This window comes from Paenibacillus sp. Root444D2, assembly GCF_001426375.1.
Taxonomy (GTDB): Bacteria; Bacillota; Bacilli; order Paenibacillales; family NBRC-103111; genus Paenibacillus_E.
On sequence record NZ_LMEO01000002.1, the window covers coordinates 115344 to 173014 of the forward strand.

General features: G+C 43.9%; 66 protein-coding genes and 1 tRNA gene (1 of these 67 only partly in view). 3 read left to right on the plus strand and 64 right to left on the minus strand.

Annotated elements, in window-relative coordinates:
* Positions 1-255: 255 nt before the first annotated feature.
* The 4 genes from ASD40_RS02510 to ASD40_RS02525 form a co-directional block, all read right to left on the minus strand.
* A complete protein-coding gene (locus ASD40_RS02510; RefSeq protein WP_057301766.1) occupies positions 256-1761 on the minus strand; it encodes an AAA family ATPase in 1506 nt (501 codons plus the stop codon).
* Positions 1754-2284 carry a hypothetical protein gene (locus ASD40_RS02515; protein ID WP_057301767.1) on the minus strand — a complete coding sequence of 177 codons (531 nt, stop codon included), beginning with the start codon at positions 2282-2284 and terminating at the stop codon, positions 1754-1756. Before ASD40_RS02515 ends, ASD40_RS02510 begins: the two co-directional genes overlap by 8 nt.
* 115 nt (positions 2285-2399) lie before the next feature.
* Positions 2400-2894: a cell wall elongation regulator TseB-like domain-containing protein gene (locus ASD40_RS02520; protein WP_057301768.1), complete on the minus strand. Its 495-nt coding sequence runs from the start codon at positions 2892-2894 to the stop codon at positions 2400-2402.
* A 43-nt stretch (positions 2895-2937) separates the two neighbouring features.
* Positions 2938-4233, minus strand: coding sequence for an amidohydrolase (locus ASD40_RS02525; protein WP_057301769.1), 1296 nt, complete (start codon positions 4231-4233; stop codon positions 2938-2940).
* Positions 4234-4478: 245 nt separating this feature from the next.
* Between ASD40_RS02525 and ASD40_RS02530 the strand changes: the two genes are divergently transcribed.
* Both ASD40_RS02530 and ASD40_RS02535 read left to right on the plus strand, forming a co-directional pair.
* Complete coding sequence (locus tag ASD40_RS02530; RefSeq protein ID WP_057301770.1) at positions 4479-5105, plus strand: DUF47 domain-containing protein; 627 nt, start codon at positions 4479-4481, stop codon at positions 5103-5105.
* A gap of 64 nt (positions 5106-5169) precedes the next feature.
* Positions 5170-6171 carry an inorganic phosphate transporter gene (locus tag ASD40_RS02535; RefSeq protein ID WP_057301771.1) on the plus strand — a complete coding sequence of 334 codons (1002 nt, stop codon included), beginning with the start codon at positions 5170-5172 and terminating at the stop codon, positions 6169-6171.
* A 216-nt stretch (positions 6172-6387) separates the two neighbouring features.
* Here the strand turns inward: ASD40_RS02535 and ASD40_RS02540 are convergent, their stop codons facing one another.
* The 14 genes from ASD40_RS02540 to ASD40_RS02605 all read right to left on the minus strand — a co-directional run bounded on the left by ASD40_RS02540 (position 6388) and on the right by ASD40_RS02605 (position 19904).
* Positions 6388-7008, minus strand: coding sequence for a redox-sensing transcriptional repressor Rex (locus ASD40_RS02540; RefSeq protein ID WP_057301772.1), 621 nt, complete (start codon positions 7006-7008; stop codon positions 6388-6390).
* A gap of 2 nt (positions 7009-7010) precedes the next feature.
* Positions 7011-9866 (minus strand): ATP-dependent DNA helicase DinG, encoded by a 2856-nt coding sequence (gene dinG / locus ASD40_RS02545; protein ID WP_057301773.1) that lies wholly within the window; start codon positions 9864-9866, stop codon positions 7011-7013.
* A gap of 90 nt (positions 9867-9956) precedes the next feature.
* Complete coding sequence (locus tag ASD40_RS02550) at positions 9957-10550, minus strand: tetratricopeptide repeat protein (RefSeq protein ID WP_057301774.1); 594 nt, start codon at positions 10548-10550, stop codon at positions 9957-9959.
* 80 nt (positions 10551-10630) lie between these two features.
* Positions 10631-11014, minus strand: coding sequence for an aspartate 1-decarboxylase (gene panD, locus ASD40_RS02555; RefSeq protein WP_057301775.1), 384 nt, complete (start codon positions 11012-11014; stop codon positions 10631-10633).
* A 5-nt stretch (positions 11015-11019) separates the two neighbouring features.
* Entirely contained in the window at positions 11020-11883 is an 864-nt protein-coding gene (panC, locus tag ASD40_RS02560) for a pantoate--beta-alanine ligase (protein WP_057301858.1), read from the minus strand.
* Between the two features lie 23 nt (positions 11884-11906).
* A complete protein-coding gene (panB, locus tag ASD40_RS02565; RefSeq protein ID WP_057301776.1) occupies positions 11907-12764 on the minus strand; it encodes a 3-methyl-2-oxobutanoate hydroxymethyltransferase in 858 nt (285 codons plus the stop codon).
* A 244-nt stretch (positions 12765-13008) separates the two neighbouring features.
* Positions 13009-13977 (minus strand): biotin--[acetyl-CoA-carboxylase] ligase, encoded by a 969-nt coding sequence (locus ASD40_RS02570; protein ID WP_057301777.1) that lies wholly within the window; start codon positions 13975-13977, stop codon positions 13009-13011.
* A gap of 506 nt (positions 13978-14483) precedes the next feature.
* Positions 14484-15803 (minus strand): CCA tRNA nucleotidyltransferase, encoded by a 1320-nt coding sequence (locus tag ASD40_RS02575; protein ID WP_057301778.1) that lies wholly within the window; start codon positions 15801-15803, stop codon positions 14484-14486.
* Positions 15804-15829: 26 nt separating this feature from the next.
* Positions 15830-17002: an N-acetyl-alpha-D-glucosaminyl L-malate synthase BshA gene (gene bshA, locus ASD40_RS02580; protein ID WP_057301779.1), complete on the minus strand. Its 1173-nt coding sequence runs from the start codon at positions 17000-17002 to the stop codon at positions 15830-15832.
* Positions 17003-17020: 18 nt separating this feature from the next.
* The gene (gene bshB1 / locus ASD40_RS02585) at positions 17021-17713 is read right to left on the minus strand and encodes a bacillithiol biosynthesis deacetylase BshB1 (protein WP_057301780.1); all 693 of its coding nucleotides are present in this window, start codon (positions 17711-17713) and stop codon (positions 17021-17023) included.
* Between the two features lies 1 nt (position 17714).
* Positions 17715-18134, minus strand: a complete 420-nt coding sequence (locus ASD40_RS02590) for a methylglyoxal synthase (RefSeq protein ID WP_057301781.1) — start codon at positions 18132-18134, stop codon at positions 17715-17717.
* A gap of 26 nt (positions 18135-18160) precedes the next feature.
* Entirely contained in the window at positions 18161-18964 is an 804-nt protein-coding gene (gene dapB, locus ASD40_RS02595; protein ID WP_057301782.1) for a 4-hydroxy-tetrahydrodipicolinate reductase, read from the minus strand.
* Between the two features lie 33 nt (positions 18965-18997).
* A complete protein-coding gene (locus tag ASD40_RS02600; protein WP_057301783.1) occupies positions 18998-19501 on the minus strand; it encodes a tetratricopeptide repeat protein in 504 nt (167 codons plus the stop codon).
* A 64-nt stretch (positions 19502-19565) separates the two neighbouring features.
* A complete protein-coding gene (locus ASD40_RS02605; protein WP_057301784.1) occupies positions 19566-19904 on the minus strand; it encodes a nucleotide pyrophosphohydrolase in 339 nt (112 codons plus the stop codon).
* A 111-nt stretch (positions 19905-20015) separates the two neighbouring features.
* Here ASD40_RS02605 and ASD40_RS02610 point away from each other — a divergent pair, with 111 nt between their 5' ends.
* A complete protein-coding gene (locus ASD40_RS02610) occupies positions 20016-20888 on the plus strand; it encodes a YitT family protein (protein WP_057301785.1) in 873 nt (290 codons plus the stop codon).
* Between the two features lie 53 nt (positions 20889-20941).
* Here ASD40_RS02610 and ASD40_RS02615 read toward each other — a convergent pair whose 3' ends face one another.
* From ASD40_RS02615 to ASD40_RS02840, 46 genes are all read right to left on the minus strand, one after another.
* A complete protein-coding gene (locus ASD40_RS02615; protein ID WP_057301786.1) occupies positions 20942-21820 on the minus strand; it encodes a sporulation protein YpjB in 879 nt (292 codons plus the stop codon).
* 66 nt (positions 21821-21886) lie between these two features.
* Positions 21887-22546, minus strand: coding sequence for a DUF1405 domain-containing protein (locus ASD40_RS02620; protein ID WP_235549142.1), 660 nt, complete (start codon positions 22544-22546; stop codon positions 21887-21889).
* A gap of 68 nt (positions 22547-22614) precedes the next feature.
* Positions 22615-23505 (minus strand): menaquinol-cytochrome c reductase cytochrome b/c subunit, encoded by an 891-nt coding sequence (locus tag ASD40_RS02625; RefSeq protein ID WP_057301787.1) that lies wholly within the window; start codon positions 23503-23505, stop codon positions 22615-22617.
* Positions 23506-23524: 19 nt separating this feature from the next.
* Positions 23525-24196 (minus strand): menaquinol-cytochrome c reductase cytochrome b subunit, encoded by a 672-nt coding sequence (qcrB, locus tag ASD40_RS02630; protein WP_028554311.1) that lies wholly within the window; start codon positions 24194-24196, stop codon positions 23525-23527.
* 17 nt (positions 24197-24213) lie between these two features.
* Entirely contained in the window at positions 24214-24759 is a 546-nt protein-coding gene (locus tag ASD40_RS02635) for a QcrA and Rieske domain-containing protein (RefSeq protein ID WP_057301788.1), read from the minus strand.
* Between the two features lie 282 nt (positions 24760-25041).
* A complete protein-coding gene (locus tag ASD40_RS02640; RefSeq protein ID WP_057301789.1) occupies positions 25042-25473 on the minus strand; it encodes a DUF2487 family protein in 432 nt (143 codons plus the stop codon).
* A gap of 70 nt (positions 25474-25543) precedes the next feature.
* Positions 25544-26575, minus strand: coding sequence for an LCP family protein (locus ASD40_RS02645; protein ID WP_057301790.1), 1032 nt, complete (start codon positions 26573-26575; stop codon positions 25544-25546).
* A 157-nt stretch (positions 26576-26732) separates the two neighbouring features.
* Positions 26733-26921, minus strand: a complete 189-nt coding sequence (locus ASD40_RS02650; RefSeq protein ID WP_047674234.1) for an IDEAL domain-containing protein — start codon at positions 26919-26921, stop codon at positions 26733-26735.
* A 178-nt stretch (positions 26922-27099) separates the two neighbouring features.
* On the minus strand, positions 27100-28254 hold the full coding sequence (locus ASD40_RS02655; protein ID WP_057301860.1) for a hypothetical protein: 1155 nt from the start codon (positions 28252-28254) through the stop codon (positions 27100-27102).
* Positions 28255-28394: 140 nt separating this feature from the next.
* Positions 28395-28976: a histidine phosphatase family protein gene (locus ASD40_RS02660; protein ID WP_057301791.1), complete on the minus strand. Its 582-nt coding sequence runs from the start codon at positions 28974-28976 to the stop codon at positions 28395-28397.
* 51 nt (positions 28977-29027) lie between these two features.
* A complete protein-coding gene (locus ASD40_RS02665; protein WP_057301792.1) occupies positions 29028-29657 on the minus strand; it encodes an anti-sigma factor family protein in 630 nt (209 codons plus the stop codon).
* 6 nt (positions 29658-29663) lie between these two features.
* Entirely contained in the window at positions 29664-30245 is a 582-nt protein-coding gene (locus tag ASD40_RS02670) for an RNA polymerase sigma factor (RefSeq protein WP_047674226.1), read from the minus strand.
* 418 nt (positions 30246-30663) lie between these two features.
* The gene (locus tag ASD40_RS02680; protein WP_057301794.1) at positions 30664-31533 is read right to left on the minus strand and encodes a polysaccharide deacetylase family protein; all 870 of its coding nucleotides are present in this window, start codon (positions 31531-31533) and stop codon (positions 30664-30666) included.
* A 171-nt stretch (positions 31534-31704) separates the two neighbouring features.
* Positions 31705-32793 carry a prephenate dehydrogenase gene (locus tag ASD40_RS02685; protein ID WP_057301795.1) on the minus strand — a complete coding sequence of 363 codons (1089 nt, stop codon included), beginning with the start codon at positions 32791-32793 and terminating at the stop codon, positions 31705-31707.
* Between the two features lie 23 nt (positions 32794-32816).
* Positions 32817-33917: a histidinol-phosphate transaminase gene (gene hisC / locus ASD40_RS02690; protein ID WP_057301796.1), complete on the minus strand. Its 1101-nt coding sequence runs from the start codon at positions 33915-33917 to the stop codon at positions 32817-32819.
* A 17-nt stretch (positions 33918-33934) separates the two neighbouring features.
* Entirely contained in the window at positions 33935-34750 is an 816-nt protein-coding gene (gene trpA / locus ASD40_RS02695) for a tryptophan synthase subunit alpha (RefSeq protein WP_057301797.1), read from the minus strand.
* 3 nt (positions 34751-34753) lie between these two features.
* Positions 34754-35950 (minus strand): tryptophan synthase subunit beta, encoded by a 1197-nt coding sequence (gene trpB / locus ASD40_RS02700; RefSeq protein ID WP_057301798.1) that lies wholly within the window; start codon positions 35948-35950, stop codon positions 34754-34756.
* A complete protein-coding gene (locus ASD40_RS02705; RefSeq protein WP_057301799.1) occupies positions 35947-36645 on the minus strand; it encodes a phosphoribosylanthranilate isomerase in 699 nt (232 codons plus the stop codon). Before ASD40_RS02705 ends, trpB begins: the two co-directional genes overlap by 4 nt.
* A 24-nt stretch (positions 36646-36669) precedes the next feature.
* Positions 36670-37467: an indole-3-glycerol phosphate synthase TrpC gene (gene trpC, locus ASD40_RS02710; RefSeq protein ID WP_057301800.1), complete on the minus strand. Its 798-nt coding sequence runs from the start codon at positions 37465-37467 to the stop codon at positions 36670-36672.
* Complete coding sequence (trpD, locus tag ASD40_RS02715) at positions 37457-38497, minus strand: anthranilate phosphoribosyltransferase (RefSeq protein ID WP_057301801.1); 1041 nt, start codon at positions 38495-38497, stop codon at positions 37457-37459. Before trpD ends, trpC begins: the two co-directional genes overlap by 11 nt.
* A 27-nt stretch (positions 38498-38524) precedes the next feature.
* On the minus strand, positions 38525-40072 hold the full coding sequence (gene trpE / locus ASD40_RS02720; RefSeq protein ID WP_057301802.1) for an anthranilate synthase component I: 1548 nt from the start codon (positions 40070-40072) through the stop codon (positions 38525-38527).
* Between the two features lie 288 nt (positions 40073-40360).
* Positions 40361-40747 carry a chorismate mutase gene (gene aroH, locus ASD40_RS02725; RefSeq protein WP_057301803.1) on the minus strand — a complete coding sequence of 129 codons (387 nt, stop codon included), beginning with the start codon at positions 40745-40747 and terminating at the stop codon, positions 40361-40363.
* A gap of 3 nt (positions 40748-40750) precedes the next feature.
* Positions 40751-41845: a 3-dehydroquinate synthase gene (aroB, locus tag ASD40_RS02730; protein WP_057301804.1), complete on the minus strand. Its 1095-nt coding sequence runs from the start codon at positions 41843-41845 to the stop codon at positions 40751-40753.
* A 1-nt stretch (position 41846) separates the two neighbouring features.
* Positions 41847-43010, minus strand: a complete 1164-nt coding sequence (gene aroC / locus ASD40_RS02735; protein WP_057301805.1) for a chorismate synthase — start codon at positions 43008-43010, stop codon at positions 41847-41849.
* A gap of 226 nt (positions 43011-43236) precedes the next feature.
* Positions 43237-43401 (minus strand): hypothetical protein, encoded by a 165-nt coding sequence (locus tag ASD40_RS38130; RefSeq protein ID WP_164484213.1) that lies wholly within the window; start codon positions 43399-43401, stop codon positions 43237-43239.
* Between the two features lie 130 nt (positions 43402-43531).
* On the minus strand, positions 43532-44314 hold the full coding sequence (locus ASD40_RS02740) for a CheR family methyltransferase (protein ID WP_057301806.1): 783 nt from the start codon (positions 44312-44314) through the stop codon (positions 43532-43534).
* A gap of 220 nt (positions 44315-44534) precedes the next feature.
* The gene (ndk, locus tag ASD40_RS02745) at positions 44535-44978 is read right to left on the minus strand and encodes a nucleoside-diphosphate kinase (protein ID WP_047674192.1); all 444 of its coding nucleotides are present in this window, start codon (positions 44976-44978) and stop codon (positions 44535-44537) included.
* A gap of 125 nt (positions 44979-45103) precedes the next feature.
* A complete protein-coding gene (locus ASD40_RS02750) occupies positions 45104-46081 on the minus strand; it encodes a polyprenyl synthetase family protein (protein ID WP_057301807.1) in 978 nt (325 codons plus the stop codon).
* Positions 46078-46941, minus strand: coding sequence for a menaquinone biosynthetic enzyme MqnA/MqnD family protein (locus tag ASD40_RS02755; RefSeq protein ID WP_057301808.1), 864 nt, complete (start codon positions 46939-46941; stop codon positions 46078-46080). The genes ASD40_RS02750 and ASD40_RS02755 overlap by 4 nt, the downstream gene beginning before the upstream one ends.
* Positions 46922-47533: a UbiX family flavin prenyltransferase gene (locus tag ASD40_RS02760; protein WP_057301809.1), complete on the minus strand. Its 612-nt coding sequence runs from the start codon at positions 47531-47533 to the stop codon at positions 46922-46924. Before ASD40_RS02760 ends, ASD40_RS02755 begins: the two co-directional genes overlap by 20 nt.
* Positions 47530-48405: a UbiA-like polyprenyltransferase gene (locus ASD40_RS02765; RefSeq protein ID WP_029193013.1), complete on the minus strand. Its 876-nt coding sequence runs from the start codon at positions 48403-48405 to the stop codon at positions 47530-47532. The genes ASD40_RS02760 and ASD40_RS02765 overlap by 4 nt, the downstream gene beginning before the upstream one ends.
* 7 nt (positions 48406-48412) lie before the next feature.
* Entirely contained in the window at positions 48413-49162 is a 750-nt protein-coding gene (locus ASD40_RS02770) for a demethylmenaquinone methyltransferase (RefSeq protein ID WP_057301861.1), read from the minus strand.
* 19 nt (positions 49163-49181) lie between these two features.
* Positions 49182-50048, minus strand: a complete 867-nt coding sequence (locus ASD40_RS02775; RefSeq protein ID WP_057301810.1) for a heptaprenyl diphosphate synthase component 1 — start codon at positions 50046-50048, stop codon at positions 49182-49184.
* 96 nt (positions 50049-50144) lie between these two features.
* Positions 50145-50678: a hypothetical protein gene (locus ASD40_RS02780; RefSeq protein WP_057301811.1), complete on the minus strand. Its 534-nt coding sequence runs from the start codon at positions 50676-50678 to the stop codon at positions 50145-50147.
* A gap of 123 nt (positions 50679-50801) precedes the next feature.
* On the minus strand, positions 50802-51050 hold the full coding sequence (gene mtrB / locus ASD40_RS02785) for a trp RNA-binding attenuation protein MtrB (RefSeq protein WP_057301812.1): 249 nt from the start codon (positions 51048-51050) through the stop codon (positions 50802-50804).
* 78 nt (positions 51051-51128) lie between these two features.
* Positions 51129-52055 carry a phosphatase PAP2 family protein gene (locus ASD40_RS02790; protein WP_057301813.1) on the minus strand — a complete coding sequence of 309 codons (927 nt, stop codon included), beginning with the start codon at positions 52053-52055 and terminating at the stop codon, positions 51129-51131.
* A gap of 96 nt (positions 52056-52151) precedes the next feature.
* Positions 52152-52225, minus strand: a tRNA-Pro gene (locus tag ASD40_RS02795).
* 155 nt (positions 52226-52380) lie between these two features.
* Positions 52381-52653: an HU family DNA-binding protein gene (locus ASD40_RS02800; RefSeq protein WP_029193008.1), complete on the minus strand. Its 273-nt coding sequence runs from the start codon at positions 52651-52653 to the stop codon at positions 52381-52383.
* Between the two features lie 247 nt (positions 52654-52900).
* The gene (gene spoIVA, locus ASD40_RS02805) at positions 52901-54379 is read right to left on the minus strand and encodes a stage IV sporulation protein A (protein ID WP_056614411.1); all 1479 of its coding nucleotides are present in this window, start codon (positions 54377-54379) and stop codon (positions 52901-52903) included.
* Between the two features lie 305 nt (positions 54380-54684).
* Complete coding sequence (locus tag ASD40_RS02810; RefSeq protein ID WP_057301814.1) at positions 54685-55434, minus strand: hypothetical protein; 750 nt, start codon at positions 55432-55434, stop codon at positions 54685-54687.
* A 24-nt stretch (positions 55435-55458) separates the two neighbouring features.
* Entirely contained in the window at positions 55459-55806 is a 348-nt protein-coding gene (locus tag ASD40_RS02815; RefSeq protein ID WP_057301815.1) for a 2Fe-2S iron-sulfur cluster-binding protein, read from the minus strand.
* A gap of 31 nt (positions 55807-55837) precedes the next feature.
* A complete protein-coding gene (locus ASD40_RS02820) occupies positions 55838-56425 on the minus strand; it encodes a hypothetical protein (RefSeq protein ID WP_057301816.1) in 588 nt (195 codons plus the stop codon).
* Positions 56426-56452: 27 nt separating this feature from the next.
* Positions 56453-56746 (minus strand): 2Fe-2S iron-sulfur cluster-binding protein, encoded by a 294-nt coding sequence (locus tag ASD40_RS02825; RefSeq protein ID WP_057301817.1) that lies wholly within the window; start codon positions 56744-56746, stop codon positions 56453-56455.
* Positions 56747-56767: 21 nt separating this feature from the next.
* Complete coding sequence (locus ASD40_RS02830; RefSeq protein ID WP_056838054.1) at positions 56768-56947, minus strand: DUF2768 family protein; 180 nt, start codon at positions 56945-56947, stop codon at positions 56768-56770.
* A gap of 103 nt (positions 56948-57050) precedes the next feature.
* Positions 57051-57332 carry a stage VI sporulation protein F gene (locus ASD40_RS02835; RefSeq protein ID WP_057301818.1) on the minus strand — a complete coding sequence of 94 codons (282 nt, stop codon included), beginning with the start codon at positions 57330-57332 and terminating at the stop codon, positions 57051-57053.
* Between the two features lie 77 nt (positions 57333-57409).
* Positions 57410-57671: the 3' end of an NAD(P)H-dependent glycerol-3-phosphate dehydrogenase gene (locus ASD40_RS02840; protein ID WP_057301819.1), read on the minus strand. The gene runs 782 nt beyond the window's last position; the window shows 262 of its 1044 coding nt (coding positions 783-1044); its start codon lies off the right edge, out of view — the gene reads right to left on this strand; the stop codon is at positions 57410-57412.

Here is a 57671-nt window from a genome sequence, read left to right on the forward strand (position 1 = left end):
TCAATCATATCATACAATTTTTGTTCTCCAATTTCATTAGTATACACAAAACATTCGCGAGATTATCTCAGCTTTGACACAATTCAGGCATGTAGGGTTGGGATGTGATCAAATTATGTATAGAACCCTGATGATCGTAAGTATTCTACCTTCTTTAACTTCCTTTGAGCAGCTTCTATTATAGCCGACCTCAACTTATCCACAACTAGTTTGTGGGCATAAGAAAAACCGCTGGCCACAAGGCCAACGGTCAACTTATGCACTCTTCGAAACAGAAGCATCGAACAGATTGCGGAACGTGTCACCTGAAAGAACTTCTTCTTTCATCAAAATCGCAAAGGAATGTTCGAATACACTACGCTGCTGCTCTAAAAGCTCCTTTGTGCGAATCATCAGCGCATCAAGGATGATCGTATTCTCTTTCATGAGCTGATCCTTCGTCACCATATCACGGTCAATGATACCGAGGGAAGTAAGTCCGGAATCCATCATATTACGAACCATGGAAAGTGACTGCTCGAAATCGTTACGCGAACCTGTACTGCGTCCACCATAGAAGATTTCTTCAGCCGCGGCGCCGCCGAGAGCAATCATGATTTGCTGTTCAATATAATCCTTGGTGTACAAATAATGATCTTTCGGCGGATTATGACGCACATATCCCAACGCTTTCCCCCGAGGACTAACGGTAACCTGAGAAACAGAGCCAGGGCGAACAATTTCAGCAATTATCGCGTGACCTAATTCGTGATACGCAACCCGTTCTTTTTCCTCTTGCGCCGTTTCTTTATCCGTTCTTTCCCCCATCATTACTTTATCAATCGCAGAAGCAAGATGGTGCTGTTCGATAGCCAATTTATCTTCACGCATCGCATAAATGGCTGCCTCATTCAGAACGCCTTCTAGCTGTGCCCCAGAGAAACCAAAGGTTTGATCAGCGATCATATCCAATGAAACGCCTTGAGCTAGCGGTTTGTTTTTCACATGAATATCAAGAATGGATAGACGGCCTTTTTTATCCGGTAAGTCCACTTCAATATGTCGGTCAAAACGTCCAGGACGCAATAAAGCACTGTCGAGAATTTCTTTGCGGTTTGTTGCTGCAATGATCAAAATACGGGGAGCATCATTCGTATGAATACCATCCATTTCAGTTAATAGCTGGTTCAGCGTCTGATCGTACTCTCGATGTTGACCTCCATCACGTTTACCACCGATAACATCAATCTCATCAATAAAAATAATCGCATTGTCTTTGCCTTCTTTAACAGCACGTGTTCGAGCTTCTTTAAAAAGGTCACGCACACGGCTTGCACCGACACCGACGTACATTTCAACAAATTCACTTCCTGAAGCAGCCATATAAACAGAATTCGTATAATGCGCGGCCGCTTTTGCCATTAACGTTTTCCCTGTTCCTGGAGGACCAGTAAGCAGAATCCCTTTGAGTGGACGAATCCCTAATTTCTTAATTTCTTCATGCTTGATCAGAAAATCAAGAGCTTCCATCAATTCTTTCTTAGCACGATCTTGTCCACCGATCTCATCGAACGTCAAATACGAGGGCGTGCGATTTTTACTTTTACGATCACCGCCGCCAGCAGATATCCCGGCACCGCCGCGGCCTTTAATCATATAAAACAAGGAAACACCCAATACACTAACAAACAAGATAGGTATTACATTCACACCTAGAAAAACTAAAAAAATCAAGAGAACCGGTATAAATCCAATCCCAATTTCTTTATATATTTTACTCATTCGGCCACACTCCTATCTGGGAAGTTCTAGGTAGCATGATGAATTTGGTGGCATCACCATCTGTCAAACGAATATATACATAATTTTGATCCATTTCGCTGTCTACTTTCATAGTTGGAACTCCCTCAGCATATTTCTGCAGGGTTGTTGGAATATCTGCATAATGCTTCGTCTCCATCGCTTGTGCTACATCAAATAATGCTTTAGACCACCACTGATCCAGTTTCTCGGAAGGGGTGCTCTTCACATCTATATTTACAGTACGTTTACCGATAATGGATGCACCGTCTGTATGAATACGTTCGACAACATTTCTTAAATTGGCGTCTGGGTTTAGACTTACTTGTATGTCAACTTGGTTGTTATCTAATTTCATCGTTGAGCTTGTCACACCGGGAACTTTGCTAATGATATCAGATAATGGATTCTCCATAGCTAAACTTGTGTAAGCGAACCAACCACCGAATAACACTCCAGCAGAGATAATAACACTCATGACGACAGGTAAGAGACGTAGCTTCATCAGTCAACGTCCCCCTTTCTATTTCGTATTTTGTTGCCTCGATTGCTATACGATGAGTATATCACGCTATATATACAATAGCCTTATGAAATGAGTGGAAACAACAAAACTCAGCCTAATGCAGGCTGAGCCGATACGTGTCCATATAGAGTCCATCTTTGAATTTGTAATAATCATAGAAATAACGTGTAGCGCTGTTTTCTTTCTTTTTATAAAAGACTTCCCAGACATAATCGTTACCAAGCTTACCTGGCAGAACACGTTCTATTTCAATCTCTGGAGCTTTTTTAAACATAGTTTCTCGAACTTGCGTCTCGGTGAACGCTTCAGCTGTCATCTCAGCATGTATACCTTTGTCAGAAACCCAAACAATGACGCCTTGACCCAACTTATCTTCACCATAAACGATTTGAAGTGGCTCATCTCCATAGAAGAAATCCACCTTGGTAGCTTTCGTCATAATACTTTTCTCATATGCTATTTCTACCGCTTTGCGCTTATTGTCCCAGTGCTCATTTTGAACATTTAAATAAAAGCGGCTAAGCACTACACCTAGTGTCAAAATAATAAATACACCGAACGTTATGATCCTTGTTCGCTTTGCATTCATGAACGCAAGCTCACCTCCCCAGACGAACTTACAAGGAAATCACTTAGCCAATGAGCTTATCAAAGCATTGTTCAAACTCACGCTTAATTTTTTCTTCATCAAGTGTTAAACATTCACCCTTGCGAACAATCCAATTTCCGTCTACACACACATCAACTACATCTTTTGCACATGCGGAGTAAATAATATGGGACACGAAGTCCGTTTTCGGAAGGAAATGAGGTTGGTCAATATCCAGTGCGATAAAGTCTGCCTTCATGCCCGCTTGAAGGAGGCCTACATTGTCTAACCATACTGATTCTGCACCCATTTTTGTTCCCATTAGAAGCGCTTCTGCAGCAGGCACAGCTAGAGGATCGCCAGAAACACCTTTGTGAATCAGCGCGGCAAGTCTCATTTCTTCGAACATATCCAAGTTATTATTGGAGGCCGCTCCGTCCGTTCCAAGCGAAACCTTCACACCTGCACGAAGAAGTTCAGGAACTCGGGCAACACCGCTCGCAAGCTTCAGATTGCTTCCTGGGTTATGGGAAATACGAACATCATATTGCTTAATGATACTGATTTCTTCATCAGTAAGGTGAACACCATGCGCGATGAGCGTCGGTCTGCTGAATACGCCATGCTTTTCTAAATGTGCAACGGGTCTCAAACCGTATTGATCAACATTTCCTTGGACTTCACGGCTTGTCTCCGACATATGGGTATGAATGGGCAGGTTTAAATCATGAGCCACTTGAACAATCCGCTCTATAAAGTCAGGTGGACATGTATAGGGTGCATGTGGAGACATCATGGTTGTGATTCTTCCATTCGCACCGCCATGCCAGTTTTTTGCGAACTCGGTGGCTTCTTTCAATTTAGCATCTTGTACTTCCGGTGGACAAAGACCAATAATTCCTCGGGTCAGAACACCGCGCATACCTGACTCTTCAACGGACTTAGCAACTTCGTTCATATGGTCATACATATCTACAAAAGTCGTCGTACCGCCTTTAATCATTTCTAGAATAGATAACTGCGTCCCCCATTTCACATCTTGGGCGCTGAATTTGGCTTCCATCGGCCACATTTTCTCTTCTAACCAAATTTGGAGAGCAAGATCGTCTCCGTATCCGCGTAAAAGCGACATCGCTGCGTGACCATGCGTATTCACAAGACCAGGCATATAAAGCTTGTTCGTGCCGTCAATCACTTCGTCATAATTTTCCCGAGGTTCAGGTATTTCCTCACCGATGTATGTAATTTGGCTGCCCTGTATAACCATACAGCCTTTGATGGACGATTTCGCTTCATTATTTGAGATAAAAATACCGTTCATAATTAATGTTTTTTTCATACTAAAAAACCCTCTCTATGCTCATTCTATTAATGACATTGCTTTTTAAACTTTACATCTTCGGGCTTGTAAAATCAAGGAAGCTAAGAGATGTTAAGAAATTGTTAAATGTCACGGAATTTTCGTTGCTTTCGAAGCAATTGTTATGATACTTTTAACTTTGTGAGTTTTTTCAACCATTTGGTCTGTTTATCTTATATATTCGATCAAAACTTAGTACATATAGTAAAATATAGGAGGATTATATGACAACGTTATTCACGAAAAAGAATGAAGTTGATTTCTTACAACTTCTCATCCGTGCTGCAGAGAACGCATTGCAAACTGCTCAACTATTTCGCACAGCTATGATGGGTGATAAACCGCCGATTGAGTATGTAAAAGCCATCAACGATTTAGAGCATGCAGGCGATTCCATTACTCACGAAATTTTCAAAGGTTTAAACAAAGTATTTATTACTCCGATTGATCGTGAAGATATTATGGTTCTAGCCTCCAAAGTGGATGACGTAACAGATGGTATTGAAGCTACAATTGCTCGTTTCGACTATCTTTCTGTATCCCATACAGATTCTTATATGAAAGAGTTTTCGGCTGTCATTGTAGACTCTTGCCAGCATATGCTAGATGCGTTCAAGCTTCTAGCGAAGAAAAAATATATGCAAATTCCTGAGCATACGGTTGCTATTAATTCCCTCGAGAATGACGGAGACCGTTTGATGCGCGAAGGAATTCGCCAAATTTTCATCACACGTAAAGACCTCTACGAAGATTTTAAGTTAAAAGAAATTTATGAGCGTTTGGAAGAAACAACAGATGCTTGTGAAGATGTAGCCAATATCCTTGATAGCGTTGTACTTCGCTATTCATAAGGCACAATCGTGTCTTATGTGTACGAAGATAGTTTTCCAAATGGAAAACTCTTAGGAGGAAATCATGTTAACTTATTTAATCGTCATCGTTGTGCTTGCCTTACTTTTTGATTTCATTAATGGATTTCACGATACGGCTAATGCTATTGCAACTTCCATTTCCACGCGTGCCTTGAGCCCGCGTGTTGCCATCATTATGGCTGCCACACTCAACTTTGTCGGAGCCATGGTTTCCTCTAAGGTTGCCAAAACCGTTGGAGGAAGCATAGCCAATCCTGCCAAAATTGAAAACGGGGTTGAAATCGTCATAGCTGCCTTACTTGCAGCTATTATCTGGAACTTGTTGACATGGTATCTGTCCATTCCCTCATCTTCTTCTCATACACTCCTTGGTTCTCTAGCTGGAGCTGTCATTGCTGGCGCTGGGGTTCATGCGGTGAATTGGGGTGGTTTTACTCAAATTATTATCATTTTGCTTTTATCGCCTATTATCGCTTTCGCCCTTGGTTACCTAATTATGATCTTAATCAAGTACATTGTAATATGGTCGGGGAATACATCAAGATCAAAGCTAAATCGCGTGTTCCGTACCTTGCAAATTTTATCTGCGGGATTACTCTCATACTCCCACGGTGGAAACGACGCACAAAAAGCAATGGGCATTATCGTGTTTGGTTTAGTCGCAGCTGGTGTTCAAACAGATTTGGAAGTGCCGCTGTGGGTGAAAATTGCTGCCGCTTTAGCAATGGGACTTGGAACATCCATCGGTGGATGGCGAATTATTAAAACCGTTTCTGGTAAGATTGTTAAAATCGAGCCGATTAATGGCTTTGCATCGGACTTAACGTCATCACTCGTTATTCAATTCTCTACACACTTGGGTAAACCATTATCAACGACGCATGTTATTTCCTCCGCGATTATCGGGACAGGCAGTGTCATGCGCTTCCATGAAGTTCAATGGGGCACGGTTGGCCGCATGTTAATCACTTGGATTATTACGATTCCAATCAGCATCGCGCTCGCATTCTCGATTTACTTCGTGCTGTTCAGACTCATATTCTAAAAATAAATAGGCTGTCTCAAGAGTAACATTATAGATGTGTGGGACAGATCCAATTGTTTAAAAATTCGAATGAAAAAGGAGCTAAGCGGCTTGTATGTGCTTAGCTCCTTTTTTTATATGAATCCACAATTGTTCTTTAATCCCTATTCGCAATTGAACATCTTAAACCTATAGCCCATCTACTGTCACGAAAGCTTGAAAGCTGGATGTGGCTTTCTAATCCAAATAATAAGCTAAACTTTGCAATTCTGTTGTAAAATCCGCATGATGTACACGCACCTCAGGAGGAACTTTAATAATGACCGGAGCAAAATTCAATATCGCTTCGATCCCGCAGTCTACGAATTGATTGGCTACATTTTGAGCTTCGTTCGCAGGAACGGTAATGATGCCGATACGAACGCCTAATTCAGATAGAACCTTCTTCATCTCATGCATCGGTTGAACAACTAAATTGTTAATCGACTCCCCTGCCTTGCTTGGCATTGCATCAAAAACGGCGACAATTTTCATATCATTCCGTAAGTAAGTATTATAATTGCATAAAGCGCGGCCTAGGTTACCCGCTCCAACAAGAGCAACTTGAATATGTCGATCCAGCTTCAGGATCTGTCTAATCTTCTCAATCAAGTAAGCAATGTCGTAGCCGATTCCCTTTTTGCCAAATTCCCCGAAATAAGCCAAATCCTTGCGAATCTGTGCCGGATTCAGATCGAGCTTTTGACCCAAATCCTGCGAAGATACCGTCGAGACATTTTTCATTGCAAGTTCATTCAGAAAGCGTAAATAAATGGGCAGCCTCCGAACGACGGCTTCCGATATTTTTTGTGTTTTCAACGCTATGCCTCCCCCATCCACTCTTCAATCCTAGGTAACATTTGCTCGGTCGTCATATGCTCAATCTTCGGACCAGGCAATGAATAAAGGAAGTGCTTGCCATAATACGTATCAATGACACGAGTATCATAGATGATAACGATGCCTTTATCGGATGCACGTCTAACAAGTCGGCCAAAGCCCTGCTTAAATCGAATGACAGCCTGCGGCACAGAAAATTTCATAAATGGATTCTCGTTGCGCTTCTTAATATTTTCACACTTAGCCTCAACAAGAGGGTGATTTGGCGGTTGAAACGGCAATCTTATAATAGCAAGACAACTTAACGCATCTCCTGGAATATCGACACCCTCCCAGAACGAGCTGGTGCCCAGAAGGACACACATTTTGTTATCTTGGAACATCCGGGTCAGTTTACTCCGATTACCGCTGTCGACCCCCTGCCCGAGCACGGTAATTCCATGTGGCTTCAAGAGATCCTTCATGCCGGCATAAATTTGCTTAAGCATACGATTCGAAGTGCACAAAATCAACATTCGTCCTTTGGTAATTCGCGCAACATCACTGAGCGACTCAATAAGTGCGTTGATAAAAATAGGATCACCGGCACCTTTGATTGTTGGGAAGTTCCGCGGAATGACGACGAGAGCTTGTTCTCTATAATTAAAAGGAGATGGCAATTGAACAGTTTTCAGCTTGCCCGATTCTTCATCCTCAGGGATAACTAACCCTAATTGATCCGCTGAATATTGAAAAGATTTATTAACAGACAACGTCGCGGAGGTCAGGATAATACTGTCTTTGGTCTCAAAGAAATGCTGCTGCAGCAAACCACTTACATCCGTAGGCACCGATACGAGCTGCAGTGACTTCGATTTGGCATAGGTGCCCGCTTCCATCCAATACACATAACCCTCATCAGCCATTTTCATAAAAAAGTGCAGGGCATCTCGATGGTTGTATAGCTCCTTTACCGTGCCATTCAAATCAGTGACTAAACCTTGGACTCCAAAAACTTCCTGCATGTCCTTCACTTCATTTAACAATTTATCAAGCGTGCGCAGTAAATCATTCGCATTCAAATAAATATTGTCTTCCATGATCAAAAGCTCTCGCCATTCGGGTGGAAGCGTTTCGGGCTTCATCCGCAGTACGTATTGTGAGTTTTCCGATTGCGAAGGATCGCTCCTAGAAGATAACAGCTCATAGAGCGCTTCACTAAGCCGATCCCAATCCTCTTTGATTTGCACGATTTTGGGAAAGAGCCCATCGATAGTTTGACTCCAAGCGGCCGCGCGTTCCTGCTGCTCATCCGATTTCTGCAATCGAAACCGCAACATCGGTAATTGGCCGCTTCGATTATCTTTATATAGCCATAGCAACGAATGATAAAATGCGGAAGAATGCAGCTCAATTCCAAGATGCTTACTGGCCACTTCTTCAAAGTGATGCGCCTCATCAATGACAAGGTGCTTGTAAGCCGGTAGAAGGCGGTTCTCAGCCTTCATATCCGTGAAAAGGAGGGAATGGTTCGTAATAATTACATCGGCCGTATTGGCATCATTACGAGCGCGATGATAGAAGCATTTCTTGTACCAAGGGCACATGCGATTCAAACAAGAATCAGTGTCACTTGCAACCGAATACCAGAACTGCGCACCCTTATTGCCAAAATGCAGCTCCTCTTCATCTCCATGCTCCGTCTCACTAAGCCATACAACCATCTGCGCTGCCGTGATCGGATCTTCCTTGCCATTCTCGTAATCACGTGTTGTTAGCTTTGTCTCGAATTTACGCAGGCATAAGTAATGACTTCTGCCTTTAAGTACAGCAGCTTTGAAAGGGATAGGGAAAATCTCCTTCAAGAGAGGAATGTCCCGCTCACGGAGCTGTTCTTGTAAGTTAATCGTGTGCGTAGAGACAATCACTTTCTTCTCATACTTGATGCCATAATAAATGGATGGTATTAAATACCCTAGCGATTTCCCTGTCCCTGTTCCCGCTTCAATCATCAAATGCTGATCAGCCCTTAGTGACTTTTCAACTTCCCGGATCATCTGCTCTTGGGATTCACGGTCTTCAAAGATCTCGAATTTTTCACGTAAGGCTGTTTTCAAACCTTGATGAAACTCCGTAAAGGAAGAACCTAAACCATCCGCATCGGCGTCGCTGCGCGTATCTTCCTCATCGCCCCAATCGGTGACATTAAGTGTAAATTGACGGAAATATCGATTCGTATCCATATCCACACTGGTTATAGACTCTTTGTATACACATATTTCATCGAGGAACCAACCCAAATCGCTGTTGCCGTTTTCGAAAATATGCTGCAAGCGTTGAACTGTAAGAAGCGGCAGCCCTAGCAAGCGTTCCATACAAATAATCCATATGGCTGCCGTTACTTCTGCATCGCTATCCGCTTGGTGTGGCCTTTCATGATCAATACCGAACAATCCAGCCACCATGCTAAGCTGAAGACTCGAAATTGATGGAAATAAGATACGCAGCAAATCCATCGTATCCAGCACACGTCCTGAGAAAGGCGGGTATCCTGTTTTCGTTAGTCCTTTTTGCAAAAAGGATAAATCAAAAGCCGCATGGTGCGCCACAAGCACACAATCAAACAATAGCGGAAACATATCCGCCATGACTTGGTCAAGTGGGGGAGCATCCGCAACCATGTCTTCCGTTATCCCTGTAAGTGTTGTAATCGAAGAAGGTATACTTATCCCTGGTTTGACCAGAGAAGTATACCTGTGAGTAATTTGAAATTGATCTATAATGACGAGTCCAACCTGAATAATTTCATCCGCAGGCTGACTTCCTGTCGTTTCAAAATCCAAAACTGCAAATTTCATGACGTGTATCTTCAATCCTTTCGTCCTGCACTTCTCCTAGCATACCAAATCTTATTAGGAAAAGGGAATACCCAGTTAGCCGCTTCCGTTTTAGGATTCGTCCAAATTGATCAGCGGCTCCATGCAAGAAGGATCGGTGTGATAAGCTTTTTGAAAATATTCAAAGGCTTTTTCCATATTCTGATTTTGCACTTGAATGCAGCCCATTGCGTTGTAGGAAATGGCCTTCATCTTGGTATTGTCGGTCAAGGGCAGAAGGAACTTGAAGTGTTGGTACGCTTCTCCAAACTCCCCTTTGCGCAAATGACCCATCGCTAAATACACCCGGGCTAGCAAGAAATCTGGCTGTCTTTGAATCAGAACTTCGAATTCTTTGATCGCTTGATCGTACATATAAAGCTTGTAAAATCCCTGGCCCCGCATGAATTCATCCGTCTGCTTCCCAGTCACATCTAGATCCATCAGCTCATCATGAAGGGTTTGGGTACTCATCGGTACGGCCCCATAAAACTTTCCCAACTTCTCCTCAAAAAGCAGCCACGCCTCGATGAACTCATCGCTCATCGTTTTCAACACCTGCAATTGTTCGTCGAGCTCAGCCTTTTTTTCCACGTCACTATTCGGATATTCTTTTTGGATTTCTTCCAAAACCTCGTTCATTGTGGAAAATAAATGCTTAAACATTTGGCATCCCACCTTTGCTTCGAAAGCTTATCCTCATTCTTTGTAAACAGCGCCGATTTCATGCATGGAAGTGATCCCTCTTAAAGGATGGTGGAATGCTCTTCTTCTTTGAGAAGCTGCTCAACTTTATTATTTTCACCCATAATGGCAATCGTCGGTTGATGTTTCTTCGCTTCTTCATCAGTCATCATCGCATAAGAAATAATAATAACCGTATCACCAGTTTGAACTAACCTAGCTGCCGCCCCATTTAAACAAATCACACCTGTGCCGCGCGGCCCAGGAATAATATAAGTTTCAAGACGTGCACCATTATTGTTGTTCACAATTTGCACTTTCTCATTCGGCAGCATACCAACTAAATCGATCAAATCCTCATCAATCGTAATGCTTCCGATATAATTCAAATTGGCTTCCGTAACAGTTGCCCGGTGGATTTTAGCTTTCATCATGGTTCGAAACATGGAAGTCACTTCCCTACTTGTAAAATTAAATTATCGATCAAACGCGTTTTGCCGAATTTGACAGCCAAAGCAATTATCATAGAATCGGTATGATGGCTATTTTCAAAGGGTTCTAATGTCGGATAAGCTAGTACCTCTACATAGTCAATGACGGCTAAAGGTGAAGTAGTGATATGTTGGCTGACCAAGGCTTCAAGCTCCTGGGGTGTGAAAGTTGAATGTGATTCCACAAATGACTTTGCTTTTTGTAAGGATTGAGACAGAACTAAAGCCTGCTTATGCTCTTCTTCAGAAAGATACACATTGCGCGAGCTCATGGCCAGCCCGTCTGCTTCACGCAAGATAGGACAGGGAACAATCTCGATGCCCAGATTGAGATCTTGCACCATTTGCTCAATGACAGCAACCTGCTGGGCATCCTTAAGGCCAAAAAAGGCTTGATCAGGCTGCACTATATGAAACAACTTGCTAACGACAGTTGCGACCCCGTCAAAATGTCCAGGCCGTGATGCTCCGCAAAGTCTAGAGGTAAGACCAGTCACACTGACCGTAGTGCGCGTCGGTGATGGATACATTTCGCTTACAGATGGCATGAACACAAGGTCAACGCCCGCGGCTTCGGCTAATTGCAAGTCCCGCTCCGTATTGCGCGGGTATCGCTCGAAATCCTCACCTGGACCGAACTGGAGCGGATTAACAAAAATACTTAACACGACAAGTCCACTTTGAGTACGTGCTTTGCGTAGCAAACTAGCATGACCTTCGTGTAAATAGCCCATTGTGGGTACAAACCCAACAGATTGGTCGTTCTTGCGTCGATAGTCCCTTATGCGAGAACGCAAATCAGCAATTGAATGAATCACTTCCATTGTCTGGATCGCTTCCATGCCTCTCACTTCTCCTTATCGCCATACAAGTATTCAACAACATCGTTGTCCATATGAAACGTATGCTCTGGCGCAGGGAATGTCCTTGCTTTCACTTCTTTCACATACTCCCCAATACCTGCACGAATAGTTTCCCCTATATTCGCGTATGCTTTTACGAACTTTCTGGCAGCACTGTCAGAACCATACTGGAGAAGATCATGATAAACAAGCACCTGGCCATCGCAATGAACCCCAGAACCAATTCCAATCGTAGGAATCGATAGCTGCTTCGTTATCCATTCGGCCAGTTCATCAGTTACCAGTTCTAAGACCACCGCGAAAGCTCCCGCTTCCTCAAGTGCTTTAGCATCACTGAGCAATTTCTCCGCTTGTTCGGAACTTCGCCCTTGTACGCGGAATCCACCAAGTTGATGAACAGATTGCGGAGTTAAACCCAGATGTCCGACGACCGGCACACCAGCCTCCGTGATCGCTTTGACGGTTGCCGCAATCTCAACTCCGCCTTCCAGCTTAACCGCCTTTGCTCCACCCTCTTGCATTAATCGGGCAACACCACGAAATGTAGAGTCCAAGCTTCCATGGTAAGTCAAGAAAGGCATATCCGCTACAATGAACGTATTCGAAGCTCCACGCACCGCGGCTCGCGTCTGGTAAACCATATCATCCAATGTGACCGGCAGGGTTGAATCGTAGCCTAGTACGACATTCCCTAGAGAATCTCCTACAAGGATAACATCAATGCCTGCCTCTTCCGCCAAGCGGGCTGAGGGATAATCATAAGCAGTTACCATCGTAATGGGAACGCCATCTTGCTTCATTTTTCTCATCTTAGCTGTCGTAAGCGGCTTACGGTGTTCCATTGTTATCCCAGCTTCCTCATATAAAATAAAAAACCTTTTAGCTAAGAGCTAAAAGGATCGCATGCAGAAAGAATCCAATGATCCCTCTGTCTCGGTCCCATAAGGCTCAGAGCAGAATCCAACATCTTGTTTCAAGTCCTATTCCTTTGTAAATAAACTACTACCATCAAGCTGCAAGTGCAGTTCCTTTAAGGATACCGCCTTGTCTTGCTATTATACCAAATGTTGCTTCCATTTGATACCTTTACTTCAGCTCAATATCACCGGAATAGATCTTTATTTTCTCTCCAGCTTGCGTTATTACCGTTAAAGCACCGGAATCATCCAACGAATCAGCGATACCTTCAATGACACCAGAAGGTGTATGCGTGCGGATTGGACGCTTCAAAGTTACACTAAGAGCCTCCCACAGCAAGCGGATTGGAGCGAAGCCTTTCTCCATATAAAGCGCATAGAGATCTTCAAACTCTAAAAGAAAAGCTTGTACCAAACTTTCTCTTGGGATGTCAGCCCCCGATTCAATCGCGAGAGAGGTCGCAATATCCCGCAATTCCTCGGGATAATCCTCCCTCTTCAAATTCACACTAATACCAATCCCTGCAATCACATACTTGAGCCGTTCATCTTCCCCACTGCTTTCAAGTAAGATGCCGCTTACCTTCTTGCCTTTAATTAGAAGATCATTAGGCCACTTAATGCCGATGTCTACCTGACAAACTTTCTGGATGGAGCGACATAGCGCCACGGCGCTAAGCAGCGTTAATTGAGGCATAAAATAGACAGGAATGCGCGGCTTTAACACGAGACTCATCCATATCCCTTTACCGGCCGGAGAATGCCATGTGCGCCCCATTCGGCCTCTTCCCGCTGTCTGTGCCTCTGCCAGCACAATCGTTCCTTCAGGAGCACCAGATGCAATGAGAGCGTGTGCAATGGTTTGTGTAGATTCGACTTCCCCGTAAACATGAATTTTCTGACCAAGAACCTTGGTTTTCAATCCGCTCAACAGTTCATTCACTTGCCATGAATTAGGCTTGCTCAACAATCGATACCCTTTACGAGGCGCAGCTTCAAATTCATAACCTGCCGATCGAAGCTCTTCGATATGCTTCCAGATCGCGGTACGGCTAACGTTAAGACGTCGGCTGATTTCCTCGCCGGAAACGTAAGCTTCCGGGAATTCTTGGAACAGCTCTAATATACGTTTGTTCATACGATTTCACTCACGATCTATCGGGAATTTAATTTTGACGTCGATTCATCTGATAATGCTGCGGTTGTTGTAGTTCGTGCAACTTTTCGGAGAAAATGCCTCCTCACAACCGGTAAGATTAACTCCAAAATTCGATCTTAGAGTTATTCAGCAACATTCTGAAGGTAGATAGGCTATTGTGGATACAGAATGTTGTAATTGCTACAACAATTCATCCTCCCTTTGGCTACTTTGCAAATTGAAGTTGCAAATCGTACAACATTTTTAACCCTTTTGTTGAGAAATGGCCTTTTTAGGGCCCAATTGTTGTACATAATGCAACATCGAAAATACAAAAGCGAGATCTAGGCAGTAATTGTTGTACATTCTACAACAACAACACGCTTATTTGCCCCCTATTATCTCAGAGACTACCAGAAGTAACCTGACTTGTTGTACAGCTTACAGCATTAAGAATTATTCCCATAATATCATCATTCAAAATATAAAAAAACCGCGCTGCGCTGCTACTTAGCAGCACGCGCGGCAAGTAAAAGTAATTCTCGCTCGTTCAAGATTTCACCGAGCGCGGTTCGTTCAAGCAGCTGCTGCAGCAGTTTGCCCATCCATGGGCCCGGCTGCCGGCCAAGCTCTTCCGCCAAATCCGTGCCGGATATGGCGAGTTCCTTCAGGCTGAAGCAGGGAACCTCCTTCAGCCAAACATCCCCGCGGCGCAGCAGCTCCGGCGCGGTAGTTTGCAGGAAGCGCGCGAGCTCGCCGCACTGTTCAGAGCATTGCTGCAGCGCGCTCAGCAGCCGCAGCAGAGCGCGGGCAGCGGCTTCACTGCTGCGCACCGCGCCAAGCTTCCAGACCCGCTCCAGCGGAGCCGGGTCCTGTACCATTGCGGCGTCCTGCGAAGCGCCGCTCGTTAGCTCCGCGGCCACAGCCTCGCGCAGGGCCAGCACTGCCACGACCGCTTCGCAATCGGCGCGGGAGAAGGTCAGCTCCTGGAGCGCTGTGCGGACCGTGTCCGCCGGCATCTCCAGAAGCATCAGCAGCATGGCCCAGCGGTCATGCTGCCCTTCCAGCGCGCTGACAGCGTCCAGCGCGTCATCCCATGCGAGCCAGCGCTCAAAAGGCAGCGGCAGCTGCTTTTTGAGGTGCGCCGTGAGTCGGCTCGCCAGCAACAACCGTACAGCCCGCGCTGGGGCTGGGCCTTCAATCATGCGCTGCAGCTCGCTTCGCACGCGCTCCATTGCGATGTGGCGCAGCAGCGGGGCTTGCGCAAGCAGCGCTTGCCATGTACTCGACTCGACTTCCAGACCGTAGGTCGAGGCAAAACGAACACAGCGGAGCATGCGCAGCGCATCTTCGCCGAATCGCTCCTCTGCAGCCCCTACGCAACGCAGCACCCCGTCCGCAAGATCCTTTTGCCCTGCAAAAGGATCCAATACAACGCCCGCCGCGTCCATCGCCATAGCGTTCATTGTAAAATCGCGCCGCTTCAAATCTTCTGTCAAATCCGAAATGTATTCGACGGATGTCGGGCGGCGGAAGCCCTCATACTCCGTTTCCTTTCGGAACGTCGTCACCTCGTAGGTCCCTTGTGACAGGATCACGGTTACGGTGCCGTGCTGCAGCCCTGTCGGCGCCGTCCGCGGGAAGCAGGACATCACCTGCTCCGGCAATGCAGACGTCGCAATGTCGATGTCCTTAATCGGTCGACCAAGTACAGCGTCACGAACACAGCCACCTACAAGATACGCCTCATACCCTGCTTCTGTAAGCTTAGAAAGAACTAAGGAAGCTCCACGATCGATTACTTTTAAATTAACAACATCCGACATGTTACTCCTAACCTGCTAACATCCTCTTATTGACAGGACGAAGCTATAATGCGATGAGATTCTGGAAGCTCTCTTCCCAGCACACGATAATAAATTTCCTCATATTGAACCGTCGTTATGTCATTACAAAATGTATGCCGAGCACGAGTTAAGCAATTTTGTGCCACTTGTTCGTACAATACTTGATTACTAAGCAAGTTTACGACATGTTCGGCCATTTTATCAGTATCCCCAACATCTGCTAAATAGCCAGTTTCACCGTGCGTAATGAGCTCGGGAATCCCGCCGGCATTAGAGCCGACCGTTGGCACCCCACAGGCCATCGCTTCTAGGGCGACTAGACCGAAGCTCTCTTTTTCCGAAGGAAGCAGCATCACGTCGGCAAGGGAAATCACCTGCGCTACATCATCTTGTTTACCACAGAACGTTACCTTATCTGAAAGGCCAAGTTCCTTTACCTTAGAAATCATTTTGGATAAATCGGGACCTTCTCCCACGAACAAGAGACGCGACGGAATTTCCTGGCTGACTTTTGCAAAAATATCAATAACATCCTGCACACGTTTAACAGGTCTGAAATTAGAAATATGAATAAGAATCTTCTCTTCCGGCCGGGCAAACTCGCCTCTAAGCTTCGTAATATCACGCGGGTAATACACCCGTTTATCGACGAAATTATAAGTTAGATCTATATCACGGTCGATGTCCAATAATTCTCTTGTTTCTTTAATTAAATCTTTCGAGACCGCTGTAACCGCATCGCTTTCATTAATAGCATAGCGAATTAAGTCGGAAATCGATTGATCCTGTCCAAGTACGGTTATATCCGTTCCATGGAGTGTCGTGACAACCTTAAGCTTACTACCAACCATCTGTTTCGCCAGAAGTGCACATACGGCATGAGGAATGGCATAATGAACATGTAGTAAATCTAGCTCCTCCATCTTAGCGACCTGCGCTAATTTACTGGCGAGAGAAAGGTCATAAGGCGGATACCGAAAGACATAATATTGACTGACTTCCACTTCATGATAAAAAATATTTTTATGAAATTTACCTAAACGAAAAGGCATACTGTGTGTAATAAAATGAACCTCGTGTCCTTTTTCAGCAAGCAGCTTGCCAAGTTCAGTAGCAACAACACCTGAACCACCTAAAGTTGGATAACAGGTAATTCCAATCTTGAGTTTATCTTTCATCACGCACCTCTTTTCCGATCAAACGAATCGATCTACCACCAAGGGCAGCTTAGAAACGAAACCTTCTGCATAAGTTAACAAGCGTTTTTGACCAAATAAACGGTCTCGAGCTTCAACTCGTTCGATGTAGCCCTGATTTAAGGGCGTGGCTACCGAACCTTGACCCGATATAAATTGTGAGCGATACGCGCTCAGTGCTGCAATTTTTTCATCATAACAATCGGTTACATCCACCATAAGATCAGCTTCGTAAACGTCATTTATAAAATAAAAATACATCTGCTCCACGTTCACAGGCTCAGAATCAGGTAAATACTTGCGAAGCTTAGCGTTAAAAACAGCTTCCTGAACCAACCCCGAACAGGCCACATGGTCTGGATGCCGGTCCTGCCAGTAAGGTGCAAACACGATTCTCGGCTTAAATTTACGAATTTCTTGCGTAATTCGCTCAATATTCGCCTGTGTGGCAAATAATCCTCGATCCGGTAGTCCCAGATTCGTACGAACCTTCACGCCCAGAATACTAGCTGCCTGTTCAGCTTCCTCGATCCTAGTCTCTACTGTGCCATTTGAAGACATTTCGGCATAGGTTAAATCACAAAGTCCAACCTTTAGCCCAGACTTGGTATGTTTGGCAATGGTGGCCCCCATTCCAATCTCAGCATCATCTGCATGTGCGCCAAATATAAGAATATCGAGAGATTCGCTCATCTTATTCAATACCTGGCTTATATTTATGTACTAACTCTCTCCAACCGAAATCACCGCGATCAAGCGCTCTGACAAGAAGTTCTGCTGTTGCTACATTCGTTGCGCAAGGAATTCCCTGAACATCACACAGGCGCAGCAGAGCAATAATGTCCGGTTCATGTGGTTGAGCCATTAATGGATCTCGAAGGAAAATAATAAAATCCATCTCATTTTCAGCTACTAGTGCGCCAATTTGCTGGTCTCCCCCAAGAGGACCTGACATAAATCGATGTACGTCTAATTTGGTGCCATCCATAATCCGCTGTGCTGTCGTACCTGTTCCATATAACTTATGACCCTCGAATACATGTTCATACGCTGTAACGAAGTTCACCATTTCATCTTTCTTACGATCATGGGCAATTAACGCTATCTTTAACATCTTGTCTTCCACTCCCCTAGGGCTCTTTAATCTATAAAATGCTCGAATCCATAAATCATTCCGCTATATGTCATCACTTTACGTACAGCAATGGCAACGCCCGGCATATAGGCTGCACGATCATAGGAGTCATGTCTAATTTTGAGCGCTTGACCTTGCTCCGCCATAATCACTTCCTGCTGAGCAAAGATTCCAGGCAGTCGAACGCTATGTATTCTAAATCCATTGTAATACCCACCGCGCGAACCTTCAATTGTTTCCTCTTCTTTCGGATTACCTTGACGCAGTTCTCCTCTAACTTCGGAGATAAGTTCCGCGGTTTTCACTGCCGTTCCTGAAGGCGCGTCCAGCTTCTGGTCCCCATGATACTCAATGATTTCTAGATTAGGGAAGTATTTAGACGCTTGAGCAGCAAATTTCATCATAAGTATTGCCCCTATTGAGAAATTCGGAGCTATTATTCCGCCAATTCCACTTTCTTGGCACTGCTTGTCCAATTCAGCAATAGCTTGCGGCGTAAATCCCGTCGTTCCCATTACTGGGCGAATTCCTAGGCGAATAGCCAGGTTTGTATGTGAAACCGCTGTTTGCGGACCTGTAAAGTCTACTAAGACATCTGGTCTGGATTCTGTGAGAGCCTGTTCCAAATCATTGCTCATTTTAACCCCACATTCTTCAAATCCTACCATTCTTCCCAAATCAATTGGGCCAGAGGACCGGTTAACCCCCGCCACCAGTTCCATATCGGATTCTGTGAGAACGGTCTTCACGACCTCTCGCCCCATTCTTCCACTTGCACCAATAACGGCTACTCGAATTTTACGATCCATGTTGAGTATATCTCCTTTTTGTATGTTTCAAGCCTATAATTTCATCTTTTGTTGATAGAGCGCCGCATGCTGTTTCGCAATTTCATGATGAGGCTCCAAACGAACCGCTTCCATCACGGTTTGATAGGCTCTCCCATAATCTTTTCGAAAAGCAAATGCTTCTCCTAGAATAAGATACGCTTCAATAGCCAAAGGATCAAGAGCTATCGCTTCTTTTAGTAAGAAAATCGCTCTTTCCGAATGCACTGACTGGGTACTCAGCTGTTTTTGTGCTTTTTCAACTAATTCTCTTGCATGCAGCACTTGCAAATGATAACGATAAACTTCATTATCTTTAACCAACTCAAGTGCCCTAGAAGCATGCTCTATGGCTTTTAACAATTTGTTACTTCTTGCGAAAGTAATCGATAGCTTGTAGTGATAGGCAGCATTGTTTGGTTCTTCAGCTATCGCTTTTTCAAACCATTCAATGGCTTTTTCAAAATCATGACCAAGTATGGATTCGTACGCTTTCTGTATTTGAGTTTCTCCATTCATCTGCCCATCCTCCTCCACCCGAAATCGAGTCTCCCGTTATTGGGGATGGTATAGTTTATGAAGCTTATGTAGTTTCGGTGTTAATTTTGGTCCATCGACCCGCATCCCGCGTGTTGAATTTATGCATGATTTTATCGTGTGCTTCCGTCAAATCAATGCCCAAAGAGTTCGCGAAACAGATGGTTATAAAAAGAATATCGCCTAATTCGAGCTCAATAGAATTGTCTTCTTCCGTGCTTTTTTTGGGCTTTTCACCGTATGTATGATTCACTTCTCGGGCTAATTCACCAACTTCCTCTGACATTCTGGCCAGCATAGATAAAGGACTGAAATAACCTTCCTTAAACTGGGAAATATAAGTGTCAACCTCTAATTGTATATCTTTAAGAGTACGTTCGGACATGTTCACCCTTCTTTCCATCATCTTCACCGAGCTATCATTACTATGTTAAACTATAGAAGAAAAGTTGACAAATTTTTTTGGCGATACCATCAAGTATTTGGAGGAACAGGAATGAGATTTAAGGAACGATTTGCTGATCGATTTACGAATGTTGTTGCAATTATGATCGGCACAGCTATTTATGCGTTTGGTTTGCACTATTTTGTTATTTCCAATGAGTTAATGGAGGGCGGTGTTACTGGGGTCTCCTTGCTGCTCAAATACGTACTAAACGTCCCGCCTTCCATATCTACCCTGTTGATTAATATTCCCTTGTTTTATATCGGTTGGAAAAATTTCGGCAAAGGACGGATGCTATACACCATCTTCGGTGTCGTCGCGTTATCTTTCTTTCTATGGATCATGGAGTTACTCATTCAAAAAGAATGGCTGATCCCTTTTCACACCTCTCAGGATTACTTTCTAGCAACTCTATATGCGGGTATTACACTTGGGACTGGACTGGGTCTTGTCTTCCGTTTCGGAGGTACTACGGGCGGCTCTGATATCTTGGCTCATATCGGCAATAAGAAGAGAGGTTGGAGTGTCGGCCAAGTTATCCTCATTATTGACGTCATCGTCATTGGCTCTTCATTAATCTATTTACCAAAAGAGAAGGTCTTATATTCACTTGTTGCCGTCTTCGTAAGCTCTCGTCTCATCGATTATATTTCCGAGGGCGCATACGCGGCCAAAGCTTTTACCATTATTAGTGATCAAGCTAGTCAATTAGCACAAGCCATTACGACGGAACTAGACAGAGGAGTGACTTTATTCCCAGCTAGGGGGGCCTACTCCGGTAATAATAAGGAAGTTGTTTATTGTGTCGTCTATCGTCACGAAACCAGAAGACTTCGAGAGCTCATTCATGCAATGGATCCTAGGGCATTCATCATCATTGGTGATGTACATGATGTTATTGGTGAAGGATTCAAAACACAGTAATGCAAAAAGTGGGTTAAGCAGCTATATAAGCTTGCTTAACCCACTTTTATGTTTTACCTATTTTCGCTTTCTCTTGATTGCTTCACCTGCACAATGTGTCGTCCTGATTGGTACATTCTCCATCCAACGAAGGATAGTACACTGACAATAATGAGACCAATACCTATCGACCAGATAATTGGCTGTTTAGGATCCGTAATCGGTACGAAAGCGATCGCATCCTTGTTCTTTAGAAACAAATCATCCAAAACTTGGTTCAGATGGTCAAGCCCCGACTCCAATTGTCGAGTCGACATAGGCTGACTATTCACATTCGTTCGGATAAAAGTGAGCAGTGAATCAAGCTTTTCGACGGAAGCGGCATCTCGGCTAATTAGCAAGGAAGGATGAATAATGGCAATATGCTGCGACAGCTTACCGAAATTCGCCAACGCCTCCTTCTGTTTATTCGCTTTTACGTCCTCGTTCAAGTTATTCGTATCATTTTGCAGTACTTTATAGTATTGCAGCCACATAGGCTGGTTCTTATGTGTTAGTGCATCCGTGGCTAAACGAATTTTGGCGACAGCGATCTCCCCTTCTTCCGGTGAATAGGCTGCGGCATTATAGACCCTTTTCGCTTGTGTAATCGTCTCCGTTAAAGCATTTAAACCCTCAACAGATGTAATCCCCTCAAAATGAATCTTAGGAATTTGATCAGACATTTGCAGCAGTTTATTTCTCGCCTCTGTGACTTGACCATCCATGGTTTGTTTGTACATATCATCGGCAATTTGGTTCAAAAACGCTATCCGCTCTTGTTGTTCAGGATCTATTGGCTTAGCGGCTTGTCCGTTTGTACTCGTGCTAACTCCACAAGCTGAGCTTATAACTATAACGGCTGCCAGCAGAAGTGTGGTCGTTAACCATTTCATACCGGAATAATTAAACATGGGACATCCCCTCCTTCACCATCATCATATGGAGGTTTGTCCCAATTTAGACCAGCAGCTATGCGGTTATGTACTTCTTTTCTTACGGGTAAGCAGGCATATGACTGCAATCAATATACCAGTCATACTTAACCCTACTGTGAACCATTCTATCGTATGTAGATTGTCTTCAAGTTCTCGAGGTAATCGCGGGAAAATTCCTCTTTCATAATCCATGAAATCGTTCCAAAATGTCCAGATGGCGACAATGATAATAGCCGTTAGCCGGTATCTATACCATCGAACAAATAGCAGCGCTTCCACAGCCATTGCCAAATGGGAACCTGTCAGCATCCAACCATCCCAACCGACGGGAACTCCCTGCCACGCACCCGTCCAAATCATGGCAACCGCCCAGATGCCATATTTAAACGAAGTAATCAATGCGAATGCTTCAACAAACCCGCGAATAGCTCGATAAAGCTTATTAGGTTGTTGATCCAAAGAACGGTCCATAAGCAGGAAGCCGATTGATAAAGTAAAAAACAAGCTGGCTGTTGGGCTATCTGGAACAAAATATACGTACCAAACAGGATAATTAGCAATCGTATCGACCATTTGTGCCCAGTACCACTCATAGCCATAAACGGTTCCTAAAAGGTTTGAAATGAAAAACGCCCACAACATCTTTTTGCTGAGCAGAAAATCCTTGCTCCAAAAATAGGAAACGGACAACCCTTGCTGCAAGTAAGCTCCTCCTCTTGTGCCAACTTATCTAAAAAAACCTGACCGCTCTCGCGATCAGGTTTCCTTGTTTATTGAGCTTTTTGTTTGGATAACCATTCAGCAAGTTTATTAATATCAGCATCGCTTAAGCCTTTATCAATGTTAGCTTGGTATTGCTTACCCATGTTGCCTTTACCGTTCTTGATAATACCTAGAATCTCATCTTGGGGGTGCTTATCACCAACACCAAGTAATGGAGGTACACCAGAAGCAGGCATCCCTTTAAGTCCAGCGCCATGACAAGATAAGCAAGTTGCTTTCTTGTAAATCTCTGCACCAGGATCATCTGCTGCAACGATAGCTGCAGATTTCTTCGTTTCCTTTGTAGCACCGCCGCCGCCAGCTGCGCCTTTTTTCGCGTGCATCTCTTCCTCACGCTTAATGTGCTCTGGAACGATGTTTTTCTCTTTCAATTCTACTTGGTAATGAGACCAAGATGTATACGTCAAATACGTACAAGCGATAAGAGATAAAATCATCAAGCTTGAGGCGATAGGTCTTCTGTAGAAACGACGCTCTTTACCTGTGTCCAAGAAAGGAGCAAGCAATAAGCCGCCGAACAGTAAACCAGGTACTACAACCGCACCAAGAACAACGTAATCTCCTGATGTATATGGGTATTTCAACAATTGATACATGAATAAGAAATACCAATCCGGCATCGGAATGAACGCTGTGTTCTTAGGATCCGCAGGATATCCTAGCGGAGCTGGATCCGACATGACCAGTACTAACATACCGACCAATACGACTACACCAACCATCCATTCTTTCAACAAGAAGTTTGGTATGAACGCTTCTGATTTCCCCGGATATGCAGAATAATCTTTAGGAATCAGTCGTTGCTCTTGTGATTTCTTTATTACGCGGGAATCTCCCACATAAACGATTTTTTCGTCAGACTTATGACCATGCGCCACGCATTGACCCTCCTTTCAATTATAGCGGTCCGGAAATACCTTGTTTGCGAATCATGAAGAAATGTCCAGCAAGCAAAGCTAGCAGAACGCCCGGTAGGAAGAATACGTGGATGGCAAAGAAACGAGTCAATGTTTGAGCGCCAACAATGCTTCCACCTTGCAGCAATGTTTCAATATATGGTCCCGCGAACGGTACCGATGCTGCGATCTTCATACCTACTTGTGTTGCGAAATACGCTTTGTTATCCCATGGGAGCAGGTACCCGGTAAAACCAAGACCTAACATAACGAAGAAGATGAGCATGCCTACAACCCAGTTCATTTCACGGGGTGCTTTATAAGAACCTGTGAAGAACACGCGCAGGGTATGTAAGAACATCATGACGATTACTAAGCTGGCTCCCCAGTGGTGCATACCTCTGACAATAACACCGAAGGCCACTTTATGTTGTAAATAGTCAACGCTGGCATACGCGTTGATAATATCAGGTGTGTAGTACATGGTTAAGAACATACCTGACAAAATTTGAATGACTGTAATGAAAAACGTCAATCCGCCGAAGCAATATACGAAAGCGGAAAAATGATGAGCAGGGTTTACGTGCTCTGGAACCTCGTGGTCTGCTACATCCCTCCACATTGGCGTAATATCAAGACGTTCGTCAATCCAGTTGTATACGTTTTTAAACATCTGATGCTGACGCCTCCTTATACTCTTGTGTTAGCATGTAGTTGTCCCACATAAACGAAACCATTCTCTACTTTGGTCGTGTATTCATCCAAAGGCTTTGGCGCTACAGCAAGGTTCTTACCATCTTGCGTATAATGAGCACCGTGACAAGGACAGAAATACTGATCTTTGTAAGCAGGATTATCGTTCCAGTTGACTGTACATCCAAGATGCTTACAAGTTGGATTCAACGCAAAGAGCTTGCCGCCGCTGTCTTTGGAAATCCATGCAACCAGTTCAGCATCGCTTTCGTACCAGCCGTCAACCTGATGGACTTGGAACGTAAACGCTTGTGGAACATTTGTAATTTTACTTTCTTCGACAACTTTAACCCAATCCGAAGCACTCTTCTTTTGAAGGACAGGATCAATTGCAAACCGTATCATCGGTATAATAATACCGGCTCCCATAAATCCTCCAGCGCCACCAAGGGTGTAAGAAAGAAATTGTCGACGAGACATTTCGCGTTTGGTCCCGGGTTTCTTCCCATGCTGTTCTTCTTTGTGATTGTTATGATCACTCATTCTCAGGTCTACCCTCCTACATTGGCCGATGTCCGAACCCTCTCGGACGTCAGTTACCTCTATCACGTGTCGTTCGACATTACACTACATAACTAGGACATTACTAATAATAGCCTACGTCTACTAGGTCGTCAAGAATCCATAACTCCTTTTCGTCGGTTGAAATCTCGGCCATTGGACAAATTTTAACGAAATTGTCACAACTTTTTGGCAGCTAAAGAAATTAATTTCTCCCCTTATCCTGCACAACTTTTTTTCCATTAATACGCTGTCCGTTTAAAGTTAATCGTTCTGCTGCCATAGTTCTTGTACTTGTTTGGAAATACTTGATTTGATTAATTCTGATTGGCTTGTCCACTGCTCCATATCGACAACAATCAGCAAGTCGGTTTGCTCTGCTTTCCAAAGTGCTGCTTCTGTATGTATGGTAAGACCGATTACATAACGGAACCCCATTCTTTTCAAATGAAGTGAGATGGTATTCAACTGTTCTCTCATATCCGTACCCGTTATGTAGTGAAGAGCTGGATAGGTTACTACTCTGCCTTTGTAAGGAATTTCAATCGTTTCCAGAGCATCTCGAAGCTGTTCTAACGCTAATGTCACTTGTGCAGGATCTTCAAACCCAGTCAACCCCGTCAATGGAAGTAAACAGGTGTCCAAATACGGTTTCAATTCAAACCAATCTTGTGCTGATATATCATTAAACTTCAACGAATTGTCCTCCCCTATTGTTTGCCAAATGTACGCTTGCTATGTAATGTTACGAATCTCATCTTGTACTTTAATCCGTCCTTATCTGACTGTCAATCCGCTCACCCGATTGTTGACCGCGCAACGCCCCAAGCGCTTCCTCCAGATCCTGCTGCTTCACAACCAGATAGGGGCTCTCCCATTCTCCTTTTAATTGAATATAGCGAACGGTCGCCGGCTTCAAGTCACGATAGGATTTCGTCAATGTACGAAGCTCATCGGCTGGAATATCCGTTTTAATTGATCCTCCAATGATATCAAGCACACCCGACCAAGCGGTCAAACCATTCAATGTGGTTAATTGATCTAACAACTGATTAAGTACTAGCTGTTCTCTTTGATTCCGTTCCATATCAGAGGATTCTGCCGTGCCTAAATTGGATTTTCGGTAACGGATAAAATCTAACACCTGTTTGCCATTCAACTGCTGTTTTCCTTTGTTCAGATGAATATCCGTTCCATCACTTTCATCCTGATAGCGCATATCCATATCAACTTCGACGGTCATTCCCCCTAACTGATCGATGAGCTTCCGAAAGCCATCAAAATTAATAACAGCCATATAATCAATTGGAACTTGATATACATCACTGAACAGCTTTTTGGTTTCATTTAGGGCTGTGTCTCTATTTTTATTGTAATAATAAGCATAAAAATAATTAGCTTTATGAGAACCGTCTAATCCCGACTTATCAGCTTCAATCTCCAGATCCCTTGGAATGGATACCACAGTTCCTTGATGGGTTTTCGGATTAATACGGAAAAGCATCATGACATCCGTATTCAGTGATCCCTCATTACCTTCTCGTTCATCTATTGCTGTTAGGAGGAACGTTAGCGGCCTTTCAATGGGATTGGTTGCTTGCGTAACAGGTGCAAAGCTTTCGCCATTTAGATTTGATGCTGCAGTGGCTCCAGGCGCAGCAATATGATCCAGCGTCTGATTCACTTTGTTATATAGAAAAGCCGCATACACAGACGCAGCTCCTGCAATTAGACCTGTGATTAAAAGAACAGACGTCATTACTTTTCGAATACGGTGGTTTTTTATCATTTTTTTCATTCGTAGTCTCCTTATGTTTGGATTATAATGCTCATTTAAAGAGACGCATGGGGCGACGAATGAGTTCTTTTTTCACCCGATATGCAGCAAAAAAGGACACGTGAATAGGATTCACATGCCCTCTTTTAGGTGTTTATGCCCGCCACCAAATAAGTAATTAACCCAAGGATTGTAACGTTTTAAGCTCTGATGTAAGAGCCAGAAACGTAGTTTGATCTCCTTTGGCTAAAGCGCGGTCAATCTCTTTATAAAGATTTTCTTCTTTATATTTGCGTATGGCATTATCCCAAACCATTTCCGCGAAAAGTGCCAGCAGCGCATCGTTAGATACATTCATTTTTCCCATGAGACCTACCTCCAAATGTTGTCCGCGGTTTGTCAGGAGCTTCTTTTTCGCAAAAACATGTAAGTCTGTTTCTTGGTGTATGCCAATCCCTTGTGTATGCCCCTACTCCATCATATTCACTCAGCACACCAGCGCTTCATTCAATCGCCCGATTCAATAGGAATGTGTCTTTACCTATCTACTTGATGTCTTCTTTGAAACGTATACTTTCTTTATCCAGAAAGAGGACGACCTTATCTTCTTCAGCAACAAATGTTCCTTGAATCACTTTCGTTCCCAGCTTGGTGACTTGAATGACAACTCCATTCTCCTGATCTTCCCCGATCCGAATCAGGCCCAAATGCATCATCATTTGTAGAATTCGTTGTTCTACGATCGATTCAGAACTATCATAATAGAAGGGTTTAACAAGCTTACAAAGCACATCTCCTAGCGATGCCATGGTTACCCATTGCCCACCTAGGCGATCAATCCAGGCTACAATGCTTTGGACATTCGGAATCGGATTTTTATACAGCCTCAACCAAAACTTATAAACTTCTGCTAGGTTTTCTTTCTTGCCTTCTACCAGCCTTGCTTTTCCATCTTCAGTTAAGCGAAGAGTTTGTGAATGCTCACTAATCAGTTGCCTGTAATAGCAATAATCATAGATGAAAGAAAACCGGTTCGGATACTCTTTAAACATGCGGCCATAGCCGAATCGCCATGTCCCTTTGGATACCATCTCTTCTTGAACCGATAATCGATTGAGAATTTGTTGAAGCTGTCGTTTGTACATAGAACCTTCCGCTGTGAGCGGTATCTCCTGCTCTTGTGAGATGAACGTCAAGAAATGAAAGATGTCATCGACGATAAGTAATTGCTCATCCCGGTATACATTAGGTTCACTTGTTGTTTTCAGGCTTTGTTTGAACTGTCCGGTTAGAACATCACTAAATCTACGCTTCAAATCTTGCGGAACATGAAATAAAAACTTAGTCTGCTGTGAATAGCCGTTAAACAGCCATCCAAGTTTCTTGAATTTAATGATCATATCCCGAGGATTCCATTCCTCTGAATCCTCCTTCTGAAATCGTGATTGTTGAACTCTAGCGACAAGTTCTTCAATACTGAAAGCGTTGCGAGGATCGAAAAGCAGCGAATTCAAAAATCGAATATCCTCCAAGGCTAAGCCTTGAATGTGCTTCTCGAAAATCTCTCTGCGCAGAGCTGTGCTCAAAATCGATTGAATCAATTCATTCTTCGAATTACCATTACACTCACACTCGTAGGTATGAGCAATTCGGCCTAATTCATGGATATCGGCATAACTGAGCATATCCGCTAGGTTCATTTCCATCCTACATCCCCCATTTAGCGAAGCTTTCAGCTCCGAGGTTTCTAGTAACCATTATGGGATTTTTCACCAAAAATATTCCAATCGAATAAAAAAACATGACTCTTTCAAAAAAGTCATGTTTTACTTTATTGCTATTATTCAGTTATAGATTGTAAGTGAGTTAAACAGTTATACAATTGAAGCTCCCAGCCCTCTTTTTGACGAAGTAGAATGGTCAGCGATGTATTCTGCAGAAAATCTTCACGATCCATGCGAAGAACCCTAAGAATCTGTACGATAAAACCTCCATGAGAAATCAATAATATTTTCCCACTCGGATAAGTCTGAAGTAATTCTGCTTCTAGCTCTGTCCATCGTTTCCATAGATCTTCATCTGACTCTTGACCTAGTTCCTGAAGCTTCCAATTGGGTCCCCAGCGCTCTTCTCTTTCTGCAACGGTAGTTCCTTCTACCTGCCCATATTTACGCTCCCTTAGCCTCTTGTCTGTGCCTATAAAGGGGATCCCCGACAGATCCGAAACGATTTGTGCAGTTTCTCTTGCTCTCGTTAGATCACTGCTTATAATACCATCCCAGGTTTCTTTTGCTAATCTTAGTCCAAGTAACCGAGCTTGCTCTCTGCCTTCCCCGGTTAATTCTGTATCAAGCTGCCCCTGCAGCTTTCCAAGACGATTCCATTCTGTACTCCCATGACGTATGAATCCGATTGTTGTCATTCGCTTGCCCTCCACCATCTCTATAAAATAAAAAATGCTCCTACAGGAGCATTATGCTTTTGTTCGTGACAACCAATTCATAATAATGATTGTAGCAATTAGACCTAGTATCGAAACGACCAGTAAGTAATGCGGATAGGAGTGAATAGGTCCTACGTGGAAGCGTAAAGGTTCCATGAAGCTAGGATTCAGACTCGCTACCGCGTCCCCCATCTTATGGCCATTCATCGATTCAGCACCGCTGGTCTTCAGGGCTTGCGGCGCTTGAAGATCAAACAAAGAATTATCCGCAGTTGCTATTGAAGATTGTGGCGTTCCATCGTACACGATTGCAAATAAGAAGCTGAATACGAATAAGGCTAAACAAAAAGCAATAACAGCGGTAAGATTCCGTCTAAGTGTGTAAGAGATGGCATACATACGTTCAGAAACTGGAATTCGCCATGACTCATTTTCGTAAATTCGATTCATAACCTTGCCCGAAACCATTGGCTCATAATCAGGCAGCTCACTCTCAATCGCCGCAGTACGAATGAGTATCGTACTTTCTTCCCATATTTGAAATTCTTCTGCACATTCGGCACAAGTTGTTATATGCTCATCTACCGCGGCACGACGCAGGTCATCATTCGGCAAATCCCAATATACCCCAAATAACTCCTGGATCTCACTACACTTCATGATCTTTCATCCCTTCGATTCTTCGAATATCGGTTCACTGAAATAAGGATCCAGTTGTAATTTAACGGATGCCCTTGCTCTAAACAAGAGTGACTTCACCGAGCTTACCGTTTGGCCTAAAATGTTCGCGATTTCCTGATAATCCATCTGATCGTACTCTCTAAGTATCAAAGCCGATCGTTGTTTCTCTGGTAAACTGTTAATTGCTTCGCGAACCATAGACACTTTCTCATTACGCAGCATAGCTTGCTCTGGCATGGCATCAAAGGATGCATGTGGCGTAAGTCCACTTTGTTCCAACGAGACTTGAACGCTTTTATTTTTGCGCAGCTCACTCAGAACCGTATTCCGGGCAATGGTGTATAACCAGGTTGAAAAGGATGCCTCGATTTCACGGAAAGAATGCAAACTGCGATACGCTTTATAAAAAGTTTCGTTACACAGATCTTCTGCGATGGCTTCCATCTGCGTATTCTTTAACATATGAAATATAAATGCAAGGATTTTACGCTCGTAACGACGCATAAGTTCATTGTAAAGTTGAACATTTCCATCCTTGATTTCTCTGATCAATTGGGAATCGGTCATTACGTGGCGGCCCTCCTAACGATCCCGGGTACCACTCCAACTGCTCATACATGTTGTACTGCTGCAGGAGTGAAAAGTTGCGGTTATTTGTGAAAAAATTATGAATTTATGTATGAATAAAATACGAGCCTATAAAACCTTCTTGATCCATCACGAAATTCCTGCTAGATTCGACAAATTGTTGGATAAAGTTCAATTCGCAGCGTGTCTGATGCAAACAACAGACTGTCCTTCCCATTATATAATAAAATCAGAAAAATATGGTATATATGCACAAAAAAAAACCGCCGAATCGGCGGTTGCACTTATGGTGCGATTATCGGATAGGAGTGGAGAGAAACCATACTGTACTTTTATTATATGTATACGGTTTCATTCTGTCAATACTTATTTTGAAAACGTTTACTAACTCATTTTTTTAAGATTGAAGGGGTTGTAATTGATGCCTCTTCGCTTGCTTAATCAAATTATTTATGGAATGTGGTCGAATGAATGGACTGCCTGCATTGATCCGTGGGATTTGCATAGGATCCGTTTCCTTCATGGTTATACCTGGCTTTGTTGTAAAGGCAAACTTAACTCCAGCTTCCTGAAGATATGAAATCGTAACATCATCATAGCTTCCGAAAGGGTACGCATAGGAATCGACGGACTTTGAGCCATTCACTTCAATGAGTTTAGAAAGACCTGTCCGGGTATCGTTCAGAATTCTTTGTTTGAATTCATCGTTTGTTTCTATTATACCGTTTAGTGTTATTTTGTTGGTTAACAGCGGCTTGCCATTGCTCATCGCATGCAGCGCATCCGAATGACATTGAAAATCAATGCCAGCAAACTCATTTCGCATTTTCATAATCTCTTCTCTAGACAAGGAAGGTAAAGGTGTTCCTCCCGGGTTGTCCAAATCTTTGGTAATAACGAAGTTCACAGCAGGTACTCGCATTTTTTTGAGTATCGGAAAAGCATTGGTGTAGAAGCTTTTGTAGCCATCATCAAACGTAACAAGCACCGCATTGTCAGGAATTGCCGTCCCTTCTGACTTGAAGCTTTTAAACTCATCCATGCTAATGAAATGATAACCTTTCCGCTGCATAGCCTCCAACTGCTTTTCGAACAGCTTAGTCGAAATCGTCACGGAGCCCTGTACCTGATCATCGATATGGTGATACACAAGTACAACAACTTCATTTGAATAAACAACATCATTTGCTCGCACTAAGGATGGCAAAAAATTCATGAAAGCGATTAACAAAATAAGCATACTTTTCCATACTAATTGGATCTTCATCACGTTCGCCCCACAATAAAATATGTAATATATATATGAATAGATGTCATTATATCACGAAGCTTTTTCTTTGAGAATCTGTTAACAAAAATAAAATAAGCTGATCCCTTCCTCTTTTCGAATTGTCCAAAAAAGGAAAGAAACCAGCTTATTTATCTACAATTATGAGCATTAAACATGCACTGCGTATGGCCCACTGAGCAGCTCAGATGCCCGATCGGCGTCTTCCTGATTTCGAAAGGAAAGACGCAGTATACCAGGAACATCTTCACGGCTTTCAATAATTTGAATGTTGCTTAAATTAATTCTAGCGTTACCTAGTAAGGTTGTAATTTGGCCAATGATACCAGGGTGATCAGGAATATCAACATAAATATCGAATAAGGACGTAATCATTCCTTTTCTGCGTTCAGGCAATTGACTGCGAAACTCACCTGCAACACGGAATTGTTCAGCGATCCCTTCACCGTCACCTTGTTCCAGCAACTTAATAAAGCGCGACATTTCTAGCTTCCAATCCGTAAGCAGTTTAAGCAGCACATCCTTATTGTTAACAAGAATATCGCGCCAAATCATCGGTTCACTGGATGCAATACGTGTGATATCCCTGAAGCCGCCAGCAGCCAGATTTTGATACAACGGATTTGTTTCGTTATAGCCTCTTACTTGGTTAACCAATGCAACCGCGATAATATGCGGTAAATGGCTGATCGCTCCTACGATGTCATCGTGTTCACGTGCGCCTACTTGGACAATTTGAGCCTTCGTCTTCCTGAGCAGCTCCGTTAGACGATCAACCTCAGCTTGTGGTGTACCCTCTGCCGGTGTCAGGACATAGAACGCATTTTCGAAAAGGTGCGAGGAAGCTGCCTCCACCCCATGACGTTCAGAGCCTGCCATTGGATGACCGCCGATAAAAAAGACGTTCTCCTTGACAAAGGATGCTGCGCTCTCCGTGATTGAAGCTTTGGTACTACCAACATCTGTGATGATGCAACCATCTTTCAGAGGGAGCTGCATGAGCTGCTGCACATATTCCTCTAACATACCAACTGGCACGCATAGAAAAATGTAGTCCGCTCCTTCTACCGCTTCAGCCATGCTAGTTGTAGCCAAATCAACAACATTCCGTTTTAGTAGCTTTTCAACTGACTTCGGATTCGGTGAGTGACCAACGACTGTAAAACCAGGTTTTCCTTTATAGCATAAGGCAAGTGATCCACCGATCAGCCCTACACCGAATATCGCAATTTTCGTCATGAAATCAACCTTTATGATTTAAATTAGGCCTGAACAGCAACCTCAGCAAGCACTTGTGTTAGAGCGGCGATGAATTTCTCATTCTGTTCACGCGAGCCAATTGTAACCCGAAGCGACGTTGGGAAGCCCAACATATGACCTCCTCGAATGATGATACCTCGACGCAGCAAACCATTAAATACATCCGCTGCTGGCCGACCGACATTCACCATGATGAAGTTACCATGTGCCGGAAATGCCTGCAGACCCATCTTATCAAACTGTTCTGTTAAGTAGTGTAAGCCAGCCGTGTTCGCTTCTCGGCAGCTTTGGATAAAATCTTGATCTTTGATTGCGGCAAGCGCAGCAGCTTGAGCAAATCTGGTCGTGTTAAAAGGTTCCCGCACTTGATTAATCGATCGAATAACATCAGGATGTCCGATCCCGTAGCCAATTCGCAGGGAAGCCAACCCATAAATTTTTGAAAAAGTACGCAACGCAATGACATTGCGGTATTGACCAATTAGCTCTATGCTATCCGGGAATTCCCCCGTCGTGTTGTACTCGCAGTAAGCTTCATCAAGAACGACTAAAACATGATCTGGAACTTTGGCCAAAAACGCCTTAATCTCCGCATCGGTATTCATCGTTCCTGTCGGATTGTTCGGGTTACAAATCCAAACGATCTTCGTACGTTCCGTAATCGCTGCTAGCATGCCATCCAAATCGTGCGTTCCTTCTTTCAAAGGAACTTCAATGGACACTGCGCCTTCGATCTCACAGTTATGCTTGTACTGAGGAAACGTATGTGTAGCCATAACGGATTCGTCACCTTGCACAAGGAAAGCCCGCGCGAGCATCAGAATGACTTCATCGGAACCTGCTCCAAAAATAAGCTGATTCTTTGCCACTCCAAGTGATTCAGCAACTGCTTCTGTCAATTGCACAGCTCCCCCATCAGGATACAAGCTGATGTTGGATATTTCCGCTTCAATTGCTGCTTTTACTTTAGGCGAGGAGCCGAAAGGGTTTTCGTTTGACGCCAGCTTTATTACTTCTGTCAAACCTAGCTCACGTTTCACTTCTTCAATAGGTTTACCTGGTTGATAGACAGGTAAATGTACAATCGTTTCTTTCGGTTTCATGATAGTCACCTCGTCAATTATATGTCCGAACGTTTTAATTGTCCCACAAAGTTACGAATTTGCAAGAGTCCTTCCGGATGTGCAGCATTGGCTTCTAGTTGAGGCAGTACGTTCTCAATCGTTCGTACAATGGCACTTCCTACTACGACTCCATCACAAAGCTTCTCAAAGCGCTTAACTTGCTCGCGATTCGAAATACCGAAGCCGACGACAATCGGAACACTAGCAGCTTCCCGTACCGTTGCAAGGAATTCCTCGATGCCTCCGAAGAATTCGGCGCGCTCGCCTGTTACTCCTAATGATGATACACAATAGACGAATCCGCGAGCTCCAGCAGCAATTCGCTTCACGCGCTCATTGGATGTTGGTGCAACCAACGGGATTAGATGAATCCCATTAGCTTCAGCAATCGCTCTTGTCTCACTGTCTTCTTCCAACGGAAGATCAGGAATAATAATGCCGCTGATTTCATTGTCCTGCATCACTTTGAAAATGCGATCCAGTCCAATTTGTAAAACTGGATTATAATACGTAAAAAGAATGAAAGGCAGCTTAGAACCTCTGTTTCTCGCCTGACGAGCGACATCCATGACATCAAAGATTGAAATTTTGCGCTGTAAAGCACGTTCAGAGGAACGTTGAATCACAGGACCGTCAGCTAACGGATCGGAATAAGGAACACCTAGCTCGATCAAGTCGGCACCTGCGCGCTCCATTTCCAGAATAAGCTCAAGAGATGCTTCAAGGGAAGGATCTCCGATGGTCAAGAAAGGAATCATCGCTGTTTCCCCGCGCTCTTTGAGCTCGGCAAATCGACTATCAATACGGTTCATCGCTTATTCCCTCCCCATGCCGAGATAGCTCATAATGGATTCAACATCTTTATCGCCACGTCCAGAAAGATTTACGATAATAATTTCATCCTTGGACATGGTAGGAGCTATTTTAACCGTTTGAGCAATGGCATGTGCACTCTCTAAGGCTGGAATTATTCCTTCTGTACGGCTAAGCAGTTGAAGTGCATCTAGTGCTTCCTGATCCGAAATCGGATAATAAGTAGCTCGCTCAATATCTTTGAGGTAGGAATGCTCCGGTCCAATCCCAGGGTAATCTAAGCCTGCTGAAATTGAGTGAGCCGGCAGTACTTGACCATACTCATCCTGCAGTAAATAGCTAAGTGAGCCTTGGAAAACGCCAGGAGTTCCCTTGGTCATTGTAGCTGCATGTTCCTCGGTGTGAATACCGCGGCCAGCCGCTTCCACGCCAATGAGTTTCACGGATTCATCTTGGACGAACGGGTAGAAAATACCCATCGCGTTACTGCCTCCGCCTACACAAGCAATTACAGCATCCGGCAATCTGCCTTCGGTTTCAAGGATTTGCTCACGTGACTCATCGCCAATGACACGTTGGAAATCACGTACCATCATAGGGTAAGGATGCGGTCCTGTAACGGACCCTAGGATATAATAAGTATCCTGAACATTGCTAACCCAGTAACGTAGCGTTTCATTACAAGCATCTTTCAACGTACGTGTACCAGACGTAACAGGAATGACATCGGATCCGAGCAATTTCATGCGGAATACATTTAACTGCTGACGCTTCGTGTCTTCCTCACCCATGAATACTTTACACTCAAATCCCATTAAAGCAGCTACAGTTGCTGATGCAACACCATGCTGACCAGCGCCAGTTTCCGCTATAATCTTCTTCTTCCCCATTCGTTTAGCGAGAACCGCTTGCCCAATGGTGTTATTAATTTTGTGAGCACCTGTATGGTTCAAATCCTCACGCTTCAAATAAATTTTGGCTCCGCCCAAAAGCTCAGAAAGTCGCTCTGCATAGTAAAGCGGTGTTGGCCGGCCCGAATATTGCTTTTGTAGGTAGCGCACCTCGGCAATAAATTCAGGATCATCTTTATATTGTTCATAAGCTTCTTCAAGCTCAATCAAAGCGTTCATCAACGTCTCAGGTACATAACGGCCGCCGAACTTGCCGAATCTGCCATGCTGGTCAGGTACTTGCGTCACTTTCGAGTCACCCTTTCCACAAATGCTGTAATTTTGGCTATATCTTTTACGCCATCGGTCTCAACGCCGCTGGAAACATCTACGCCATCGGGGTAATAGGCTGTTACTAGTTGATCAACATTATCAGGTTGAAGCCCGCCTGCTACTAGCAGCGCCACTCCTGCTGAGCGCGCCCACTCCTGATAAACAGGAATGCAGTTCCAAGCAAAAGTTTTGCCTGATCCTCCACCATAAACAGGGTCGAATGTATCCAGCAAAACAGCATCGACTGTCCCTATATAAGGGTCAAGCTGCGCGGCTACATCCTCCAAATTGGGGATTTTATTTTCTGTCTTGGAAATCGAAACGGACTTGAACACTTTCACCTGAAAATGTTCACGAACCCATCGGCAAAAATCAGGTGTTTCCTGATTATGTAACTGTACGACATCAAGAGGCGCCACCGCTAGAATGTCGGTTAACTGCTCCTTGCTCGGATTAACGAATACCCCTACGGTTAATGGGATAGCTACCCCTTTAGCCTCTTCTGATTTCAAATAGGAAATCAGTTCTCCAGCCTTCTCTGCCGTAACTTGCCGCTTGCTCGGTGCAAAAACAAAACCGATATGTGCTATCGGCAAATGCACGATTGATTTTAACACTTCAACGCTTTGAAGTCCACAAATTTTTACCGTTGGAACTGTCCCCACAGCCATCAAATTCGCCTCTTTCTCCTTCAACTACTTCGCCCTTTGAACCCTCGTCCCCATAAGATCATGAACAGCCTGCTCAACAATAGGTTGACGCATGAAATGCTCGCCGATTAAAACGGCTTGAGCACCAACTTGCTGTAAATAAGCCATATCTTTAACGGTAGAAATGCCACTTTCACTGACAATGGTTTTCCCTGCGGGAATGAATTGAATCAGTTCCTCAGTTGTACCTAAGTCGGTAACAAATGTTTTCAAATTCCGATTGTTGACGCCAATCAATTGAGTATCCAATTCCAGCGCACGTTCCAGTTCTTCGCGATCATGGACCTCCACGAGTGCATCTAGACCTAGATCACTAGCAAGCCTCAGATACTGCTTCATTTGATCTGTCGTTAAAATGGCAGCAATCAGTAAGATTGCATCAGCTCCAATCAAGCGCGCTTCATAAATTTGCTTCGGATCAATGGTGAAATCCTTACGAAGCAATGGTACATTCACTGCCTTACGAACAGCTTTCAAGTACTCGTTACTGCCTTGGAAGTAGTCCACATCCGTCAGAACGGAGATACAATCTGCCCCAGCTCTTTCATAGGCTTCCGCCAATAGAACCGGTTCAAAATCATCACGAATCAACCCTTTGGACGGGGAAGCCTTCTTCACCTCGGCAATTAGACCCATCGCACGGTTTTTGCGTGTAGTTAACGCTTGTTCAAAGCCTAAACAAGGAGGCAGGTCCGAGATTAACCTCTCAGCATCATTGATCGAAAAGCTGCTCATCGCTTCAACCTCTGCCCGCTTAGTGGCAACAATTTTATCAAGAAACATGGCATAATTCTCCTGTATATTGGATTAAATCGTTCAATTTTTGTTCCGCACGGCCTGAATCAATGACATCAGCCGCTAATTTCACACCCTGTTGAAGAGTTCCGACTTGCCCAGTCACATAGAAGCAGGCTGCTGCGTTTGCAAGTACGATATCGCGATAAGGGCCCTTCTCACCAGCAAAAATATGACGAATGATTTCAGCATTTAGTATCGCATCTCCACCCGCTACATCTTTGATGCTATGTGCGCGTAAACCAAGATCATCCGGAGTAATGATATAAGTACTAATGGTGTCAGCTTTCAGTTCCGTTACTTTCGTAGGTGCCGAAATGCTGAATTCATCCAATCCATCCTCGCTTGCAATGACCAATGCTCGTTTCAGTCCAAGAGCTTGCAGCGCTTGCGCAATCAGCTCTGTCTTCGTACTGTCGAAAACACCAAGCACTTGACGGTCAGCGCCTGCAGGATTGGTTAATGGTCCCAGCAAGTTGAATACCGTTCTGAAGCCCAGCTCACGCCGAGGTGCCGCCACATGCTTCATGGATTGATGGTACGCTTGAGCAAACATAAAGCAAATGCCTGTTTTATCTAAGCATTTAGCCGCTTGTTCACCGCTTAACGTAATCTTCACGCCAAGAGCTTCAAGGACATCTGCGCTTCCGCTTTTGCTCGACATCGCCCGATTGCCATGTTTCGCTACGCGAATCCCGCCAGCTGATGCGACGATCGCTGCTGTTGTGGAGATATTGAACGTCTCTGCCCCATCTCCGCCAGTTCCGCATGTATCCAGCAGATCATTCTGAAGTACGTTAACCTGAACGGCTTTGCTCCGCATCGCTTCTGCGAAGCCTGTAATCTCCTCCAGCGTCTCTCCTTTGATCCGGAGTGCTGTAAGCAGGCTGCCGATTTGAGCCGAAGTTGCTGCACCGTCCATAATTTCAGACATGACGCCGCGCGCTTCCTCACGTGACAAATGACTACCGCCAATGACTTTCCCGAGCGCTTGCTGTATATGAATAAGTCTACTCATGACTAGAGTCTCCTTTCCTTCTCTCCCTTAAGAGTTAACAAAGTAATCTTTGTTAATATCGCTAACAGGTCTAGGCTCAGGGCTGAACATGGCCTCTGCCATCCGAATTGATTTAAGCAAAGCTGTCGCTTTATTAACCGTCTCCTGGTATTCACTTTCAGGAACAGAATCCCATACAATACCGGCTCCGGCTTGCACATAGGCTTTGCCATTTTTGAAAATAATCGTACGGATCGTAATACAAGTATCCAAATTCCCCGAAAAACCTAGGTAACCAATCGCTCCGGCATAAGCACCGCGAGATTCTGGTTCCAGCTCAGCAATAATCTCCATAGCTCTCAGCTTTGGCGCTCCAGACACCGTCCCTGCAGGCATACAGGAAAGAAAAGCATCGAAGAAATCTTTGTCTTTTGCAATTTTACCAGAAACATTTGAAACGATATGCATGACATGTGAATACCGTTCAATGTCCATGAACGTATCACACTTCACAGTTCCGAATTCCGATACACGCCCGATGTCATTGCGACCTAAGTCAACTAGCATCAAGTGCTCAGCGCGTTCTTTCTCATCTGCGAGCAATTCTTTTTCCAGAGCAAGATCTTCTTCTGGCGTCTTTCCTCTCGGTCTTGTACCAGCAATTGGGCGCGTCTCTACCTTCTCTTCTTCAACGCGAACCAACAGCTCCGGCGATGTGCCAACGACGACTTCATCATCCATTTTGAGTACATACATGTAGGGAGAAGGATTCATCGTACGCAGTACGCGATACACTTGCAAAGGCGAAACGGTCGTTTCCATTTCAAAACGCTGCGACAACACGACTTGAAAAATATCACCGGCTCGAATGTACTCCTTTGCTTTATTCACGTTGGACATATACTTTTCTTTTGTGATGTTGGATCGAATATCACCGAGATCTGGTTCCGATACAATCGGGTTGTGAGTCATCGTCTCGGAGCCAAGCGGGCGCTTGATCTTCTCGATTGTGGCATCAATTTTCTCACAAGTCGCATGATACGCTTTTACAATGTCAGCATCCGTTGCAAAAGGTTGTACGTGAACATTAGCAATCACTTTGATCTGCTGTTTAAAATGATCGAAAACAATGACTTGATCGCAGAACATGAATTGAATGTCATTCATTTGTAAATCATCAATTTGATGAGCTGGGAGTTTCTCATAGTACTGAAGCAGATCGTATCCGAAGAATCCGACAGCACCACCTGTAAAACGCGGCAAGTCCGCAAGCTGAGGACTGGAGTAGGATCTCAGATAGGCTTTCAACACATCGATTGGCTTCTCGTCCAAAACCTTATTCTCGGATTGTGTTTCTACCATGGTTTTCCCATGCTTCGCTTTAATCATCAAGAAGGGATCGCTGCCGATAAAGGAATAACGGGCCCATTTCACGCCGCCCTCAACACTTTCTAAGAGGAACGCACGCGGTTCTTGGTAAAGATGTTGAAATACACGTATTGGGGTTTCAGTATCTGCTAATAAATGGCGCACAACAGGAATGAGATTATAATCTTTAGCCAAACGAATAACTTCTTGAATTTCAGGTGTATACATGGAAACATCCCCTCTCAGCTTGTGCGACTCGTCGATCTCAGTGGTGCACAAAACTCTATTCGAATACAAAAAAACCTCTACCGAAGTAGAGGTTGACTTTAGTTAAAGTAGAAGTTCAATAGAATATGAAAAAAGAAGCCATGGCTACGTATGAACAAACAGACGCCCTCGAATAGAGTCGCTCTTATCTTCACACAAACCTATGTTACCTTTTCTCATCTCAACTGGGCTAAGCTCTACTCGACTAAATGCTTCTCTACTTACCTAAACTCATCTAATCACACTATACTACCGTGTTGCTTCATTTGTCAATTTAACAATATCAGGGCGCAGCGCTTTAGCTTCCTTCAAGTAAATATGGTTGATCTCAGCTTGGCTTTTGGTTGTGTTGACCTGCACCATTAAACGGATACACTTAGGCAATGAGTTCTCAACTGGAACTTCCAGTGAACACATTAGCGGGACTAGTTCCCAACCGATCATCGTACGGATCGCCCGAGCCGGGAATGTAGCTGTAATATCCTCTGTTACTGTAATGAAAACGGAACAAATATCTTCAGGACGAAAATCATTGGCATCTACAATTGCTGCAAGCAGTTCACCGGTAGCGGTTAAAATCTCCTGAGCCTCATTGTGTTCAACCGTCGTCGCTCCACGAATTCCCCTTAAGAACATCGGCTAACTCTCCCCTTTTAAAAGCTCAACAATTTGTCGGACTTGCTCTACCGTAACATCCTTACGGATTTCTACTTTGCCGATTTCCATCGGAATGATGTAGACCATTGTGCCTTCTTTGAATTTCTTATCGTGCATCATGGCGCTCATGATGCTATCCGTGTCCAAATGAGGCGGAATGCAGACAGGTAATCCATATTTCTCGAAGAGACCCTTCGTAACCGTATGGATATCCTCGGCATATCCGAACTGCTGAGCTAACTTAGCAGCACCCACCATGCCGATTGCAATTGCTTCACCATGCAGCAGTTCGCCATAACCAGCTACTGCTTCCAAGGCGTGACCAATCGTATGGCCGAGATTCAAGATGGCACGTAAATCATTCTCGCGCTCATCTTGGGATACAACGATAGATTTGACTTTACAACCTATGTAAAGCGCGTAACTCAGCGCTTCCGGATCTAAGGCAAGCAGCTTCTCCGCATTGTCGTCGCACCACTTTGTGAAAACAGCATCCCAGATCAAGCCATGCTTGATCACTTCCGAGAGGCCCGCCTTCACCTGGCGGGGCGGCAATGTTAGAAGCAAGTCGATGTCGAAGAGAACGAGCTCGGGCTGGTGGAACGCCCCGATGATGTTCTTCGCCATCGGATGGTTGACCGCGACCTTGCCGCCGACAGAACTGTCGTGGGCAAGGATCGTTGTCGGGATCTGCACGAAGCGGATCCCGCGCATGAAGCTCGCCGCAGCGAAGCCGGCGAGATCACCGACCACGCCTCCTCCAAGGGCGACGATCGCAGAACTGCGATCGAGGCCCGCCTGGAGGGCGGCGGTGACTATTCCCTCAAGCTGCGCGAGGGATTTGGACGTTTCGCCTGCGGGCACGACGCAGGCCGTGGCGGCGAAGCCGCCCTCACGGAGCAGCGTCAAGACGCGCTCCAGGTGAAGCGCAGCCACCGATTCATCGGTGACTACGAGTAATGGCGATTTGCGGCTAAGCTTCGCCCGGTCAAACAGAGCCGTGATATCGTTAAGAATGCCTTGGCCGATATAAATAGGATAAGACCGTTCTCCAAGATCTACGGTGAGCTCTCTCATATTAATAGCTCTCCACTTGGGCTAAGAAGTTGGTTAAGTTCGCACGAATTTCCTCGATCGAATCGCCGCCGAATTTATCCAAGAAAGCATTCGCTACTTCCCAAGCAATCACATTCTCCATAATTACGCCTGCAGCCGGAACCGCGCAAGTATCCGAACGCTCTACTTGAGCTGAGATTACTTCCTTCGTATCAATATCAACGCTCTGCAGCGGCTTGTAGAGTGTCGAGATTGGTTTCATGACACCGCGCACGATAATTTGCTCACCAGTTGTCATTCCGCCTTCGAATCCGCCTGCGCGGTTCGTTCTGCGACTAAAGCCATCTTCTTGCGAGTATAGAATCTCGTCATGAACATTTGAACCTCTGCGCTCAGCAGCTTCAAAGCCGATTCCAAATTCAACACCTTTGAAGGCTTGAATGGAAAGAACCGCTTGCGCAATTTTACCATCCAACTTACGATCCCATTGCACATGGCTGCCAAGTCCTACAGGAACGCCTTCAATAATAACTTCAACGATTCCACCAAGTGTATCGCCATCTTCCTTGGCTGCATCGATTGCCGCGATCATTTTGGCTTCAGCCTCTTTATCAACCACACGTACCGGAGATTCCTCCGTGATGCGAATAAGTTCATCGACTGGAAGCTCTTGACGCTGCACTTCAACATCACCGATACGAATGACTTGTCCTGCCACTTTAATGCCGAATTCAGCCAACAATTGGCGTGCTACAGCGCCTGTAGCTACACGCATTGTTGTTTCACGTGCGCTTGAGCGCTCCAAAATGTTGCGCATATCTCTTTGATTATATTTAAGGCCGCCATTTAAATCCGCATGTCCAGGACGCGGACGGTTTAAACGACGTTTGCCTTCATTATCCTCTTCAACCGGCTCAATCCCCATTACCGTTGTCCAATGCTTCCAGTCGTTATTAACAACAACAAGCGCTATTGGAGCTCCTGTGGTTTTGCCATGGCGTACACCGCCTGCAATGGTTGCAGTATCTTTCTCAATCTGCATCCGACGACCGCGGCCGTAGCCTTTTTGACGTCTATGTAATTGGAAGTTCAAATCTTCAAAGTTTAGAGTTACATTACTTGGAAACCCTTCAATAATCGCAGTGAGCTGCGGGCCGTGCGTTTCACCTGCTGTTAAATATCTCACAATCTGTTACCCCCTATGAGTTTTGCGAAGCTTCACTAGCTTCGTAAGCATACACTTTTGAGTTATTGCTCTCGTTAAACACTTTAGCGCTTTGACGCGCGATTATCTTTTGTCATTATAGTATAGGTACTCGGGTTTGGCAACAGCACAAACGCAAAAACACGCTTCGCACGTAAGGGAGAATCCCCTTAGCGAGAGCGTGTCTACATCTAGTCATGAGCAAAGATTACCCGTGCATAGGCTGCTTTTGGACGACTCTTGGGAGTTCGGAGAGCTGTGGATCATTCATAAGACCCACGATTTGAGACGTATCGACTCCCAATATCTGCGCACATTCCTGAATGGAGATCATTCCCCTGCGATAAGCGGTAATCACTTTGCGTTTGTCCATAATTGCCTCCTAAGAGTTATTGCCTTAGCAATAACTTGCATCGTAAGCGTTACTAAGATTCGTAGCGTGAAATCTTGCATAATAAGCATAAGTTTCTGCTACATCTTAGTATTGGAATATATGGAAGATCTTATACACCCTTTTTGCGATAAAAGAAAGTATCCGCCGGTTCTAGATCATACTGCCCTGGGGAGAAAATTTGCTCTGTAGAACCAACGAACAACAACCCACCTGGTTTCAGTGCTTTAGAAAACTTCTGGTACAGGACATGTTTTGCTTCTTCCGTAAAATAAATGATCACATTGCGGCAAACGATCAGATCATATCCCGTATCAAATGTATCGACAAGCAGGTTTTGCTTTTGAAATTTAATGGATTTTTTCAGATCGTCCGTAATATGATACATCATTTGCTCTTGTCGGAAATATTTCTTCGCGTACTTTTCAGGCACATCCCGTAATGAACGATCGAGGTAGATCGCTTTACGCGCTTTTTCCAGGGCGCCATCATCAATATCCGTCGCATGTAAATGAGCTTCATTCAGCGCTCCCTGTTCTGCCAAAATCATCGCTAGCGTATAAGGCTCTTCGCCTGTTGAACAAGCCGCACTCCATACTTTTAAGCGTCTGTTCTTCTTCAACATCTCGGGTACAAATTTCTGCTCAACGAGCTCCCAACGATTCGGATTCCTCCAAAATTCAGAGACATTAATCGTCATACGATCCAAAAATTCATAGAACAGCTCTTTATCCTTCATCATCGCATCAAAAAAAGCGACAAACGTATTATAACCACGCTTCATCCGTAGAGTTGTTAGACGTCTTTTCATTTGCGCTTCTTTATAAAGAGCAAGATCAATGGACGTGTGGTCTTTTACTTTTTTTATGAATAACAAAAAATCTTGGTCTTCCATGCTGTCCACCCACCTTGGTCAATTTCTGTTGATAAGAAAGTATACGTTTTATACTTTTGCTTCGCATCAACCTCGACAAACGAGCTTGTCCCTAGTGACGACGCAGTCGTTTATCCTGGAGTAACATACATTCTGTAAGCAAATAACAAAATCCTTTATAATACGACAAAAAAAAGAACCCGCATCCGTTATAGATGTCAGGTTCTTTGATTTTTGTGAACTAGATCCATTGTTGAATGACTTTATTGTATTCAAAAAGCTCGTCCGATTTAAAGAAATTGCTAATTTCGCGCTCAGCGCTTTCAGGTGAATCCGAACCATGAATGAGATTTAAATGCGTATGTACCGCAAAGTCACCTCGTATTGTTCCCGGAGCGGCTTCAAGAGAATTCGTTTTCCCAATCATTGTTCGGGATAGGGCAATGACTTGTTCCCCTTGCCACACCATCGCGAATACGGGTCCGGACGTAATAAACGTCACAAGTCTCTCGAAAAAATCTTTGCCTTTATGCTCCGCATAGTGAAGTTCGGCTTGCTCCCTCGAGATAACAGTTAGCTTGCTGCCGATTAATTGAAAGCCCTTCTGTTCAAAGCGTTTTACAATTTCACCTACAAGGCCGCGTTGTACGCCATCCGGTTTAACCATCAAGAATGTTTTTTCCATGTAAGGACTTCCTCCTTATAGTTTTCGCAAGAAAACTTGTGCATAAACTTATTCAACTTCAATCTATGTATTCTCCACTAGTTTACACTTTTTGGCAGCTTTTCTCAAATCAAAGAAACAATACATTAATAAGAACGATTTCCAATAAAATGTGCAATTTCAATAAGATCTTTCTTGGCTTGTACATTCGGCAGCTTGTCCAGAGAGGCTATGGCCTTATCGAGATACTTCTGAGAAAGTATTTCTGCTTTATCTATGCCTTCACTGCCACGGATCATATCCAAGAATCGACTGACATCGGTTTGTCCATCCAGCTTATGTATACGGTCTAATTCAGACAAAATGAGCGGCTTCAAGGATGGATCCTGCATCGCGAGCAGGACAGGCAGTGTTATGTTTCCTTGTTTGACGTCGCTACCTGGCGGTTTACCGATTTGCTTTTCCGTACCGATTAAATCCAGAATATCATCTCGTATTTGAAACACCATACCTACGTTATAGCCAAAAGCATACAGCTTGCTGCTTATCCAGTCAGGTGCATCCGCCGCCATAGCCCCTAATTGGCATGAAATAGCAATTAACAGTGCCGTTTTACGTCTAATCCGTAATAAGTAATCTCGAATTGTTTGCTCTGATTGGAAAAAGAAACGAATTTGTTCCATTTCCCCAATTGACATCTCTACGATGGCTTTAGACATAATTTGATGGACTGCCGGCTTATGAATTTGAGTAATGACACCTAAAGCTTTGGCAAAAATATAATCCCCCGTGAACATAGCAATCCGATTATCCCATTTGGATCGGACCGTCAATTGTCCTCGTCTTGTGTTTGCATCGTCAATCACATCATCATGAACAAGCGATGCCATATGAATGAGCTCGAGAGGTACCGCGACATGCTTCATCGTTTGGAGCTGGTAGCTCCCAAACTCGCCTGAAAGCAGAACAAAGACGGGGCGAATCCGCTTCCCTCCCGCTTTCAGTAAGTGCATAGAAGTTTCTCGAAGCATCGCATGATCTGTATACACGCTTTCTTCGAGCTCTTTTTCGATTGCCGCTATATCCTTTTTCTTTCTTGTATAGATTTCCATTAGATTTTTCATTCTGTCACCCGTGCGTTCTTTTTCTCTGTCCATAACCCAATGCTTACCGGCTTCGGCAGGAAACCAAGCTCATAACAGTACTTGTAATACGTAGCTAGTCCTTCCCATTGTTCCGATGCAAAATCATAACATAGTGTATGAAAATAATGATGCCAATATTGAGATGTCCCACCTACTGTACTTTGTGCTTCGAGTATCATCTCTTCCGGATTTTGGTGTGCCTGGGCTTTACTCGCCATGAAGGCTTCAAAAGCTGCAGCAACTAGTTCCGGATACTTCTCAGTTGTCTCTTTACGAATCGCCCATACAGCAAATGACATCCATTGTCCTGTCCATTTGGCCCATTCTTGCCCAAGATCCGTAATCATATACGTTTTATTGCGCCAACTCTCTTTAATCGCATCGTCTCCGATCAATAAAGCCCCGTCTGCTTTTTCCATCATCTCTTCTAAATTGGGTTTCGCGTATTCATAAGTCGGATTCCCATTATAGAATTTTTGGAGAATGATTTTAAGTAAATTCACCGACGTAGCTGAGGTTGTTGGCAACACAATATGACCATTCGCAATTTCGCGTAACGGCTTTTCATGGAACAATAGAATGGAATTCACTTCTCCATAGGCGCTAACGGAAAGATCCGGGTAAAGCACGTAATTTTCAAAGGATTCTCCATAAGCAAAGGAAGAAATGGGCCCCATATCGATGTTCCCAGCAGCCATTTCTTGATTAAGCGAAGTTGGTACTTGTTCAATAATGTCGACCTCTGAGCTATTCATAAGTTCAGGAAAGTAATAGTAGATCGGCCAAACGTTTGTATAATTAATCCGGCCAATTCGTATTTTAGGGTCTAGGTTGCTCATTGTTATCTCCCCATCTTCGGTACAAGGAATGTTCAATGTCCATGCTATCCAGTACTTTACCCACCAAAAAATCGACCATCTCATCGATTGAGCGCGGACGATTATAAAAGGCCGGCATAGCCGGAAGCATGCGTACGCCTATTCTCGACAAGGTTAACATGTTCTCCAAATGTATGGCGTGTAATGGCGTTTCCCTTGGAACCAGGATTAATTTTCTTCCTTCTTTGAGCATCACATCCGCTGTTCGCTCCAATAAATTATCTGATGAACCGTGAGCGATCCCTGATAAAGTTCCCATTGAGCAAGGAATAACAACCATGCCCTTGGTCCGAAAAGATCCACTGGCCACGGTTGCTCCAATATCAGCTATTGGATGATAGTCAAAGGAACCTGCGCGTCCGCCGAAATGTTCCTGCAGCATTTCTTGGCGTTTGCCTGCGTTCCAATCCAATTCATCATGCAGTACTCTCCAACCTGCATCCGTAACGATGAGATGCACGTTTAACCCTTGATCCAGCAGCACTTGGCTAAGCCTCACGCCATAGATAGCACCACTAGCACCAGTGATTCCTACTACCCAGTTGCCGCTCATGAATGCTGACTCACTAACACATCAAGTAACGTAAAGGCAAACATCACTAAGCTCAATACACCGTTCATTGTGAAAAACGCTGTGTTTAATTTGGACAAGTCCTGCGGTGAAACAAGCCGATGTTCTTTATACAAAATAAAATAAGCGATAATGAGCCCAATTAAATAGAACCAACTCAAATGTGTAATGAAAAACAAAGTGACTAAACCAACAGCTGTGAGTACATGCAGGACACGAGCCGTATTCAAGGCTGCCTTGATCCCAAATCGGCTTGGCAAGGAATGCAGACCTTCATTCCGATCAAACTCGGCATCTTGGCAAGCATAAATCAGATCGAAACCAGCGCTCCAACATACTACCGTCAAGTAAAAAATAATAGAAGACCATGTAAATTGACCGGTTACGGCAACCCAGCCCCCAAGCGGAGCTAACCCTAATGTCAAACCTAAGACAAAGTGGCAAGTCCATGTAAATCTTTTGGTGTACGAGTAAAAGACAAGAAAAAACACTGCAATAGGCAGCAGTTTCATGGATAAAGAGCTTAAATTAGAGGTTGCCCAGAAAAGCATTGCAAACGAAATAATAATATAAATAATAACCTGCTGAATGGAGATAAGCCCCGCGGGAATGGCTCGATTCTCCGTCCTTGGATTTCTTTTGTCAATGGCTTTATCAATCACACGATTCAAGGCCATCGCTGCCGTTCTCGCTCCAACCATAGCTAGTGTTATCCAACCGATCTGGGCCCAACTAGGCAGATGTCCATTTAATACGACTGACCCTAGAATTGCTCCCATGAAAGCAAATGGCAATGCAAACACACTGTGCTCAAATTTAATCATTTCCAAAAAAATTTTTAATTTAGTAAACATATGCTGACTACACTCCTGATTTCGTTTTCCCCTTGGTACCTATATGCAAGGCAGCAACCCCGCCTGTTAATGGGTAAGCCTGTACATGTTCCAATCCTTGGTTCGTAAAAATAGCGGCTAACTGTTTATGGTCCGGAAAATGGATTAATGACTCCGGCAACCACTTGTACTGCTCGTACTTCTTTACAATTAGCTTGCCCAAAAAAGGCAGAACACGTTGAAAATAAAAATAATAAATGGACTTGAATGGCTGCCAAGTTGGCTTAGAGAGCTCTAAAGACACAACTAGCCCTCCTGGCTTAACGACACGCTGCATTTCACGGATGACCTGCTCCAAATCGGGAACATTACGAAGAGCAAATCCGATGGTTGCGTAATCAAACGTATTGTCGTCAAACGGAAGACTCATCGCATTACCTTGAATTAGCTCAATCTGCTGATCCAAGTGAAGCTGCTTGATTTTCTCAGCACCGTAATCCAGCATGTTTTGGCTAAAATCCAGACCAACCATCTTACCGCTTCCACTCGCCTGTGCAAGACTGATCGTCCAGTCGCATGTACCACAGCATAGGTCAATAGCAGTCTCTCCAGGCTTCACGTTCATCTTCTTCATTGTGAATTTACGCCATGCTTTATGCCTACGAAAGCTTAGGATACTGTTCATAAGATCATATTTGGGTGCAATACTTTCAAAGACAGAGTGCACGAACTCTTCTTTGGTTTTGGTTGTATTCGTTTTGCTGTTTGTTTTTGTCATATTCATCTTGGCTGTCACCTCAAATTTCTTCTAGCACTTTGGGCTGCTTCGCTGAGAATCGAAGAAACGGCTCCCCAATGTGAAACAGTTCACTTATTAGTTTATCTGATTCAAGTTGCTGTACTTTAGACTGTAATTGCTTGGTATGGGATTCCAGCATCTGATAAAGCTGTGAAGTAATATTATATTTATGAATGAGTGTACGAAGTCTGGCTTGATCGGATTCTTCCGCATGCAGCTGCTTCCGTTCTTCTTTCGTACCATGCTGCAGAATGTGCCAGAATCCCCAGCTGTCTTTGAAATTCGCCGCAGATTCAACGCGGAAAATTTCTTCAAATATAACCTCACACTTTGCATAGCTTCTCAGGATATCAGGCCATGCTTGATCATACACCTCAGTCATAAATTCAGAGAAAGACAAAAACAGCTGAGATTTAATTTCCACGGTTAGGTGGATGTAATCTTCTGCCGTCAATTTCAATTGCTTCATTTTCATGTAGATATTCATCTTAAGACGGTTGACTTCACAGATTGCATTCGATAACTGTTTAATCATATCGATCTGGCCTGCCTGAGCAAGGAGATTGTAAAAGCGGGAACTGAAATAATCTCCTGCAAGAACTTTTAGCTGCCTTGATCTTGCTGCTTTTTTCTCTTTGATATCGTTGGAAGCCGTAACCAAATCGTGGGTATCGAGCGCTAGTTGAACAAGCGACGTAGCTAGCGTATACAACTCGCTTGAAGAACTAAACTTACTGTTTCCGTTCAAGAATGCAAACAACAGACGTGTGCGAAGCTCCGGAAAATCGGGCAAGTCTGTGTGATTTTGAATCATATCATACTCTGTGTATTGCTTAGCGATCTCTGGGATCCGATAAGAATTCATGCAAAAGCCTCCGTAACCGTGTGCCAAATCATTTATGTTCAAAACATGCTCAATTCAAGTCATTATATCATAACACGTACATAGAAGCACATTTAATTATAAGGGATATCTTTGCTGCCATTTAGAGGTGTATGTGATACGAAAACGGTTTTGTAATTGCTGCTCAAGTTGAATAAGGCTGAGTTCATTCGCATTCTTCTCCATATCCTTCCCATATTCGCGCTCTGCAACCATTGCTAGTACAAGCTGTGTAGAGGTTGAATCTGTAACACCTGAATAATCGATGACGCGAACCCATATTTGATTGACATTTTTCGTTTTGGTGATCATGGTTTGTGCGATTGTGTATAAATCTCGATAGACAGCTGCTGAATCCGCGTTTTTCGGTAAGCTCAAATCAAGGGACATGCGGGAGCTGCTCAGCTCGACTTTGCGTATTCGCAATTGAAGTGGGACTTGCACCAGTAAATCTACCATATTATTATTTGTGAGCTCCCCTGCACGATTGCTTGACCAATTATAAGGCGAGCCTAACCCTGTGGAACGATCCATCTTTGGAAGTACAGATAGACAGACGACCATAATAATGGATAGACCTAACGTCATCACAATACGCATCGACCATTTCATGAACAAGCACCTCCTACACTTTGCAAGCACAAAACGAAACAACTAAGGATTCTAAAGTTCCAAGCCCTATACACCATTGTACAAAGAAAAAAAGCAGGCTATGCCTGCTTTAACAATTATAAATTATTCTTCTGTGTCAATCGTACCGTACTTGGTCATAATAATTGCCTTGCCTCTAACCTTTACTGCGGATGTATGATCCGTGAACTGAGCTATCATGACTTCGCCCTTGTCCAGCTTTTCTGTATGATGAAACCGAGTATCTTGACCACGAGTTAAACCAATGACATGTACACCATTATCCTTAGCTTTAATAACGAAATATTCATTGCCATTCGTATTGGGATTATTCGATTTATTCGATTGTTCCATTTCCATCCTCCGTTCTTGCCCTTAACTTCAACCCTATACATCATGATGCCAAAAAAAGTATCGGGAAGTCAACCAACCTTAAACAGTAAGTTCATTTGAAGCTGATTTCGTTCCTTTTTGGTAAAATTTCTTAAATGCGGTTGATAACACATTTTTGGATCCTAAGCGAATGAGAAAATCAGATAGCTTGACCGTGCCGTAAGCAAATAGCATACCAGCGAATACATCAATCAGCCAATGAATTTGTAGGTACAAGGTTGAGAAAATGATTGCCGCGCAGTATGTGACCATCATCGTTTTGAATATACGGTCCTTTTCTCGTAGGGCGAGAAGAAGCATAGCAAAAGAAATAGATGTGTGCATACTAGGGAAACAGTTCATCGTAGCCACTAGTAATGAGTTTTCATCTGCAAAAACTCGGTGTAATAAATCAGGCTGCTTATTAACATACCAGACTTCATGCAATAAAATTAAATTGTAAAAGGGCAAAATAAGCGGGAATTGCAGCATGTGGCCGGATAATGCGTAAGAAAGCATTTTTTTAATACTGCGTGTCCAGAAGCTCCGCACAATGCAGATCCACAAAGATAAGACAAAGCCGTAATTATAAATCCAAACCATCGCTTTATCTAGAAAAGGGGATGCAATCCATCTCGCCCATCCTCCCGTATTCAACGGAATAGCGTTCATATACGCATCCCAATGCCACGGATGGCGGTTATTCTCAAACATCCAATTGGCGATTCTCCACCAGAAACCATTTCCTGTTCCGTAGAAGTAATAAAATACGCCAAGTAATGGAATACCAAAAAGGAAGAATCGTGTCCAATCCACGTCAACTTGGTCTTTACGGACACCAAGTAAACAAATTAACAGGAGGATCCAACATTCCTTACTCCAGTTCCCGACCGTACCGATGCGCCAAACCAAGTAAATAGAAGCGATAATGCCAAACATCGTCCAATCTTGCGATTTCACGAGCGTGTTCAATTTCAACTTATTCAAGACCGTTCCCCCTAAATCTTCTAAGAAGTTCTATCTGTTATGGAACAAGCCTCTTCATGAGAAAAAGACATCGGACATTCGATGTCTTTTTCATAATCGGAGTAACACGATTCGAACGTGCGACCTCACCCACCCCAAGGGTGCGCGCTACCAGGCTGCGCCATACCCCGTTTGTAGCTTAGGTTTACTTATTCACTTTTGTAATTATAGTAGGAGATTTTGGAATTGTAAAGGCATTTTCTATTAGCAATAAAGAAAGCCGCGACAGCTATTAGCGGTCACGGCTTTGTTGATATATAACGTTCAATAGTTATGTAAAACGCGATTATTGAATGCCATCTTTAAGTGCTTTACCAGGTTTGAAAGCTGGAATTTTGCTTGCTGGAATTTCGATTTCATCACCAGTCTGTGGATTACGTCCTTTACGAGCAGAACGTTCACGAACTTCAAAGTTACCGAATCCAACTAGTTGTACTTTATCTCCGCCTTGCAGCGCTTCGGAAATTGCATCAAAAACAGCATCAACTGCTTTAGTTGCATCTTTCTTGGAAAGCTCAGAGGTTTCAGCAACCTTGTTAATCAATTCAGATTTATTCATGCCATTCACCTCCCCCCAAGATTTCTCACTTCCGTTACTTCCTGTTTTCACCGTTTCTTCGGAAAATATACATTATCCAATGAAAAATCGTTGATTTTCTTAGTAAAAATGAACTTCGAAAGCAGACGAATAAATTTATAGTAATACACTCCGACAGCAATTTCAAGTATCGCTTTCCAATTTATGTGCATATTTCGGCTATTAAACGACAAAAAACACTCTTTTGAGTGTTTTTTTGTCTACATATTTACAAAATTATAGCAATCAAACCGCCAGATCCTTCGTTAATAATTCGGCCAAGCGTCTCTTGCAGTTTATAACGTGCATTGTCCGGCATCTGGGCAAGTTTCCCCTGAATCCCCTCACGAACAATCGAATGAAGCGATCTTCCGAATATATCGGACTCCCATATTTTAAGCGGATTATCTTCGAAATCCTGCATGAGATAGCGGACAAGCTCTTCACTTTGCTTCTCCGTACCGATAATTGGTGAAAACTCCGACTCAACATCCACACGAATCATATGAATAGACGGCGCTGTTGCCCGTAAACGGACTCCGAACCTAGATCCTTGACGGATTAGCTCCGGCTCATCCAAAGCCATCTCAGCGAGCGTCGGAGGCGCTATACCATAGCCTGTTGTTTTCACCATTTCGAGCGCTTCGGCGAATTGATCATATTCTCGTTTCGCATGCGTGAAATCCTGCATCAACTGAAGCAGATGATCTTTGCCGCGAATTTCAACCCCGACAACTTCGACCAGTATGCGGTCGTATAACTCATCAGGCGCAAACAGGTCAATCTCCGCTACACCTTGCCCCATATTAAGTCCAGCCAAAGCGGCTTTATCAATGAACTCATATTCGGCGAATTGGCTGACAACACGATCAACGTCGCGCAAGCGTCTAATATCTTGAACCGTATCTCGTACGGAAGCTTCGAATTGAGTCCGCAGCCAATGATTCTCGTCCAGAACCATCACCCAGCTTGGTAAGTTCACGTTCACTTCATGAACAGGGAACTCGTAGAGCACTTCGCGCAGCACAGAGACCATTTCCTCTTCGCCTGCACTTGCTACACTCATTGTCACAACAGGGACGTCGTAGCGGCTTTGCAGCTCGCTGCGCAGTTCAAGCGCAGGCTCACTATTCGGTTTCTGTGAATTAATGATGACAATGAACGGTTTGCCTACTTCTTTCAGCTCATTAATGACTCTTTCCTCTGCCAACACGTACGAAGACCTCGGAATATCAGAAATCGTACCATCGGTAGTTACAACAACTCCGAGTGTCGAATGCTCCTGAATGACCTTGCGTGTTCCAATTTCAGCTGCTTCCTGGAATGGAATCGGTTCATCGAACCAAGGTGTATTAATCATCCGCGGTCCATTCTCGTCTTCATAGCCTTTGGCGCCATCGACTGCGTAACCTACACAATCAACAAGGCGAACATTCACATTCAGCCCCTCGGCCACCGAAATTTGGACCGCCGTATTCGGTACGAATTTCGGCTCCGTTGTCATAATCGTGCGGCCAGCAGCGCTCTGCGGGAGTTCATCGGTAGCCCGGATCCTATCCGCTTCACTTTGAATGTTAGGAAGCACTACAGATTCCACAAAACGCTTAATAAAGGTTGATTTTCCTGTCCGGACCGCTCCGACAACCCCCAGGTAAATGTCCCCTCCCGTTCGTTCTGCAATGTCCTTAAAGATATCCACTTTCTCCAAGAGAATCCCTCCTACAGTTTGGTCGTCAACTGACTCTTGTGACGGTAACAATTGACTACTCGTACATTCATTTGGACTAGTAAGAAATATATGTACTTTCGATAGAAATATGATAGATGCGTATAATCTTTTTTTTGCCGCTCATATTTTATGAAGCACATACGGCTTTCCTTATAGAACCATATTTAGCGGACCTTTGAACCAAGATCAAAGTCTCACCACATTGAAAAAATATATGATTGACTTGTATTGGTTATTCTGAAAATCTAAAAAAACCTCTTACAGATTTCTGTAAGAGGTCGCGTCTATTCTTTAGTCTGAGGCATTGGCTGATTCTTTTGCCATAAATACGGGTTGCTGCGAATAGGCACGAAATAAGATTTACTCACGAGAATCTCTCGTAAATCACGATCTGACTTCAAGGAGCTTTCTAACGAATTGCTTTGGATAAGCTGCATAATATCCATCGCATAATCAATCGTTACATCTCCTGTTTGCTTGTTCACCAAATAGGTTATGAAATTTTTACGATTATAAACGGACTTGATCTCGGGAGATTTCATGCCAAGCTTATCAAAATCAACATAATCAAATTCTTCATTAATAGCAATGCCCTGAGGCAGGTTACCATCATGTTTCACCTTATAATCATTAATCTTCTTTTGGACATCCTCCACACTTTGATAAGCAGATAAATCCATCAGCTTAACCAATGGCTTTGTTTCCACATCAACCAGCACGTAAATAAAAATGCCGCCGCTTTCGAACGCGTTTGCTGGAACCGTACTTAACAGATTCGTTTTTTTCAATTTGCCAAAATCGATCACATATTTCTCATAGAGGGGTGTTGTCATATCACTATTCTTGATCGGAAGAACGCCGTTCTTTTCGTGGTAAAGATCAATGGCCTGCTGAACAACGGTTATGAACTCAGCTGGATTAATTTGATTCTCTTTACGCATTTCCTTAGGGTAAGCACAACCACTGAGAAGAAGGACTAAACAAAGAGTGATACCTACCCATCTACCATGTAAAAGGCTTCGAGCTATTTTCACGACATAATCATCCTATCTTTTTTTCTAAAATAAGTCGTCTTCCTCCGCCTGCCTCGCAAGTTGGGCACGTATGGCAGCCTTAAGAGGGTCTTCTGGCACCGTTACCTGCACCGAGCCAATCACACGGGCTTGACAAGCAAGTCGATAGCCCTCCTCAGCTTGAGTGCCTAGTTTTAACCGTTCATTCACATTCATAGGTGCGAGGCCCCTTAAATCACTAACCTTGACCTTACACATCAGGCAAGCCGCCTTGCCATCACAACGGGTACGTATGTGAACTTTAGCTTTGCGCCCTGCATCCAGCAAGGTCGTTCCCGCTCGAACACTTATTTTTTTGTCATCGGGCCAAAAATGCACTTCTGATCCATTCATCGCGTCCACCTTCTGTTAGGCTATCCTCCTGCTATTTGCTTGAATCTATCAACCGTTCCAGCTTCCGCTCAAACTCACTTCCCCAGCGATTTCTTTGTATTAAATCACTTAACGCCTGCATATGCAGCTCTGGAAAAGCTTTCATGGTTTTCGCAATAGCTTCATAGCGATCAGGCCGATTACGAAGTAAATTAAAGAGGAGTTCATGGGCTAACGGCATCATTTTAACTTCCTGTTCGTTGATTCTGACCGAATGGCTATGGTTTTCCCAAAGATATGTAGCTTCCACCTGGTAAGAAGAATGCAGGGCATTGACCTTAAAATCACCAACGACTTCCACAGCATTTCCATCGATCAGATAATGACTTAGGATTGAAGCATAAATAGGAGTTTTACTATAAATCGGTGTATCCACCGAATAATCTAATAAGGAAGAATGTATAGCAGTTACATCGTTGTCATCTACATAGATGTCCAGATCTCTTGGACTTCTCCCAATATCTACTTTTTGTAAAAGCAGTCCGCAGCTTCCACCGATGAGCCATCGTACGTCTGGAACTTGCAATAATTGTGTATGGATGGTTGTAATCGTTGGTAGTAACGGCTCCAGCAGGACCAAAATGCCCACACCCTTCAGGCAGAAATTTTAGAAATAAGGCTTATGTGTTACGGAAATATGACCAGATTGCTTCACTACACACTGGCAAGCTAACCGAAAGCCCTGCTTGATCTCCTCAGGCTCCAAACGGCTCTCTTCTTCATCCGAAGGTAATGATAACAGTTCCCGGCCTGAAGCTACATAACAACGGCATCTGGCGCAAGTACCCCGTGTACATGAAAATCCCCAGTCCAAATCTTCTTTGAGCGCGTGGTCCAGAATCGTTAATCCGGTAACCGGCTCTATCGTTTTCTGCGTTTTGCGTGTTTTCAATTCTAACATTGATATCTCGCCTCCAGGTTGCTAAAACAAAGATAGCAGCATGTAAAGTAAAATTGGAATAAATAGAAAAAAAGCAATCACGGATAATACAACACGAAGAGCTCCTGTGGTTCGAGTTCTTGCGTAAGAGATTAATAATGACGCGACTACCATGAGTCCGATCGCCACGAATGATGCCCACATTTTGTCTAAACTTGACATAATCTTAACTCCTTATGTATAAATCATTCAAATTGATCACCAGTAAGTATAGCATAGGATGAGAAAAAAAGCATAAAGGGGAACTTTTCTCCCCTTCATGCTTTTATTTTTTACCCATCATCATGTTCATTAATTGCTGCATATTATTGGAATCCAGTTTACTGCTTTTGACTGCCTGAATGATATCATTGATGGTTTCTTCAGATACCTTCACGTTCACTAAACCAGAAACTTGTTTGATGAGTTGGCGAAGTTGAGTTTCGCTTTGCAGGGTAGAAGGTTTCACACCGTTGGCAATCTTCTCGATATCTTTCGCTGTAACGGATTTACCCGTCTTCTTTTTCACCACATTTAATACGTCTTTCGAGATATCCTTATTCGACAAATGTGCCGCCTCCCTATACCTTTGGATGACTGGATCTTCTAAGGTATAGTATGAATGCGGAGAGAATGTGGTGTAGGCTACTTCAACACATTTGTTGCTGAGCCGGTGGCAACTTCTTCAATCTCATGGGTTCTGACGCGCCCCATCAGATCTTGTGCAGCTAGCTGAGGCGACTTCCCATCGAAAAGAACGTTGTATAACTCATCTGTAATCGGCATAGTTACGTCAAATCTACGGGACAACTCATAGGCAGCTTTCGTTGTCTTCACGCCTTCTACGACCATTCCCATCTCTTTGAGAACCTCGCTCAGGGGGATACCATTTGCTAACTTGTTGCCG

What these genes read in the sequence shown, in the direction of transcription:
- ASD40_RS02600 (WP_057301783.1), bottom strand. Translation starts at nt 19,501, where the DNA reads ATGAATGGAGAAACTCAAATACAGAAAGCGTACGAATCCATACTTGGT.
- ASD40_RS02830 (WP_056838054.1), bottom strand. Translation starts at nt 56,947, where the DNA reads ATGTCAAGTTTAGACAAAATGTGGGCATCATTCGTGGCGATCGGACTC.
- ASD40_RS38130 (WP_164484213.1), bottom strand. Translation starts at nt 43,401, where the DNA reads ATGGACAAACGCAAAGTGATTACCGCTTATCGCAGGGGAATGATCTCC.
- ASD40_RS02800 (WP_029193008.1), bottom strand. Translation starts at nt 52,653, where the DNA reads ATGAATAAATCTGAATTGATTAACAAGGTTGCTGAAACCTCTGAGCTT.
- ASD40_RS02665 (WP_057301792.1), bottom strand. Translation starts at nt 29,657, where the DNA reads ATGAAGTGTAGTGAGATCCAGGAGTTATTTGGGGTATATTGGGATTTG.
- bshA (WP_057301779.1), bottom strand. Translation starts at nt 17,002, where the DNA reads ATGAAAGATAAACTCAAGATTGGAATTACCTGTTATCCAACTTTAGGT.
- ndk (WP_047674192.1), bottom strand. Translation starts at nt 44,978, where the DNA reads ATGGAAAAAACATTCTTGATGGTTAAACCGGATGGCGTACAACGCGGC.
- ASD40_RS02510 (WP_057301766.1), bottom strand. Translation starts at nt 1,761, where the DNA reads ATGAGTAAAATATATAAAGAAATTGGGATTGGATTTATACCGGTTCTC.
- ASD40_RS02530 (WP_057301770.1), top strand. Translation starts at nt 4,479, where the DNA reads ATGACAACGTTATTCACGAAAAAGAATGAAGTTGATTTCTTACAACTT.
- ASD40_RS02525 (WP_057301769.1), bottom strand. Translation starts at nt 4,233, where the DNA reads ATGAAAAAAACATTAATTATGAACGGTATTTTTATCTCAAATAATGAA.
- ASD40_RS02535 (WP_057301771.1), top strand. Translation starts at nt 5,170, where the DNA reads ATGTTAACTTATTTAATCGTCATCGTTGTGCTTGCCTTACTTTTTGAT.
- ASD40_RS02610 (WP_057301785.1), top strand. Translation starts at nt 20,016, where the DNA reads ATGAGATTTAAGGAACGATTTGCTGATCGATTTACGAATGTTGTTGCA.
- ASD40_RS02770 (WP_057301861.1), bottom strand. Translation starts at nt 49,162, where the DNA reads ATGACAAAAACAAACAGCAAAACGAATACAACCAAAACCAAAGAAGAG.
- dapB (WP_057301782.1), bottom strand. Translation starts at nt 18,964, where the DNA reads ATGGATCGTAAAATTCGAGTAGCCGTTATTGGTGCAAGTGGAAGAATG.
- ASD40_RS02645 (WP_057301790.1), bottom strand. Translation starts at nt 26,575, where the DNA reads ATGAAAAAAATGATAAAAAACCACCGTATTCGAAAAGTAATGACGTCT.
- mtrB (WP_057301812.1), bottom strand. Translation starts at nt 51,050, where the DNA reads ATGGAACAATCGAATAAATCGAATAATCCCAATACGAATGGCAATGAA.
- ASD40_RS02780 (WP_057301811.1), bottom strand. Translation starts at nt 50,678, where the DNA reads ATGAAATGGTCGATGCGTATTGTGATGACGTTAGGTCTATCCATTATT.
- ASD40_RS02575 (WP_057301778.1), bottom strand. Translation starts at nt 15,803, where the DNA reads ATGTCGGATGTTGTTAATTTAAAAGTAATCGATCGTGGAGCTTCCTTA.
- bshB1 (WP_057301780.1), bottom strand. Translation starts at nt 17,713, where the DNA reads ATGAGCGAATCTCTCGATATTCTTATATTTGGCGCACATGCAGATGAT.
- panB (WP_057301776.1), bottom strand. Translation starts at nt 12,764, where the DNA reads ATGGAACACCGTAAGCCGCTTACGACAGCTAAGATGAGAAAAATGAAG.
- panC (WP_057301858.1), bottom strand. Translation starts at nt 11,883, where the DNA reads ATGGAAGTGATTCATTCAATTGCTGATTTGCGTTCTCGCATAAGGGAC.
- ASD40_RS02760 (WP_057301809.1), bottom strand. Translation starts at nt 47,533, where the DNA reads ATGAGCGGCAACTGGGTAGTAGGAATCACTGGTGCTAGTGGTGCTATC.
- ASD40_RS02635 (WP_057301788.1), bottom strand. Translation starts at nt 24,759, where the DNA reads ATGAGTGATCATAACAATCACAAAGAAGAACAGCATGGGAAGAAACCC.
- ASD40_RS02590 (WP_057301781.1), bottom strand. Translation starts at nt 18,134, where the DNA reads ATGTTAAAGATAGCGTTAATTGCCCATGATCGTAAGAAAGATGAAATG.
- ASD40_RS02520 (WP_057301768.1), bottom strand. Translation starts at nt 2,894, where the DNA reads ATGAATGCAAAGCGAACAAGGATCATAACGTTCGGTGTATTTATTATT.
- ASD40_RS02605 (WP_057301784.1), bottom strand. Translation starts at nt 19,904, where the DNA reads ATGTCCGAACGTACTCTTAAAGATATACAATTAGAGGTTGACACTTAT.
- ASD40_RS02750 (WP_057301807.1), bottom strand. Translation starts at nt 46,081, where the DNA reads ATGAAAAATCTAATGGAAATCTATACAAGAAAGAAAAAGGATATAGCG.
- dinG (WP_057301773.1), bottom strand. Translation starts at nt 9,866, where the DNA reads ATGAAATTTGCAGTTTTGGATTTTGAAACGACAGGAAGTCAGCCTGCG.
- hisC (WP_057301796.1), bottom strand. Translation starts at nt 33,917, where the DNA reads ATGAAACCGAAAGAAACGATTGTACATTTACCTGTCTATCAACCAGGT.
- ASD40_RS02650 (WP_047674234.1), bottom strand. Translation starts at nt 26,921, where the DNA reads ATGGGAAAAATGAATGTATCTAACGATGCGCTGCTGGCACTTTTCGCG.
- qcrB (WP_028554311.1), bottom strand. Translation starts at nt 24,196, where the DNA reads ATGTTTAAAAACGTATACAACTGGATTGACGAACGTCTTGATATTACG.
- ASD40_RS02615 (WP_057301786.1), bottom strand. Translation starts at nt 21,820, where the DNA reads ATGTTTAATTATTCCGGTATGAAATGGTTAACGACCACACTTCTGCTG.
- ASD40_RS02655 (WP_057301860.1), bottom strand. Translation starts at nt 28,254, where the DNA reads ATGAACCTAGCGGATATGCTCAGTTATGCCGATATCCATGAATTAGGC.
- ASD40_RS02660 (WP_057301791.1), bottom strand. Translation starts at nt 28,976, where the DNA reads ATGACAACAATCGGATTCATACGTCATGGGAGTACAGAATGGAATCGT.
- ASD40_RS02515 (WP_057301767.1), bottom strand. Translation starts at nt 2,284, where the DNA reads ATGAAGCTACGTCTCTTACCTGTCGTCATGAGTGTTATTATCTCTGCT.
- trpA (WP_057301797.1), bottom strand. Translation starts at nt 34,750, where the DNA reads ATGAACCGTATTGATAGTCGATTTGCCGAGCTCAAAGAGCGCGGGGAA.
- ASD40_RS02765 (WP_029193013.1), bottom strand. Translation starts at nt 48,405, where the DNA reads ATGTTTACTAAATTAAAAATTTTTTTGGAAATGATTAAATTTGAGCAC.
- trpD (WP_057301801.1), bottom strand. Translation starts at nt 38,497, where the DNA reads ATGAGTAGACTTATTCATATACAGCAAGCGCTCGGGAAAGTCATTGGC.
- panD (WP_057301775.1), bottom strand. Translation starts at nt 11,014, where the DNA reads ATGTTTCGAACCATGATGAAAGCTAAAATCCACCGGGCAACTGTTACG.
- ASD40_RS02550 (WP_057301774.1), bottom strand. Translation starts at nt 10,550, where the DNA reads ATGTTTAAGCATTTATTTTCCACAATGAACGAGGTTTTGGAAGAAATC.
- aroB (WP_057301804.1), bottom strand. Translation starts at nt 41,845, where the DNA reads ATGAGAGAGCTCACCGTAGATCTTGGAGAACGGTCTTATCCTATTTAT.
- trpE (WP_057301802.1), bottom strand. Translation starts at nt 40,072, where the DNA reads ATGTATACACCTGAAATTCAAGAAGTTATTCGTTTGGCTAAAGATTAT.
- ASD40_RS02825 (WP_057301817.1), bottom strand. Translation starts at nt 56,746, where the DNA reads ATGTTAGAATTGAAAACACGCAAAACGCAGAAAACGATAGAGCCGGTT.
- ASD40_RS02740 (WP_057301806.1), bottom strand. Translation starts at nt 44,314, where the DNA reads ATGGAAGACCAAGATTTTTTGTTATTCATAAAAAAAGTAAAAGACCAC.
- ASD40_RS02755 (WP_057301808.1), bottom strand. Translation starts at nt 46,941, where the DNA reads ATGAGCAACCTAGACCCTAAAATACGAATTGGCCGGATTAATTATACA.
- ASD40_RS02685 (WP_057301795.1), bottom strand. Translation starts at nt 32,793, where the DNA reads ATGACGAAAATTGCGATATTCGGTGTAGGGCTGATCGGTGGATCACTT.
- ASD40_RS02775 (WP_057301810.1), bottom strand. Translation starts at nt 50,048, where the DNA reads ATGAATTCTTATCGGATCCCAGAGATCGCTAAGCAATACACAGAGTAT.
- ASD40_RS02670 (WP_047674226.1), bottom strand. Translation starts at nt 30,245, where the DNA reads ATGACCGATTCCCAATTGATCAGAGAAATCAAGGATGGAAATGTTCAA.
- aroH (WP_057301803.1), bottom strand. Translation starts at nt 40,747, where the DNA reads ATGTTCTTAAGGGGAATTCGTGGAGCGACGACGGTTGAACACAATGAG.
- ASD40_RS02815 (WP_057301815.1), bottom strand. Translation starts at nt 55,806, where the DNA reads ATGAATGGATCAGAAGTGCATTTTTGGCCCGATGACAAAAAAATAAGT.
- trpC (WP_057301800.1), bottom strand. Translation starts at nt 37,467, where the DNA reads ATGTTTCTTGATAAAATTGTTGCCACTAAGCGGGCAGAGGTTGAAGCG.
- ASD40_RS02705 (WP_057301799.1), bottom strand. Translation starts at nt 36,645, where the DNA reads ATGGCTGTGGGGACAGTTCCAACGGTAAAAATTTGTGGACTTCAAAGC.
- ASD40_RS02680 (WP_057301794.1), bottom strand. Translation starts at nt 31,533, where the DNA reads ATGAAGATCCAATTAGTATGGAAAAGTATGCTTATTTTGTTAATCGCT.
- ASD40_RS02570 (WP_057301777.1), bottom strand. Translation starts at nt 13,977, where the DNA reads ATGAACAAACGTATATTAGAGCTGTTCCAAGAATTCCCGGAAGCTTAC.